Below are 56,828 nucleotides of genomic sequence, written 5' to 3' on the forward strand. Positions count from 1 at the left end.
TAGCCGCGGCCACGACCACCTTGAACTCCTCCGGCGTGATGCGCAGCACCGATTCGCAGCCGGGCAGGCTGCGCTTGAGCATGTCCGGGTCGTTCAGCGCATCCCACACGCGTTGCCGCGGAGCGGCGATGGTTTGGGTTCCAGTGATTTCCATGGCGGCCTCAATGCGCCTTCTTCTTCATCGCGGCGGAGGTGTTGACCATGGAGTGCAGGCTGCGTGCGTAGTCGTTGGCTCCTTGCTCGTCCATCCGCGGGGCCACACGCAGGTACTCCTTCAGGCCCAGGATGGCTGGGCGCGGGCGCGACAGCAGCACGCCGGTGAATCGCATGACCTCTGCGTCGAGCTGCGCTTGCGGGACGACGTGGCTCACGAGCCCATAGGCCAGGGCCCGCTGGGCATCTATGAAATCTGTGGAGTACGCCATCCAGAGGATGGCGTTGCGGTTCATGCGGTCGTACACCGCGGACATCACCATGGTCGGCATCACGTTGTGGCCGATCTCGGGGATGTTGAACGTCGCTTGGTCGCTGGCAAAGCTCACATCGCACAGCGATGCGATCGCGGTGCCGAACCCCATGCAGCGCCCCTCAATGACGCCGATGATCGGCACCTTGGCGCCGCGCATGGCTTGGTAGCTGCCGAAGATGCCGTCGTACTCGTCTCGCCGCGTGTAGGCCTCGGCAGCGGCTGGCGTCGGGCCTGCATCGCGAATACGGCCCGTGCAAAAGTCGGGGCCAGCGCTGCGCAGTACGACGGCGTCAGCTTTCTCGTGCGCGTTGAGCAGTAGCTGCGACAGCGCTGAAGCCATGCTGTCCGAAACACCGTTGTCTTCGGTGCGGTTCAATGTGACTGTCAACAGGCGGTCCTGCTGGTCGATAAGAAGGTGCTGGTGCATCAATGTCTCCATGGTGCGGGGTGGAAAATCAGCAGCTGAGCCTGGCGAAGTGGCTGAGCAAGAAGGCGTTGAACAGGTCCGGCTGTTCGATGTTTGGCAGATGACCGGCGTTGGGAACGCTCACCAGCACCGAGCCGGCCACGCGCGTCTGCAGGTCCCGCATCGCGGCCGGTAGCACGCCGTCGTTTGCGCCGACGATGAGTGTTGTGGGCAATCGGATGGCACCCACATCGTTCAGATAGTCCAGGCCCTGGATCGCGCGGGCACAGCCGACGAACCCTGCGACCGATGTCGAGGCCGCGACTGACCGCAGGCGCTCACAGGCGGCGGGTTGATCGGCCAAGAAGTCCTGACCGAACCAGCGCGCAATGGTGGGCGCGGCCAGCGGCTCACAGGTTCCATGCGCCTGTGCGACCGCGATGCGCTCGTCCCATGGCGCGGCGACCGCCGGCGGCGCGTCGGCGCGGGCATCGCAGAGCACCAAGCTCAGCACACGGTCCGCATGGTGGATGCCCAAGCCGAAGCCACTCATGCCGCCGAGCGACAGACCCACGTAGTGCGCACGTGCGATGCTCAGTGCGTCGAGCACGGCCACGGTATCGGAGGCGAGCCCGTCCATCGATACGGGCCCGGACGGTGCCGGCGAATGGCCGTGGCCGGTGGTGTCGATGCGCAGCACCCGCCAGCCACGTTCGGCCAGGAGTGCGGCCTGCGCCTCCCACATGGCTCCCGACGAGAGGATGGAATGCGTCAGCACGACCGCCGTGCCCTGGGGATTGCCTTGCAACGCAACCGACACCTCGCCTTGGTGGCCACGCACCGTGCGGCGTTCGATTTGATGGGTGTTCATACTTGCTCCTTGGCGGCACGAAGCACACGCCAGACGGCTTGCGGCGTCATCGGTAGTTCGTCGATGGAGACGCCGGCGGGCGCCAGCGCATCGTTGATAGCCCCCGCGATGGCTGCTGGGCTGCCGAGGTAGCCGGCCTCGCCCGAACCTTTCTGTCCGAACACTGTCAGCGGCGAAGGCGTGCAGTGGTCCACGATGGTGATGGACGGAACCTCCTGTGCACTGGGCAGCAGGTAGTCCATGAAGGTGCCGGATAGCAGTTGCCCTTCGTCGGAGAACGCGAACTTCTCCAGCAGCGCCGCGCCCAATCCGTGGGCCACGCCGCCATAGGTCATGCCGTGCACGACGTCTGGACTGATCATCACGCCACAGTCGTGGCCAACTGCGTAGTTGTGCAGGGTGGTCTTGCCGGTCTCCGCGTCGATGCTGGCCAGCACCACGTGCGACTCGAACGAGTGGCAGGGGTACATCTGCACGCGCCCATCCTCGGTAGGCATCCGACCGCCGGATGGCACTTCCCAGCAAAACTTCTCCTGCAGGCCGGGCTCCATGCCGTCGGGCATGCAGTGGTACTTGCGGTGGGCGATCTCGACCAGCGCGTCCCAGCGCAGCCGGCGCGCTGGTTCGAGGGTGACAAAGGCATCGCCATCCTCATAGGTGATGTCGTCCTCGGCGACGCCCATGTTGTGGGCGGCGATGGTGATCAGCTTTGCCTTCAGGATCTTGGCCGCACCGGCGGCGGCGCCGCCCAGCATGATGGCCATGCGGCTGCCGACCGGGCTGTTTGAAGGCAGCGCATTCAGGGAGTCGGCATGCAGCACGCGCACGCTGTCGGGCTCGCGCTGCAGCACTTCGCCAATCACAGTCGACACCAGCGTCTCATGCGCTTGGCCCGAGCTCGAAGTGCCCATCAACGCGGTCACCGCGCCGTTCAGATCGATGCGGATCAGGCACGCATCCATCCAGGTCGTCGTCTCATTCTTGGGATTGAATAGAGGCTCGAAGGCAGAGTTGCCGCCCGATGGCTCCAGGCAGGTGGAGACACCGATCCCTGCGAGCAGTCCGCGCGCCCGCAGTGCGTCGCGCTGCTGCAACAGTTCGTGATACGACGCGGCCTCCAGCGCCTTGTCCATCACCACCTCGTAGTCGCCGGAGTCGTACGTCGTGCCGCTGCAGATGAGGTAGGGAAACTGGTCTTTCTGGATCAGGTTCTTGCGGCGCAGCTCGACCCGGTCCATGCCCAGGAAGCGTGCGACCTTGTCGATGCCGGACTCGATCGCGTAGTTGGTCGGTGCTTGGCCAAAGCCACGTACCGCTTCCTGCGGCGTTTTGTGGGTAAGGATCGAGTACGCGTCGTACTCCACGCTGGCAATGCGGTAAGGGCCGACGATGGCACCCACCGGCTTACCAAGCTGCAAGGGCGAGCGGCCAGAGTAAGCGCCGATGTCGTCCACCGCACGCATGCGCATCGAGCGGATGTCGCCGCTGCTGTCGAAGGCCAGCGTGACATCGAAGATGCGGTCGGGGCCTTGCATGTCGCCGCCACGCATGTTCTCCAGTCGGTCTTCCAGAAAGCGCACCGGCCGGCCGAGCATCATCGAAAGGTAGCCGACCAAGATGGTGTGCTTCAGGCCTCGCTTGACGCCGTAGCTGCCTCCAACGTCGACGTCGTAGTGCACGCGCACGCCGTTGCCGGGCAAGCGCAAGCACTTGGCCAGCAGGTCAGGGTACTTGGGCATCTGGATGGAGGCCCACACGTCCAAGATTTGCGTGGCATCGTTCCAACTGCAGGTGGCGACGAACGTTTCGATCGGCACCGTGGAGCTCCGCGCCCAGCGCACCCTGTAGCTGAGCTGGTGCTCTGCGGATGCAAAGTGCTCGTCCACAGGGCCCCAGGTGAACTTGCGGTGCCAGATGATGTTGCTGCCGTGATCTGGATGGACCCGTGGGGCGTCGAGCTCCATGGCGGCCTCAGGGTCCACGGTACATGGCGTCTGTTCGTACTCGACCATCACCATTTCCGCGGCGTCTTCCGCCTGGGCTCGCGAGTCGGCGACCACCGCAACGACCCATTCACCGGCATAGCGCACCATGCCGCGCGCAAGTGGGTAGCGTGCGACCTTTGGTGCGTCCACACCCGGAAGCATCGGATCCACCGCGCCGTTCAGTTCCTCGCCAGTCAGCGTGGTATGAACCCCCGGCATGGCCAAAGCAGCCGATGTGTCGATCGACAGGATGCGCGCGCTGGCATAAGGACTCGCAACGATGGCCACGTGAAGCAGCCCGGCCGGTACAACGTCGGCCGCGTAGCGACCTTGACCGGTCACGAAACGGCGGTGTTCCACAGCACGGCGGTGCTTGCCGATGTATTTGAACGCCTGATAGGCGGGGTGCTTGGGATCAGCCACGGCGCATCTCCACTATGGCGGCGTGGCGCGTGTCCTTCACCTGGTAGCCCGGCGTTGTGGCCAGCTTGACGGCGTCCACGATCTGTTGGTAGCCAGTGCAACGGCACAGGTTGCCACCGATGGCGTCGCGTATCTGGGCTTCAGAGGGCTGCGGCACCCTGTCAACCAGCGCATGACAGGCGATGAGCATTCCCGGCGTGCAATAGCCGCATTGCAGGGCATGGGTCTCGCAGAACGCGTCCTGGATGTTCGACAGGCAGCCACGCTGCGGCGCCAGGCCTTCCACCGTCGTAACCGACATGCCATCGACTTGGACCGCAAACACGCAGCAGGCGCGTACCGGATCGCCATCCAGGAGCACCGAGCAGGCTCCGCAGATGCCGTGTTCGCAACCGACGTGAGTGCCAGTCAGGCCGAGGTGGTCGCGCAGGAAGTCCACCAGCGTGGTACGCGGTTCGACGGCGCGCGGCTGAATCACGCCGTTGACCTTGATTTCAACCGTGATGAGAGAGGAAGACATGCTTGGCTTTCCTGTGTTGACGTTGGCGGATTGGCTCACTGGGCACGTGGCACAGTGGCCGCCTGCAGCAGGACGCGTGTCAGCATCACGACGCCCAGGTGGCTGCGGTACGAGGCATCGGCGTGCATGTCGGAGCCCGGGGTGGTTTGTCGGACGGCCGCATTCGCGATCTCCCGCGCGACCTTCTGGTCGATGCGGTGCCCGACCAGTTGTGCGGCCAAGTCGGGAAACGCTCGCGGCGTGCCGTCCACGCCTCCCAGGCCAAAGGCCGCACGGCGGCAGATGCCCTGCGCGTCCACCTGCAGCTGGCAGGCCGCGGACGCCATGGCGAAGTCACCGTGCCGCATGGCTGTCTCGTCGAATGCCGTGATGACGTCGCCCGCCCAGACGGGCCACTCGATCTCCACGAGGCATTCGGTCTCGCCGGTCGCGGTGAACATGGGACCGAGAAAAAAGTCCTGCGCCTCGACCCGGCGGATGCCCGCCGTTTGGCTTTGCAGGGTCAGCACGGCACCCAGCACCGTCGCGGCCAGCGGCAGTTCCGCCGATGGATCGGCGTGCACAAGGCTGCCGCCGACGGTGCCGCGGTTACGCGTCTGCACATGGCCCACCCAGCGCAGGGCGTCGTGCACCAGGGGAAGCGCCCGGTGGATGTCGGCATCGTCCTCCACGGTGCGCTGCCGCGTGGTGGCGCCCATGCGAACATGGCTGGTTTCGATGCGGACCTGTCGTAGTGCCGACAGGCGGTTGATGTCCAGCAGCACGGCCGGGCGCGCCAGGCGCATCGCCATCATGGGCACCAGGCTCATGCCGCCGGCGATGGCTTTGACGTCCATGCCGTGCTCGGCGAGGCACGAAAGCGCGTGTTCCAGCGACTCGGCGCGGACATATTCGAATGGAGCTGCTTTCATGGGATCAAGGTGACGGTGAGTTGCGCATCCGCTGCAAGAAAATTCACGTGCATGGAGGGAATCTCTCTTGCACCCGCTGCCCTTTTGCAGCTCTAGTAAGCGAAAATTCTGGCTTTCAGGCGATGTGGTCGCAATCGACCAAAGCTGCGGGAGCGAGAGAAAAAATCACACCGTGCGGCGTAGTTAGGCGCTGCAACATTGAGGGACCATGATGAGAAAGCTTCCGCCGCTGAATGCGCTCAAGGCATTCGAAGCCGCCGCGCGCCATATCAGCTTCACGAAGGCGGGCGAAGAGTTGAACGTCACGCATGGGGCCATCAGCCGTCAGGTGTCGCTCCTGGAAGACTGGCTCAGCACCGCGCTGTTCCATCGGAGCGCGTCGACCCTCGCGCTCACGCAGGCGGGACGCAGCTACGCGGCCGAGGTCACCTCGCTGCTGGATCGGCTGTCCGTCGTGACATCGCAGGTCACGGAGCAGGCCGCGCCGAGCACGATCAACGTCAGTGCGCCGCCGACCTTCACGATGCGCTGGTTGATCCCACGTATTTCAGGTTTTCAGCGCAAGCGGCCCGGCGTCGAGGTGCGGCTGACAACGTCGATTGCGCCGGTGCATTTCCAGGAGAACCATTACGACGTGGCGATCCGGGGAGCGCTCGAGCCACTGAGCCACTGCGACTGCGTGGCGTTCATGACGGAGACCATCGTGCCGGTCTGTCACGCCGACATCGTCGCGGCGGGTCGGCTGCGCACCGTGGAGGATCTTTCCCGCCAGACATTGATCCGCTATGCCACCGAGCCGTATGGCTGGCCAGTCTGGCTCGACGCGGTGGGGCTATCCGGGCTATCAGGAGCCAGCACTCTGCATTTCGAGCAGATGTACTTTGCGCTACAGGCCGCTGCCGAAGGTCTTGGTGTGGTACTGGTGCCGCTGTTCCTGGTGGCCGATGACATCGCCGCGGGGCGTCTTTGCGCACCCTTCGGCTTGCACGGGGCCATGGAAAGGCGCTACTACGCGAACACCTCCCCTGCTTCTGCGCACAACCTTCTCATTGCCGAATTCCGCGACTGGCTCATCGAAGAGGGGCGCAGCACCGAGCGGTCCATCATGGCATGGGCGCATGAATCCTTGACCCCATCGAAAGACAGCGATTTGCCAATCGGGCAAGGATAGTCTCGAACACCAAGGCGTCAGCTGCGAGTGTGGGTCGCCGCAAGTGCTGCGATCCCTGGCCCGGAGAAGCGGCCTTCGTTACAGCTGCCGCATTGCCAGCCATCCGCGCCCCTCGATGAGTGTTGCCGTGGGATCGGGCCAAGACAAGCAGCGACCTCATTGATTTCCTCGACTTGGCGATCGAGTTCCTTGAGGTGATCGAGCACAAAGGGACCAGGAGGCGGACCGGACCGGCAACTCGATGGCACCGTCCTTGGTCAGCTGAGGAACACGCGCCGCGATGCAACCGAATCCCAGCGGCACGATGAGTCCGAACTCACCGAGAGACCCGCGGTATAACCCCGAACGGGGCATGGCACGGGTAGCGATCCTTCGCCAGCGAGGTCCGGACGATGCTATTCCAACGGCTCACAGGTGCTAGGAGAACGCGGGCGGCTCAACCAGAAACTGCGATGACAGGACCGGTTTGACAGGAGACAAATACGATGCCGTTGAGCAACACCCAAATGCTTGTGGATCGTCTTTCCAAGAACCAGAGAGACCTATCCACTCTGCTCGTCGGCGCGAATGCTGCCATCGCCGTCCTTCTGCTGGCATTGATGGTTGCGGTACACACCGCATCGAGGCGATCGTACGGGGTCCAAGCGCAGAGCCTGGTCGAAGGCATTGCCGCCATCGCACAAGCGAACGTGAGCAGCGAGCTTAAACTGATCGATGCGGTCGTCCGGGCAACAGCGGACGAGGTACAGCGGCTCAGGCCGGGAGACGAAGCAGCGTCGCCATTGATCGATCAAATATTGCAAACACGACTGCAGCTGATGTTGGGCGCCGAGGCCTTCAGGCTGGCCGATAAGTCTGGATTGGTCCGGTGGGGAACCGGGCTGCCGCTAGGTTCCCGCATGGACGTGTCGGACAGAGCGTATTTCAAGGAGGCGCAGAGACATCGGGATGATGGGACGATCGTCGCGGGTCCCGTGCTCTCACGCGTTTCTGGAAATTGGGTAGTGGCGTTCGTTCGCCCGCTCAAGATCGACGGAGAGTTCGCAGGCGTCCTGTATGTGAGCGTCCATGTGGAGCATTCTCAAAAGCTGTTCAGCCAGTACGACCTTGGTGAGGGGGATGCTGTCACGCTGCGCAATCGCGACTTCGCACTTGTAGCTCGCCATTCCCCGGGGGCTGTAGCGTTTCCCCATGTTGGCGAGATAGCTGTCTCCGACGAGCTGAAGCAAGCCGCCACGGCGAATCGCGCCGGCGGGTTCTTCGTCTCAAAGGTCCCCATCGACGGTGAGATGCGATCCACTGCATATCGAGCGGTCGGCGATTGGCCATTCGCCGTCTATGCTGGGGTCAGCCATCGTCAATTCTTCCAAGCCTGGCGCAACCAGGCGTGGGCGCACTCCCTGCTCGCTGGTTTCCTGTGGGTGCTCGTCGTCCTTGCGACGTTTGCGGCCTACCGCTCGAGCGTCAGGCTGGCCCGCGGCATGCAAGCGGCGGCTGACCAGACGGAGCGCACCAAAGTTCTGCTGCGGATCGCCGGCGACGGCATTCACATCATGGACAGCAAGGGCATCCTGGTGGAGATGAGCGACTCCTTTGCCGAAATGCTGTGCTCCACCCGTGAGAAGCTGTTGGGAAGGCACATCTCGGAATGGGACGCGAACCAGGACAGCGAGCGCATCGCGCATTGGCTCTCCAAACTGAAGGACAGGGACCATCAGAGGGTCGAAGTCCAGCATCGCCGAGACGACGGCTCGACCATCGACGTCGACCTGCAACTGAGAGCCGTGCAGATCGGCGGAGAGCTGCTGGTTTTCGGCTCTGCACGGGATGTCACCGCCATCAGGCGCCTTGTGCGTGAACAGACCGCGATGCTGGAGAATGAGCTGTTGGGCATGGCCAAGGTTGAGGGCAGGCGGTTCATCTGGAGAAACGCAGCCTTTGAACGCGTCTTCGGTTATGCGCCAGGTGAACTGGCAGATCGCGCCACTCGCGTGATCTACTGGGACGATGCCACGCACCAACTCGTCGGCGAAAAGGCGTATGCCGTTCTGAGGGCCGGCACCCAGTACCGCACGCAGTTGCGCATGATGAGGAAGGACGGCTCGGCGGTCTGGGTCGATTTTGGAGCCGTAGAGCTCGCGGAAAACTGCATTTTGGTAATGGCCATGGACATCACCTCCACAAAGGAGGCGCACGACCATCTTGCGCACGCTGCATTCCGCGATCCGCTCACTCAGTTGCCCAATCGTCTGTTGTTGGGAGATCGGCTAGCGCAAGCGCTCGGCAACGCCCGGCGTGAGGACAAGCGCGTAGCGATCTGCTATCTGGATCTCGATGGTTTCAAGGCTGTCAACGACACCCTCGGGCACGATGTCGGTGATGCATTGTTAAAGGAGATCGCACGCAGGCTCCTAAGCATTTTGCGGGCGTCCGATACCGCGGCACGCGTCGGAGGCGACGAGTTTGTCCTGGTCCTGACTGGTATCGAGGGAGGAGAGTGGCTGGCCGTTCTGGAACGTGTGAGGCTGGCTGTGCGCGAGCCGGTCTTCGTCAATGGCACTTTCGCACACGTCGGGGCGACTATGGGCGTGGCTTTTTCCTCGCCGAACGAAACCGCAGCAGAGCTCCTCGACCGCGCCGATCACATGATGCTGCAAGGCAAGCGCCGTGAGAAAGGGACGATCACCGTCGCAAGCACTTCCGACGGCACCGCCGGCTGAAGAAGGGTCTGCACAAGGCGCTTCGGGGCCTGCAGCCCGAGACTGGTCCGTGACAATCGCGATGGGCCTACCGGCCGCATGTTGGCCGGGTGGCTCTTTGCCAGCGGCAAGCTCTGGCTATCGGCCGATCCTCAATAGCGCCGGGCAGGTGCCCGCAAATAGCCCGTCGAGCTGCGACCGGCCCGTTCAATGCAGCGGTCCCGCGGTGGCCACACTGCGGTCCCTTTCCAACTCAACACCATGCGCATGCAGGAAGCTGAGCATTTGGATCATGGCATCGCGCGGTGGCTCATATCGCGATACGGGCCAGCAAAAAAGAGTAACCGGCCCGCCGCCAGTTCTGCGGAACACCGGCACCATAAGGCCTTGCTCGCTAATCGCAGGCTGCCCAACGGTCAATAAGTCCATCCGCCCGCCCGCATCCTTTTGTGCTACATGCTGGAGCTCGACAAGCGCACTGTCTGATCGTTCAAGGTGGGAGGCATACATGCTTGCCTGAGCAAAGGCGATGGGTGGCTGAACCGCACGCACTGCGCCTTGTCCCAGTGTTGGTCCCACTTCGGCGCTGAAATCGGCCAGTGCCCGATTCATGTCGTTCAGCAAGTGGGGCGGCAAGTACCCTGCTGCGATAAGGAGCTTTTGAGAAGTGCCGAGCCGAGCCTGTGCTGCTAGCTGTTCACCCAACGGGAATGCCCTTCCGTTGCTTGCACTAGCGACGCCGACAAGCAGTGCAACAGCGCCGCCGCGTATCTCCCCCGGTGGACGGGCTCGGGGGAGGGGCGGCACACGTCGCTCCGCGACACGCCTCGCACCAATGGCATCACCGTTCAAAAGCTTTCGGCGCAAAGCGTGAACGTCGCCTGCGAGTAGAACTTGCGCCTGACTTGGCGGTAGAAGCCTCGGCAGAAGGACAACCGAGGCTTGGGTTTCTAAAAGCCGGTGCCGTACCATTGATTGCACGACAGCATCGAGTCGGCCCTCCGACAGTGCCTTTGGTACATCGGCCTGATCAACGAATCGAAGCACGGTGCCAAACAACCGCGCCGTGAACCCGCCGGCCTCGCGCTGCCCGCATTCGGCCACTTCGAGCGTGGTCGATACCAGCAGTTGGACCGCCTCGTCGGTCTTCGTGCGCTGACGGAGTTCAAGAGCGGCTATGCTGAGGGCGTCCTCGAAGGCGTCCGCTGCAACGGTGTCCAACTTGTCATGGAGCGGCGCCGCCAATGCGTCGGGGTCGTTGTTTCCCATAGCCTGCGTCGCGTTGGCCAACTCTTCGGCGAGTGGGTACAGACGATGTCGGCGGTAGCCTAAGCGTTCGAAGGCTCGGCCCATAGAACTCCTTGGAAGGCTGCAATGTTGCTTCAACTTGTCCGACGGATCTTTTTACTCGCTTTTCGCCGGGGGGTGGGCTTGTGCATGTACGGAGCACCGGCCAAACCCGAGACGTCCGGTCCACTGATCCGCGAGGAGTTCGGGGTGCAAATCCATTCGGCGTACGCCTGGAGCAAGTCGGCGTCGGGTAGATCGATGTCATTGCAGGCGAGGACCGGAAGACCGATCGCTTGAAGGACGGTCATCGCGGTCGGTGGCGGAGGCGGGGCTCCGACGCCGTAAACGATGAGCGGCACGCGGCACATGTCCAGTGCATTGCCGACCTGCTCGTACAGGTCGTCGTAGTTGGGTCGGAGGCGGATCACCACATCGGGCGTGCCGCCAGCACCAAACTCCTCGGGGATGCTGTTATTGACTGTGGTCGCCATTCGATCCCTTTGCTCGAAGAAGGACGCCGGCCGCGGGGTCGGTTACGGTCACTCACGGTGCAGCGAGGAGCCCGCCTAAGTCGGTTCTTCCGGTCACCGAGTGTTCGAGACACAACTTTAACGCAAATGAGTCAAATCAAACGTCGTTTTTTTAGACGTCACCGGGCATTCTTGGCTGATGGCAAACAGACTTGCACCAGGCCGACGACTTGGGTCAACCACGTTCGATCCAGTGATTGCGGCTGCTTTTGGGGATGCGGTGCTTGCGATCCGCACTTCGGTGGGCCTGTCTCAGCTGGCGTTGGCCACTGAATCTGGCATCGAACGGGCGCACGTCGGCCGTCTGGAGCGAGGAGAGAGAGTGCCGAACTTCGTGGCGGTCGTGAAGATCGCCAAGGGCCTCGGTTGTAGCACCGCGAGGCTGGTCGAGGAGTTCGACACGCAGCTCGCAGCTGCGGCTGACGCCAAGCAACGTTAGAAAAAAGACCTCTTGCGCAGCCATCAAGCTGACCCAACGACTCCATCAGCACACGCGGTCGGCGCAGCTGCTCCGAGTGTCAGCACGGATTGAGACGAAGAGTCCGCAGTCGCGGCAGCGACTTCTCGAAGCATCGCAGACCATGGCTGCATGGTTGCCGACCACCCTATGCAATGCACGATCGATCCGTATGGCTATCTTGGTGGAACCTCACAAGTCACCAAAGTCGGTGAGCTGGGGCGGCCACTAGATCGCCTGCGTCGATCGCGTCGCTGCTATGAAGCTCACGGTCAAGCACTGGACGGTCGGCGAATTGAATGGCCGAAGCAATAAGATCGCCACCTTTGCATTCCATCTTTTAACCGTATGCCCAGAATCCGAGCCCAAAAACCTGGCCCCACTTTTGCGGAACTCCAGAGGCAGATTGATGAGTTGACTGCGAAGGCCGAGTTTGTTCGCCAGCAAGAACTCGCAGGCGTTGTTGAGCGCATTCGTGAGGCGATTGCGGTCTACGGCCTGACGCCGGATGAGCTTTTCGGTGACGCCTCCAAGAGAAAAGTGGCCCGATTGAAGGTGGAGAAGAAGGCCAGAAAGAAGGCTGGCACCGTGCGCTCGACCGGAGATGCTCGGAAATCCGTGCCGAAGTACCGGGATCCTGCGAGTGGCAAGACGTGGACGGGCAACGGCAAGCGGCCGGCTTGGTTCGTCGCGGCAGTGGAAGCCGGAACGGATCCTCAAGCGCTGGCTGTGTAACGCATCCAGGATGACGGTCAGCAACTGCGGGGGAAGGTCCAGCCGTCGATGACCGAACGGGGCGTTGAGCGGGCGCCGACGTAGTGCGCACGCCTGACCCCGCTGGTTCTTCGGCGCGCGGTAAGTTCCCGCGGCCTGCCGGGGGGAATTTGGGAAACGGCCGCAGGCGTCAAGATCGACTGGGCGCCCAAGAGCGGTAGCGCGCATCGGGTGATTTTCGCCACCTGCCTTTCAGCCGCTGAATGATGGCCGAGCATTGCGCCACTGCCTCTGTTCGCTTGAGTTCCCATTGCAACCCGATCCAGCGTGATGGCTTTCCCTGGCCATGAACGGCATCGGGGTGGAAAAGCCAGTGCGGCGTCATCGGATCAACGATGAACAGGCTGCCAGGCGGCACGGACACGCTCTCGAAAGACTGAAGCAGGTATGCGGAATCTCCTACCACGTAGTCGTCGCCCTCAACAGTCAGCGTGAGAAACAGCTTGTCCGGCCAGGACGGGTCCATGTGTGGCATGGCCTGCACGCAGGTGATCCAGGTATCGGCACTGGCGGGTAGATCCTGGGTGTCCGTGTCGATGATGTGCGGAGCGGCGGCGCGCAGGCGCATCACCACATTCTCGACGAGCGCGTCATGGTGCCGGCGCACGAACCGCTCGGCGAGGCAGCGACCAGTGCGTTGGTGAGCTGCACAGTGGCTTGGCGCAATCCACCATGCGTCGGCGAGGAAGCTCGGTCCGGTAACCAGGTCGCGGTTGCTCTGGTAGCCGGCAGATGACAACGCTTGGTACGGAGCCTGCCCGGCCTTATTCTGGCTGGATGGTGTTCATGCCGGAGCGCCTCTGCGGCGGAGGGTTCCACACGTTGATGGTCCTCGTGGGGCAGCGCATGCCTGGCGCTACTTTTCCAGCCGACGAAGAGAGGGTTCCGGAAAGGGAGGGCCGGGCGATCGTCCAGGATGGCGTAGCTGGCCGCTACGTTGGCGGATCCGGAGCCAGCCCGGCAGCGAAATTTTCCCGCCTGATCGTGCCTGGGGCCCATTCTTGGCCGGCCGCTTGAATTTCCGGCGGCGCCTGTTCAATGACCATGGTGAAGGAAAGCAGATCTGCCTGCCCGGGGCGTTGCCCATGCGACCACAGGCAAGGCACATCGCCGCTGGGTCACGTCCCAATCAACCTCGAACTCAACGCAGACCGCGGATTCCCTGGAGCAAGGGTTAGCACCTAAGCTGGCCAAAAGGGCCTTAGGTAACAATGGTCGGACCATAAGTGAATATGTAAAGAATCTATCTTTTGCATCCGGCTGCGCGCGAACTGCTCAACATGGCTGTGGTGCCGTTGCGGTCTGGTGACGACGACGGGCTCGGTACGCGTTCTGACGATGGTGAATGACCCTTGGTGGTGCCCCTTCTTCGTAGGAAACGAAACAATGAAGCGGATGAATAACGCGGTCGTTGCACTGGCGTGCGTGGGCGCATGTGGTGTCGGCAACATGGCCTGGGCAAAAAAGTACGATGCGGGTGCTTCTGACACCGAGGTGAAGATCGGCAACACGATGCCCTACAGCGGCTCGGCGTCTTCGTTCTCGGCGGCTGGCAGGGTCATCGGTGCCTACTTTGAAAAGGTCAACGAGGCGGGAGGCGTAAACGGACGAAAATTGGTCTGGCTCAGCTACGACGATCAATACTCGCCACCTATGACGGTCGAGCAGACGCGTAAGCTAGTTGAAAAGGACCAGGTCCTTGCGATCATGGGCAGCCTCGGTACAGCCACCAACAGTGCGGTGTACCGCTACCTCAACCAGAAGAAGGTTCCCCAGCTGTTTCTACTGACTGGAGCACCCAAGTTTTCTGATCCGAAGGCTTATCCGTACACCACGCCGTTCACGCCCAGCTTCGAATCCGAGGGGAGGGTGTTCGCAAACAAGATCAAGTCGTCCAATCCGAACGCTAAGGTCGCCGTGCTGTACCAGAACGACGACATGGGAAAGGCGTACCTGGAGGGGCTGAAGAGCGGCTTGGGAACCGCTCAGATTGTCGCCGCAGCCAGCTACGAGTCATCCGATCCCACCGTCGACTCTCAGATCGTAAAGCTTAAGTCTTCGGGGGCAGACGTTTTCGTGAGCTTCAGCATGCCGCGCGCTGCGGCCCAAGCCATCAAAAAAGTCAAAGACATCAACTGGAATTTGGCAGAGCAGTACGTCGCGTCGTCGTCGGCTTACGTAAAGACAGTGATGGAGCCCGCAGGGCCCGACGCAGCCAAAGGCGTCAAGTCAACCATCTACTTCAAGGATGCCTCCGATCCGCGCTGGGCGAACGACCCCGCTACGCAGGAGTTCAAGGCCTTCATGAAGAAATACCTGCCTGGCGAGGACGCCTCCACCTCGCAAACGGTCCTCGGCTACACCATGGCACAGGTCATGGTGCACGTTGTGACTGCCGCCGGTGATGAACTCACACGCGATAACATTTTGAAGCAGGCCACTAGCATCAAGTCGCTGTCCCTTCCTATGCTGCTCCCCGGGATCAGCATGCAGACGACGGCTGCCAACTACCAGCTATTCGATGCATTTCAGCTGATCCAATTCGACGGAAAGCAGTTCGGTCCCGTAGGTACACCGGTTCGTCCGTGACCCGTGCGCGCGTGCTGGCCGACGGGCCGGCACGAGCGGTCTGCTGCGCGCAATCTCGTACGTCGGCAGCCCGGCGGCTCCGAACGCGTCGCCTTCTGCCGGTGGTCTTACACCAGACCAGCGCTGCGGTGCGTCAGTTCTCATCGCATGCGCCTGATCGGCTCCATTGCAGTCCCGGCTTCTTCTCGGCTCCATGCACTTTGATCACGGTGCGGCACCGCTGCCGCCACGGCCTAGCGCAGCGAAGTCTCTCAGCCCCAAAAAAAGTTCGCTTGCCTAATGGAAAGACCATTAGATAATATGTGGACCTTTTTGTAATACGACGCACAAGGCAGAGATGGCAGATCAGATTCAAGGAATGGGCCCCACGGTTTGGTTCGACGGTGGCGCCGATGGCAGGGTGATGGTGGCGGACTCGTTGAGCTACTTCGAGCACGAGCCCTGGCTCAACGACGTTGTACTTGGCGCGTCGTTCGCCGGGGCGCCCACTGGCGCGATGCCGATGCGGCCTGGCGTCAAGGCTTGGATCGCCCATGAAGGTGGTCCTGGTAAAGACAACGCGGGTTCTGGTGGCTTGGCCTTAGCCGACCGCTACGGGGTCCCAGCTGCCTCCATCGACACCATGGAGGCAGGATTGTCCGAGGGGATGACGCTGGTCACCGGGCGCGTCAAGCAAGTCAACAAGGCGGCCGAGGCCCTGGGTGTGCGCTTGGGCATGACGGGTGGCGAAGCCGGAAAGCTCTTGCTGAAAGCTCCTGCTGGCAAGCCGATCAACTTTGATGGCATCGTTGACGAGAGCATCCATGAAGTGCTGTCGACGCCGCGGGGAAAGATCTATGCGGTGTGGTCGTTCTCGCGCGTCGAAGGCGAGCATCCCCAGGACGTCTATTGCGTAGCGTCCCACGGCGGCAAAGTGATGGCGCAGTACGCGTTGCGCGCCAAGCCCAAGGGTCTGATCGCGAACGACGCAGGCATTGGTCTCAATCGGACAGGCGTCAGCGGCCTCGACGCCGTGGAAGAGCTGTGCGGCATCCCCGCTGCCACCGTCTCCACGGACAGTGCGCGCATCGGCGACGCTCTGAGCACTTACAACGACGGCATCATCTCAGCGGTGAACAAGAGTGCGCTGAAGTTGGGCGTGAAGGAGGGGATGCGCGCGGTCGACGCCGCTGCGCTCATGCTCAACGCGAGCCGCAGTTGAGCAGCTGGTTTGCGATCTTCTAAAAATTTTCCATTTGGAGCAGCCATGCAAGTCCAACGACGTCCCCCACTGTCCGCCGAGTTCCCAGAACCGACCAAGCGCGACGCGAGAAAACCCACCCCCCTCGGCGGTCTGCGCGTCATCGACTTCACCCACTTCATTGCCGGTCCTTTCTGCACAATGATGCTGGGAGAGTTCGGTGCGGACGTCATCAAGGTAGAAGCGCCGGTGAAGGGTGATGACTTCCGTCACTATCCACCCGCCGAACCGACCCTGGATGGGCAGGGCGCGCCCTTTCTTTGGGGCAACTCCAATAAGCGCAGCATTACTATCGACTTGAAGAATCCTCTGGGCCGCGAAGTCGTGCTGGATCTTCTGCAGGGTGCAGACGTCCTGGTCGAAAATTTCTCGACGGGAGTTATGGACCGTCTCGGCCTGGGATACGCCGAGTTGTCGGAGATCAACCCCAAACTGGTTTACTGCTCCATTTCTGCCTACGGCCGGACCGGCGAGTTCTCCGACCGGTTGGGCTTCGACCCGGTCCTGCAGGCGGAAAGCGGCTTCATCGCCACCAACGGCTACCCGGACCGCGAAGGCGTGCGGACTGCCGCGTCCACAATGGACATCGCGACGGCGATGATGGCTTGCAATGCGGTCCAGGCTTGCCTACTCGCGCGTGAACGCACCGGTCGCGGTCAGTACGTCGAGTTATCGTTGCACGACACAGCGATGTTGATGATCGGCTTCCAAGCCATGCAGCATCTCTTCTCGGGCGTGGAGCCCACCCGGAACGGAAATACGAGTCCGGACACGGCCCCCACTGGCGTTTTCCGCGCTCAGGACACGTCCTTCTACATCTCATCGTCCAACACGGGCATCTTCCAGCGGTTGTTTGCCCAGGTCATCGAACGTCCCGACATGGCAGAAGACAAGGAGCTGATGACGCGCGCTGGCCGCCTCCAGCGACGGGACGAACTCTTCTCGGTCTTGAACGAGGCATTCGGAAAGCAACCGTGGTCGTACTGGCAACCGCGTCTGCGTGCGGCGGGCGTGGCGTCAGGCCAGGTCCGCACCGTCCCGCAAGCGCTGCGATCGGCTGAGACAGCATCTCGTGGCCTGGTGACTAGGTTGCCTCATCCGACTGCGGGCGAGGTTCCCAAGATCGCGCTGCCCTTCATCTTTTCCGATACGCCACTTGCCGATCCGTTTGCAGCGCCCATTCTGGGTCAGCACACGCGGGAGATTCTTCAAGGAACGCTCGGCTATGACGAGGGACGCGTGGACCAGCTGATGTCTGGCGGGGCCTTTGGACCGATAGCCGAACGGCGCTAGCCGGCGTTGCGCATCCGGACACTTACAAAACGGAGACCCACGATGACAATTACCATGCAACCGGCCAAGCCATTGGCTCTCGGTCTGACCTTCGTCCTCACGGCCCTCACGAGTTCATTGAGGGCCGAATCTTTCCCGAGCAAGCCCGTCACCATCATCGTCGCCGCAGCCGCGGGGGGGAGCTCTGACATCACGGCGCGCGCTGTCGCTGCCGGGTTGCAAGAACGGTGGAAGCAAGCGGTCGTCGTAGACAACCGGGCCGGTGCGAATGGTCTCATCGCTGCGCAGACGCTGTTGAGGGCTACTGCCAACGGCTACACGCTGATGCTCGGCTCAATCGGGCAAATGATGCTCAATCCAATCCAGCACGGTGCGCAGTACGAGCCTGCCAAGGCTTACACCATGATCGGCCAGGTCAGCAAAACCTACATGGTGATGGTGACGTCTGTCAATGCGCCATACCAGACGCTTCGCGAGTACGTCGAGTACGCCAAGAAGAACCCAGAGCGCGGGACGTTTTCAAGCTCGGGCACCGGATCGTTGATGTATTTGGCAGGCGAGCGCATTCGGCAACAGTCGGGTGTTCGGCTTACCCACGTCCCCTACAAGGGAGAATCCCCGGCGTTGGTGGACCTCACGGCAGGCACTGTGGCTGCTGGTTTCGTGGTGGCAGGCACCGCCGTGCCGCTCGTGACCGGCGGCAAGCTCAAGGCGTTGGCTATCAGCGACGTCAAGCGGGCCCCAGAACTGTCCAGCACGCCGACAGCGGTGGAACAGGGCTACGATGTGAACATGCCGGTCTGGAACGGGCTCGTTGCTCCAAGCGGGCTAGACCCCAAGCTCGTCGCGCAAATCAACCGCGATCTGAACCAGGTCTTGGCATCGACGGCCACACAGGAACAGCTGAAAACGGTCGGCATCACGGTCGCGCCGACGAGTGCGCCGGAGTTTGCGAAGTATGTGGACGAGCAGTCCCTCGCCTGGAAGAGTTTGATCAAGGACGGCGGGATCAACTTGCAGTAGAACACAGCAAGTCCGAAACGTTGGAATATTGGACAGACCTTTTGCTTGTTTCGAGCAGCGTTTCGGTAAGATGGCGGTTATCTAGTATTTCGCTATGCGCTTGGGGCGCGACCAACTTATGAACCTTGAAGCAGAGCCGGCTACCACGCCTCGGCGGACCTTCCAACGTGTAAAGACTGCTCGCGTGTTTGAGGGGGTGTCCAACCAGATCAAGAACAAGTTGATGTCCGGCGAGCTAAAGGCTGGGGACCGCTTGCCTGCCGAGCGAGATCTGGCCCTTGAGCTCGGTGTCGGGCGGCCGGCTGTCCGAGAAGCGTTGCGGACGCTCGAAATCTCCGGCATCGTCGAGACGCGCAAGGGAACCAAAGGCGGCGCCTTCGTCTGCGAAGGAAGCCCGGAGATGCTGACACGGTCGCTGCAGGACTTGGCAATGCTGGGACACATCTCGCCGAGCAGCTTGGCCGAAGTACGCATCATCATCAGCGGAGCCGTGGTGCGTTTGGCGTGTGAGCGTGGAGAGGCGGAAGACTTCGATGCCATCGAGGCCAACATCGAAGACATCCAGCGGTGGGCGGACGCAGGGGACCTTACACGCCGCGCAGAGGCGGCTGTGCAGTTCTTCCAATTGCTGGCGAAGGCCACGCGCAATGATGTTCTGGTCGTGCTGATGGACTCACTGGGGGCTATTCTGCGGCATTTCGCCATCGAGCGACAACCCGCGAAGTACCGCCCGGAGCTGATCCCCGTGCGATGGAACATGCTCAAACACATGCGTGCGCGCGCTACGACCAAGGCGGTCGCTGAGATGAACCACTACCTTGAGATCGTGCATAGCGATGTGTTGAACCGCATGCCTTCGCGCGCCGAGGCATCTGCGAAGTCCAAGCCAGCGGTGCCGGCCAAGTCGCGCGGCAAGACCTGACCTGCAGGACGACCACGTCCGCGTCGCAGCGATGAGCTGAGACGTCAAACCTAGAAGGGTCCCTTGGGGCCCTTTTTTTACGACCTCTGGGTGCGCATAACGTTCAATCAACGATAGGGGTCTCGCGCACGATAAGGCCGTTGACTTGGGCGCTCACGAGGGGGAGAACGCCACGGCTCGACACTTGGCTCGTGGGAGCGGTCAACAGACTAAGTGGGAGCAAACTTGATTGCGTACGTAAATGGACTTACCATTACAATGCGCAGCCTAAATTCAGCGCACTACCTGAGGACGACAGATGCCTGCCCACACCCCCCACATGACGAGCGAGGCGCAGTTGGCCCCGCTTGACTCCCGGTATGTCGCGGTCAGCGACTTGCCATGGAAGCCGACACCTACGCGTGGCATCGACATGAAGATTCTGCTGCTGGACGAGCAGACAGGTCTGATGACCGCGCTGTTCCGATGGGAGCCGGGCACCGAGCTTCCGCTGCACGAACACGTCGAGATCGAGCAGACCTACGTCCTGCAGGGGAGCATCGTCGACGATGAGGGCGAGGTCCGCGAAGGTGACTACGTCTGGCGTCCTCAGGGGAATCGCCACATTGCTCGGTCGCCAAATGGCGCCCTGGTATTGAGCATGTTTCTCAAGCCCAACCGCTTCCTCGTTGGTGAACTGGCGGGCAAAGAGCTCAAGTAGCGCGCCCTCGCTAGCCCTTCATTTCCGAACTATCCCTCGACTGAGTCGGTCGCCTTCCAACTAACACCATCCACACACTATGGCCCTCATAGAAGAACGCTGCTACGTCCTGCACACCTCCGTCACCCCTGCTGACTACCTGAACCTCTACGAAGCCGTGGGTCTGGCAGTGCAGAGCGAGGCGCTGGGCTCACCGCTCGGTTACTTCGCGACCGAGACTGGTGAACTGAACGCCGTCGTGAGCCTGTGGCGTTACGAAAGCTTCGAAGACCGCCAGGCGCGACGCACCAAGCTTGCATCTCAACAGGCGTGGAAGGACTACCTTGCCAAGGTCCGTCCGATGATCAGCGCGATGAGCAATCGGCTGTTGAGTCCTGCCGTTTTCTCTGCATTGAAGTAAGCCGCGCCCAAAGGGCCACCGTCCACGGACCCGTTCAAGCTTGTTGACCGCGACCTAGAGTCCGGTCAGAATGGACCGACCATTTAATATATTGGTGCATCTGGAGTAAGGAGCATAGCAATGGAGACAACCCTCGAGCCAAGCCTGGATGTCAAGGAGTTCAGGCGCGCGCTGTCGCTGTTCCCGACGGGCGTGGCAGTACTCACCACGGTCTCCGAGCAGGGCGTTCCTGTTGGTCTGACCTGCAATTCCTTCAGCTCGGTTTCTCTCGATCCGCCGCTGGTTTCCTGGGGGCTGCGTAAGGAAAGCCGCGCGGCGCCTGCTTTCCGCAACGGCAAGGGTTTTGCAATCAACATCTTGTCGGGCCCGCAGCAAGGTCTCTCAGGCCGGTTCGCAAGCAGCTCGATTGCTGACAAGTTCAATGGCGTTGCATGGGAGGCAGGCCTCAATGGCATGCCTGTCCTCAGCCACTGCGCCGCAACTTTCGAGTGCACGACCTTTGCCGTGCACGACGCTGGCGACCACTGGCTCTTCTTGGGTCAGGTTCAGCGCTTCGAACACGAGATCAGCCACCATCCGCTTGTGTTCTGCAAGGGGGCTTACATGCTCCTAAGTAAGGCCTTGCTGGAGTCGTCCCAGCAGTCCCCGGAACGTGTCGCAGAAGTCGTGGAGGCGCGCCGTCTGATCCACGGCGCGCTTTTGGAACTAGCCTGCAGGAACGCCACCGAAGAAGACTTCAAGGCGTTGGACGCCAAGCTGCTGGAGATGGAGCGTTTCGCCGAGGCTGGTGCGCCCCAGCCGCGCGTCGAGGCGGGGGTAGAGTTTTTTCGCTTGATCGGTGTCGCCACGCACAACGAGATCGTCGCCACGTTGGCCAACAGCCTGGCGGACGTGATGCGCCAGAACCTGACGGATGCCGCAGCATCGCCTCCGCGCAGCGGGCTCGTGCCGCTGCGCAGAGAGATCTTGAAGCACCTGCAACTGCGCGATCGGGCGGCCGCGGAAGAGGCACTGGGCCGCTACCTTGCACTGCTGGTGGAGCCGAACATTCAACCTACGCAGATCCCAGCCTCACCGCTGGCAGCTTGAGTCCCATCATGACCAAGCGAGTAGCGATCATCGGCGCAAGTGCGCTGCCTGTCGGTAAATTGCAGACCTCCAAGGAGGATTCACTGCAAGTGCTCGAACACGAGTTGATGGTGAAGGTCTTGCGCGACGCCGTCAAAGACGCCGGCGTCGACCGGGACGACATTCAGAGCGCGGTGTTCACCGTGCCTCGTCCGTACACCCAGCAAGCCTACTTCCACACCTTCCTGACCAGCCATCTGCGCCTGAAGTACACGGGGGTCGCGATGGAGGTGATGGGCAATGGCATGACGGGAGCGCTGGCGTTCGACCAAGCGGCAAACCAGATCCTGCTGGGCCAGGCCGACGTCGCCTTGTGTCTGGGAATCAACATGGAGAGTGCCACGCCCTCCTACGAGCACATGATGGACAGCATGCGGCGCACTGGCGACGTGGACTTCCACACGCCGGGGGGCTTCACGCCGATCTCGTGGTACGCCATGGATGCTATGCGGTACATGCACGAGTTCGGCGCGACTCGCGCGGAGCTCGGTGCCGTGGCCGTGAAGAACCGTGGGCACGCCAAACTGAATCCGATCGCGCAGTACCGCAAGCCGCTCACCCTCAGCGAGGTGCTCGAGCAACGTCCGATCGTGGAGCCGCTCGGGCTATACGATGTGCCACCACGTGGCGACGGCGCTGCGTGTCTGGTGCTCGCATCGGAGGAAGTCGCCAAGAGCTTGGGCAAGCCGTATGCGCTGCTCAAGGGCCGAGGCTTCTACCACGAAGGCGTGCATCAGATCGATGATGTACCAGGCGACATGATCGCGTTCGACGCGGCTCGCACGGCAGCGCAGGCGGCGTATAGCTCCAGCGGCATCCAGGCATCGGACCTGGACTTCGCCGAGCTCTACGCGCCGTGCACGATCGTCGAGGTACTGGTCAGCGAAGCCATCGGGCTTCTCCCACGTGGTCACGGTGCGAAGGCTGCGGCGGAAGGGCGCACCTGTCTGGGTGGCGACATCCCTATCTCCACATCGGGTGGCCTGACCTCGCGCGGGCATCCTGCGTTGGTCACCTCCTTGTACAACCTGGTGGAAGTTGCTGAGCAACTGCGAGGCATCGCCGGAGAACGCCAGGTTAGGGACGCGCGGCTAGCGGCAACAACTGGTGAGCTGGGCAATTACAACGCCGCAATCGTTCACGTGTTTGAGGGGGTGCGATGACGCTCGATGTTCACAAGGTCGTCGCGACGCGCCCTTATCCACCCCGCGTTTCGACCTTCACGAAGCCGTTCTGGAGCGCCCTGAACGAAGGCCGCTTCACGACGACGCAATGCCGTGAATGCCATCGTCAGACCTTTCCACCAAAGTTGGTGTGCCCGCACTGCTGGTCGGACAAGTACGAGTGGGTGGACATGCCCGTCGAGGGAGAGCTGTACAGCTGGACTCGTATCCATGCTGCGCCGGCAGTCTTCCAGCCGTTGGCTCCCTACGTCGTCGGCATCGTCGATCTGGATGGTCGCACCCGCCTTGCCTGTCCCCTGGTCGTGCCGGATGGTGTGCAGGTCAGCGTGGGCAGCAAGGTGCGGATGGTTGTCATGGCATTCGATGACGGGCCGCTCTTTGCGGCGCGCGTACTGGGCGCTTGAACTGAGTTTTCCACGAACGCCGGCTAGCCCTAGCAAAGACGGCGGATTTCATACCCAAAGGAGCAGGAAATGGCTGATGTGATCGAGAAACGCGAAGTTGCGTGCGATGAGGTGAATGCTTGGCGGCTCAAGACCCCCGGTGCCGAGGGCTGGACGCAGACGGCACGTCCGGAGGACCCGAACAAGTACTTCATGGTGTCGGCAGACACCCATGCCAACGAACCGCCTGACTTGTGGGAAAAGCGTATCGACGCCAAGTTCCGCGACCGGCTGCCCAAGACCTGGGTCGACGAAAGCGGCGTGCGTTGGCGCAAGTCCGAAGGCAGCGATCGGCCTGACCGCCTGGTCCTCGCGGATCTCTCGGGCCAGGACCAGGTCCGCTCTCGCTCGGGCGCCGGCGCGAAGAACCGCTTGGTGGATCATGCGTTGGACGGCATCGACGCAGAGATCATCTTCCCGAACAAGGGTCTGGCCATGTGGTACACGCCGGATCCCGAGTTCTCGCAAGCCCAGTGCGGCGTTTACAACGACTGGGCTTGGGAAGAGTTCGGCCCGTACAGCAAGAAGCTTATCCCCGTGGCTGCCATCGCGCCGGCCGACATCAAAGGCGCGATCGTCGAGATCCAACGCACGGCGAAGCTGGGCTACACCGCGGTTGCATTCCCGGTCAAGCCGATGTTTGGCCCTCCGCAAGTTGGCGAGCTCAACTACAACAACCCCGACTTCGATCCGATCTGGGCTGCCCTGCAGGACACGGACATGACGCTGTGCTTTCACGTCGCAACGGGCATGGATCCTCGGACCACGCGCGGTATTGGCGGCGCCGTCGTCAACTATGTGTGGCACGCCTTGGCACCCGCCATCCAGCCCATGGTGAACCTTTGCGCATCAGGCGTGATTGAGCGCTTCCCGCAGCTGCGGTTCGGCTCTGTCGAGGCAGGCATCGGCTTCGTCCCGTGGATGCTGGAGACCATGGACGAAGCCTACAAGAAGCATCACTTCGCTGTCCGCCCGAAGCTCAAGAAGCTGCCCAGCGAGTACTACCGCAGCAATGGCTTCTCGACCTTTGGCGAAGACGAGGCTGGCCTCGTCTTCGCGCAGAAGTTCGGAATGATGGACAACTTTCTCTGGGCGAACGACTACCCACACCACGAGGGCACGTGGCCTCACTCGGCACAGGCGATCGAGCGCAACATGGTCGATCTGAACAACGAGGAGCGGGCAAAGATCCTGGGCCTGAACGCCGCCCGAATCTTCCGCATCGACATCGAGGCGGCCAAGAAGCCACTCTAAGGCTGCTGGCAGGGCCGCGGGGTGCGGCCTTTCCCCGACTACGACGAGAGAGACACACGATGAAAGACATCACATTGCACAGCCGCCGCCCGAGTGTGCCGCAGCGCAGAGTATTTCTTCTGGCAGGTGCGGGATCGATGGCTGGTGCCTGGACGGACACTGCCTGGGCCGAGACGGTGTATCCGAAACGGGCGATCGAGCTGGTTGTCCCCTACACTGCGGGTGGTACTTCCGATCTGATCGGACGCATCGTAGCCAAAGGGCTCTCGGAGCGGCTGAAGGTGCCAGTGGTCGCTATGAACCGGGCCGGAGCTGCGGGCACGCTTGGCATGAAGGTTGTCGCGAACTCTCCAGCGGACGGCTACGTCATCGGTATCGGCGGCAGCACGAACCTCGGCATCGCGCCGCTGCTGATGGTGCCTCCACCATACGATGCCGTGCGGGACTTCACACCGCTCGTGATGGCTGCGCGCGCGCCATTTGTCCTCGTAGCCTCACCGCAGTCGAACTTCAAGTCGATGGAAGAGCTTGTCGCCTTCGGCAAGGCGAATCCCAACAAGCTCAACTACGGTTCCTCAGGCGTTGGAAGCAGCCACCATCTGGCCACGGAACTATTCACGCGAAGCACTGGCTTCCAAGCAACGCACATTCCGTTCAAGGGCGGCTCCGAAAACGTGGCGCAGCTCATGTCAGGCACCGTGGACTTCATGTTCGAGTCGTCGTCGTCGATCTTGCCGCAGGTAAAGGCAGGCAAGGTCCGAGCGCTAGCCGTAAGCGGGGCAGAGCGGCTGCCCGAGATTTCGGATGTGCGGACTGCAAAGGAGGCGGGCGTGAAGGACTTCGTCGTCGAATCGACCATTGGCGTCGTGGCTCCCGCGAAACTCCCGCAGGAGGTGCACAAGATCCTGCTAACAGCGCTGCGCGAGACCATGAGCGACCCGTCTGTGCGCGACGCCATCGACAGGACGGGATCCGGCGCGCCGCCGCTTGGGAACGACGAATTCTCGTCTCGGCTGAGAGACGACGCACAGCGTTGGCGCAAGGTGATCGCTGAGGCCGGCATCACTGGCGGTTAGCCCGTGGCGGGTGCCATGTGGGTCCATGGTGGTCTCTGGACCCGCCCGCAGCGGTCAGACGGCTGATGTTTCGTTCGGAGACCTGCGACGTCGCTGAGCGCCTCCGCTCGGCTTCCCTTCCGACCATGCGCCTGTAGCGGTAGTTCCGCCGGACCCTGGCAGGATGGCCCTGCGCCGCGCGCGCACCCAAAGCATGCGTCTGTCTCGATCGATGAACGACTAAGGGTTTTCCTAGGCTTCTAATGGGCAGTCCATTTGTAGAGTAGGACATTTAGTTATTTTGTTCTTTTGGAGCATGCGTAGTGAGCACGGTGAAATCGATTGGCCCTTTGATCGGCGGGGAAAGTCTAGTTGGCGGTAGCCGCCAGACACGACCGGTGCTGAACCCCGCGACGGGCGAGGCGATCGCTGAGCTCACGCTCGCCAGCCAGGACGACGTGCGCGATGCGGCGGATCGTGCAGCGAAGGGCTTCCTCGAGTGGAGCGCGAAGACGCCGCTTGTGCGGTCCAATGCGCTGCGCGGTGTGGCCCTGGCGATGCGACGTGATGCCGCCGAGTTGGCCCAGATGCTCACCCGTGAACAGGGAAAGACGCTGAAGGAAGCTCAGGGCGAAGTGCTGGGATCTGCCGATCTCTTCGATTGGCTCGCGGAAGAAGGCAAGCGCCTGTACGGACGTGTCGTGCCGTCGCGTTCGCCCGATGTCCAGCAGTTGGTGCTGCTCGAGCCAGTTGGACCTGTAGCTGCCTTCTCTCCTTGGAACTACCCGTTGGCGCTGGCTGCCCGGAAGATCGCGCACGCCTTGGCAGCCGGGTGCTCTGTCGTGATCAAGCCCGCGGAAGAGGCGCCCAGCGCGGTACTGCACCTCGCACGGTTGTGCCTCGAGTCAGGTGTTCCGGAGGACGCAATCCACGTCCTGTTCGGCGTACCGGCGATGGTGTCTGAGACGCTCATCGAGTCTGCGCACATTCAGAAGATCTCGTTCACGGGCTCGGTGTCCGTTGGGCGGCAACTTGCCTCGTTGGCCGGCAGGGCGTTGAAGAAGGTGACCTTCGAGTTGGGGGGGCATTCGCCAGTCATCGTCATGGACGATGCCGACCTTGACCAGGCCGTTGCGCTGTCGGTTGCCAGCAAGTTCCGCAACGCCGGCCAGATCTGCATCGCGCCAACGCGCTTCTTCGTGCATGACGCGATCTACGACGCCTTCGTCGGCAAGTTCTCTGAACTCGCGAGCGCTTTGCGTGTCGATGACGGCATGCTCGACACCGCCCAGATGGGACCGCTCGCGCACGAGCGCCGTCTGCATGCCATGGAAGAGCTCGCACAGGATGCGGTCAGCAGGGGCGCACGCCTCGTGACCGGCATGGCGGAGCGCACGCGCGCCCCCGGCTTCTTCTGGAAGCCCACCGTCCTCACCGACGTCCCGCACGACGCGAGGATTCTGCAGGAAGAGCCATTCGGTCCGATCGCGCCGTTCGTGCGCATCGCGTCGCTCGACCAAGCCCTGCAACAAGCCAACGACGTGCAGTTCGGCCTTGCAGGTTACGCGTTCACGCGCGCGCTGCGCAATGCGAGACGCATCCAGGACGGTCTCAAGGTTGGTGCGCTGGGCATGAACACTTTCAATGTCACCGCCCCCGAGATGCCTTTCCTTGGCGTCAAGGACAGCGGGCTGGGCGTTGCGCAAGGCAAGGAAGGCTTGCTCGACCACATGAACATCAAGGCCGTCTACAGGGCCGACTGACGATCAACTACGCAAGGAGACAGCGATGAATTTCAAAAGTATCGTGGCCATGGCGGCCGCGGGTGTCACGGCCTTGTCCGTCCATGCACAGCAGCCGTCGGTGAAGATCGCAGCGGTCTACGCGATCACCGGGCCGGTGGCGCCTTACGGCGTGCCCCAGCAAAAGGCGGTCCAGATGAGGGCCGAGCAGATCAACGAGCGCGGCGGCTGGAAGGGGCGCAAGGTCGAGGTGGTCTTCTACGACACCGAAGGCAACGGCAACAAAGCAGTGCAGTTGGTTCGTAAGGCGATCGAGACTGACAAGGTTGACCTGATCCTGGGGCCGTCTACGACCGGAGAAGCCTTGGCGGTTGCTCCAATTGCCAACTCAAGTCGAGTTCCGATGATCACGCACTCGGGGGCACAGAGCGTTGTGGACCCGGCAACCCCCTATGTCTTCCAGACCGCGCAGTACGACCGCGTCGGGGTTCCAGTGGTCCTAAAGGAGTTCCAGAAGAAGGGATTCAAGAAGATCGCACTGCTGACCTCGACCGACGGTTTCGGTCAGTCCGGCCTTGTGCTTTTCAAGGAGATGGCTCCCAAATACGGCATGACGCTTGTGAACGAACAGTTCGACCGCCAGGACACGGACATGACTGCCCAGGTGCTGAGGGCCAGACAGGCGAATGCCGATGTCCTGATGGTCTGGAGCACCTTCCCGGCCCCCGCGATCATTCTGCGCAATGCCAAGGCGATGGGCTATCCCAAGCCGATCTACAACAGCTTCGCGATGGCATCCCAAGAGTTTTTGAAGCAGTCGGGCGCTTCATCGGAGAACACGTTCGTCATGGCCGCAGCCATGCTGTTGCCTGCGGCCTTGCCGGATGCGCACCCCAACAAGGCGGTGATCATGAAGGACTACGGAACCTTCCAGGCCCGATTCAAGGAAGCCCCGAATCCCAGCGCGCAACACGCCATGGACGCGATGACCATCGTTGACGCAGCGGTTGGAAGAATCTCGGGTGTGATCGACCGGGAGTCGCTCCGCGATGCCATCGAGAAGACGGAGCTGCCTGGTGCGAACGGCCTCTTCAGGTTCTCACCCACCGTCCACGGCGTGAGCGACGAGGACCCACCGATCGTGTTCCTGAAGGTTGTGAACAACGCCTTCACACCCCAGTGATGACCAGAGCACGCAAGGCGCCCACGGTCTAGCAATTCATGGATCAACTATTAATGGCTGTGCAGATCCTGGTGTCGGGTCTGCTGATCGGCTGCATCTACGTGCTCGTGGCCTGGGGCTTCACGATCGTCTACAACGCCACCGGTTTGAACAACTTCGCCGCCGGCGAGTTCGTGATGATGGGAGGCGTGATCTCGGCCGCGCTCAACCTGACTTTGGGTTGGCCGCCCATCATTGCCGTTCCTGTGGCGATCACCATGGTGGCGGCGGTCGCGGCCCTCATTGACTGGGGATGCTTGCAACGCGCGCGGCGTCAAGCCCACCTGACGCTCGTCATGCTGACGATCGGCCTTGCCATCGTGTTGCGGGGCGCGATGCTGTTCTCGACAGGCAAGGATTTTCAGTTCCCCTCGTCCTTCTCGGAGGGTGAGGTGCCCAGCATCGCGGGAATCCATCTTCCCGTGCAGGGGGCCTGGATTCTGGGGACGGTCCTGATCGTCGCCATCGCACTTTGGCAACTCTTTGCACGATCGTGGCTGGGGTGGTCCATGCGGGCGGCGGGCGAGAACCCGCGGGCTGCCTTGCTCATGGGAATTTCGCCCAATCGGGTCTCGACAATGGCGTTTGCCATGGCCGGTGCCATGGGCGCGCTCGCTGGCGCACTCATAGCGCCGTTGGCTTCCGCGAACTACACGAGTGGGCTATTTTTTGGATTGAAGGGGTTCTCCGCAGCGATTCTTGGCGGCCTGGGTAGCCCACTGGGTGCCGTGCTCGGTGGACTCCTGCTGGGTGTGATCGAGAACGTGGCCGCTGGCTACGTATCTTCAGGGTGGAAGGACGCGATCGCGCTCGGGATTCTCATCTTGGTGTTGCTCATCAAGCCAACCGGCATCTTCGGTGGCTCCAGCGTGAAGAGGGTCTGAGCGATGTCAGAGATCAACTTGGTCTACACGCGCAATCTGTGGGGCTTGGCCGCCACCTCAGTCGTTCTGGCCCTTGTCGGTGCCACAGTTTCCAACTCCTTCTATCTGACGACGCTGATCTTCGCGTTGATCGCGGCAATCTCCGCTGTCGGTCTCACGCTGTTGTTCGGCTTCACGGGATTGGCCTCGCTTGGCCAGGCGGCTTTCTTCGGGTTGGGCGCCTACAGTGCCGCATTGTTGGTAGAGCGCATGGCATGGCCGCCGCTTGCGGCGGTTGCCGTGGCCGTCGCTCTGCCTGCGGCGGCGGGCTGGCTCATCGGGCGTCCTTTGCTGCGGCTGTCGGGAACCTACTTGACGATGGCTTCTTTGGCCTTCGGCGTGGTGATGTACTTGGTGTTCAGCCAGGTGAGTTCGCTGACAGGCGGGCTGGACCCTGGGTTCATGCTGAACCGCCCCTTCTCGCTCGGGCCTTGGAGCTTCGACGGTACAAGGGAGATGTTTTGGGTGTGCAGCGTTGCGGTGTTGCTGACGCTGTATCTGGGGATCAACCTGATCCACTCTCGTTTCGGTCGAGGCCTGCGCGCACTCAAGAGTTCCGAGGCCGCTGCGGAAGGGGCCGGTGTGCCTACGGTGCATTTCAAAACTGCCATCTTCGCGATCGCCGCGGGCATGGCCGGTCTGTCAGGTGCGATGTACGCCTTCTTCATGCGCTCCTTCAACGCCACGGCGTTTGGCTTCCCGCTGTCCATCGAACTGCTCATCATCGTGATCGTGGGATCGCTGCGCTCGATCTGGGGGGCCCTGTTCGGCGCCGCAATCATCACCCTGCTGCCGGCGGCGTTGGAGCACTTCAACGACTACAAGTTGTTCATCTACGGCGTCGTGATGGTCTTGATCATGCTCTTCCTTCCCGATGGACTGTTCCACGGCGTCGCGGAGGGTGTGTCCAGGGTGTTCAGAAGAAGAGGGTCGAAATGAGCTTGCGTGTGGAGAAGTTGACCAAGCGCTTCGCTGGGCTGACCGCGGTGGACGAACTCAGCTTTGTCGCGCAGACGGGGAAGGTCACCGCGCTGATCGGTCCCAATGGTGCTGGCAAGACCACGGCGCTCAGCATGGCCAGCGGGGTGTTCGCACCGACCTCGGGCTCAATCACTTTCGAAGGCAAGGAACTCACGGGGCTGCCTGGCCACAGGATCGCCCGCCATGGGGTCGCGCGGACGTACCAGAACCTGCAGATGTTCGAGGACATGAGCGTGCTGGAGGTCGTGATGACCGGCGCGCATGGGCTTGGCCGATCTGGACCGATTGCCGCCATGTTGCGTCTGCCCTCCGTGCGACGCGAGGAGAAGGTGCTGGAGACTGCCGCAAGGGCGATGCTCGATCGCGTCAACGTGTCCGAGCACCTGTTCTGGCGTGATGCCGTGTCCTTGCCCTATGGCTTGCAGCGCCGGGTGGAGATCGCGCGGGCGCTGGTTGCTCAACCGCGGCTGCTGTTGCTCGACGAGCCCGCCGCCGGTCTCAACCCGACCGAGACCGAGGAGCTGGCCCAGCTCATCTCCGACCTGCGCGCGACCGGGCTCACGGTCTTGTTGGTCGAGCACGACATGGAGATGGTCATGAGCCTCTCGGATGCAGTGGTGGTCATGAACTTCGGCAAGCTCATCGCAGCAGGAACGCCGGCGGAGATCCAGGCGAACCAACAGGTGATCGAGGCCTATCTCGGTGTGGAGGACGTCGGTGCTTGAACTGAAGAATGTCTCGGTGCGCTACGGCATGATCGAGGGCCTGCGTGGCGTTTCCCTCCGCGTCAAGGAGCGCCAGGTGGTGTCCTTGATCGGCGCGAACGGAGCCGGCAAGTCCACCTTGCTCAACGCCATCTCTGGGGTCGTTCCGACCTGTGGCGGAACGATCACGTTCAATGGGAAGCCGATCTCCCAGATGCCTGCGTCGGACATTGTCGGTGTGGGCGTCGTGCAGGTTCCCGAGGGGCGGCGCGTGTTTGCCCAGATGACCGTCGTCGACAACCTGCGGCTTGGCGCCTACCTCCATCGCAAGCAGTTCAAGCCCAGCGACATGGACGAGGTCTTCGACTTGTTCCCTCGTCTTGCCGAGCGCAAGGCGCAGCTTGCAGGTCTGATGTCGGGCGGCGAGCAGCAGATGCTGGCCATCGGCCGCGCGATGATGACCAGGCCGAGGCTGCTGCTTCTTGACGAGCCGTCCATGGGGCTGGCACCGCTCGTCGTGAAGACGATCTTCTCCGTCCTGAGAGCCTTGAACGAGCAGGGAATGGCCATCCTGCTGGTGGAGCAGAACGCCAAGGCGGCATTGCGTCTGTCCGATTACAGCTATGTGTTGACCACCGGATCGCTGACGCGAGAAGGCTACTCGCAGGACCTGTTGGTCGACCCGAAGATCAACGAGGCCTTCCTGGGAAAGCGTGTCGAGGTGCATGCGTGATCAGCGCTTGCGTGTTGCAGCGGTCCCTCGGGCCGCAGCGGTTGAGCCGGATCTGAGATGACCAAAGAATCAACAAGCACAGAACAGCACGACTTCATCATCGTCGGCGCCGGCAGCGCGGGCTCGTTGCTCGCAGGTCGGCTCGGACAGGGCGGCAAACACTCTGTCTTGGTGCTGGAGGCGGGCGGCTCGGACCGGCGCCTTTGGGTGCACGTCCCGATCGGCTTCGCGAAGATGATCCTGGACAAGTCGCTGAACTGGGCCTACCAGACCGAGCCACAGCCGGAGCTGAACAACCGGTCGATCTATTGGCCCAGGGGCAAGATCCTTGGTGGTTCGGGCGCAATCAATGGCCTGGTACACATCCGCGGGCAACGCGAGGACTTCGACGGGTGGCGCGACGCTGGTTGCGTTGGCTGGGGTTGGCAGGATGTGCTGCCGTACTTCAAGCGTATGGAGGACCACTACCTGGGAGGCACACCGCTGCACGGTTCAGGCGGACCTGTCGCAGTGTTCAAGCCGCTGGACCGGGCGCCTTTGGGCGAAGCCATGATCGCATCGGCTGCCCGGTGTGGCATCCCGCGCAACGACGACTTCAACGGTGAATCTCAAGCAGGCGCAGGCTACTACGACCTCACGGTACGGCGCGGGCGGCGGTCCAACTCGGCGATCGGCGCGCTCAAGCCGGTCGTGCGCGCAGGCAACGTGCGGGTGGAGCTCTGTGCCATGGTGGAGCGCGTCACATTCGACGGCAGCCGTGCGACCGGTGTCTCCTATAGGAACTCCAAGGGTGAGCTTGTTGTAGCGAAGGCCGCCAGGGAGGTGATCCTGTGTGCCGGTGCGATCAACACGCCCCAACTGTTGATGCTGTCCGGTGTCGGGCCCGCGAACCATCTGCAAGAGCACGGCGTGCAGGTGGTTGCAGATCGAGAGCAGGTGGGCCAGAACCTGCAGGACCACTTGACCGCGCGCTTCGTGTTCAAGACCAGGCGGCCGGTGACCCTGAACGACGAAATGGGCACATTGTGGGGACGGCTGCGGATCGGCATGAACTATGTCTTCAGACGCCGGGGACCTCTGACCTACGCGGCTGCACAAGCAGGCATGTTCTTCAAGTCGGACGACGGGATTCCTCGCGTCGATGTGCAGGCGTTTTTCGCACCGTACAGTGCAGACGGCGCCGGCAAGGGACTCCATCCGTTCTCTGCGTTCAGCCTGACTTTGACCCAGTCGTGGCCGAGCAGCCGGGGCCACATCCGCCTGAAGGATGCTAGTCCAACGACGCCGCCGGAGATCCAGCCCCGGTACCTGAGCACTGAGGCAGACCGCCAGTTTTTCGTTAGGGCGATGCGCCGGCTGCGACAGGTCTTCCAGGCAGATCCGATCCGCTCTGAGATCTCGGAGGAGTACCTGCCGGGCCCTTTTGTGCAAAGTGACGAGGAGCTGCTCGGGTATGTGCGGGCGACGGGGAGTACCTGCTTTCACCCATGCGGAAGCTGTCGCATGGGTGGCGATGTCGAGTCCGTTGTCGATCCCCAGTTGCGGGTGCGCGGCGTCTCCAGCCTGCGGATCGCGGACGCCTCGGTGATGCCGCTTCTTACCTCTGGAAACATCAACGCGCCAGCTTTGCTTATCGCCGAAAAGGCGGCTGACATGATCCTGGCGGATGCCCTCAACACGTGACAACGCGTACCGGCTGATGCCTTGCAGAACGCCTGGCCGCTTGCACTTCCCAACCACCACATCCACGCCCATGAGTACCTACCTGCTTTCCCCACCCGCCGTCACCTCCGTGGCTGTGCAGGGATCCGATTCCCGATTTCCCGTGCGGCGCATCGTGTGCGTCGGCCGGAACTATGCAGACCACGCGCGTGAGATGGGCAACGACGATCGTGACCCACCGTTCTTCTTCTTCAAGCCGACCGATACCTTGATCGACAGCGGGGTGGAGATGCCGTACCCGAGCTTGACCAAGCTGCTGCACCACGAGGTCGAGTTGGTGGTGGCGATCGGAAAAGGCGGAACCGACATCGACGTTGGCGATGCGCTGGGCCATGTATATGGCTACGCCGTCGGCTTGGACATGACGCGCCGCGACATCCAGCTCGCGGCGCGCGATGTGGGGCGTCCCTGGGATTGGGGCAAGGGCTTTGACCTGAGCGCGCCGTGCGCGCCCCTGTCACGGGTGTCCGACATCGGGCATCTATCCAAGGGCGCGATCTCGCTCAGAGTCAATGGAGAGGTGCGGCAGGCCAGTGACTTGTCACAGTTGATCTGGGGTGTGCCAGAGATCATCGCGATCGCCAGTCAAGGCATGGCGTTGCGGGCCGGAGATCTGATATTCACAGGAACGCCAGCTGGCGTCTCGGCTGTCAGTGAAGGGGATCTGCTGGAGGGCGTGATCGCCGGACTTGAGCCGGTTGTCACGCGCGTCGGTCCCCGATCGGGCGGATTGCGCTGACAGCTGCTTCAGAGGTGACGCGTGTGGCGACCACCGTTGGGCACCAGCCCATTTCAGATTCACCGCCCTGTGCGCTGGCATAGGGTGTCAGGAAGAAACGGAGACAGAGACATGCACCAAGCGAGTTGGATGAATTCCGACCTTGAAACCTATCGAGATTCGGTACGCCGCTTCTGTGAGCGCGAGCTGCTGCCCAACGAAAAGCGCTGGAGCGCCCAAGGACAGGTCGACCGCGAGGCTTGGCTGAAGGCCGGCGAGGCGGGTCTCCTGTGCCCGGGAATATCCGGTGACTACGGTGGCGGCGGTGGCAACTTTCTGCATGAGGTCGTCGCGTTCTCCGAGCAGGTTCGACTCCTGTGCAGCGGACTTGGAAATGCAGTGCACAGCGGGATCGTCGCGCACTACATCGAGAACTTCGGAACGGAACATCAGAAGAAGCGATGGCTTCCGAAGATGGCAACGGGCGAGCTCGTGGCGGCGATCGCGATGACAGAGCCAGGTGCCGGCAGTGATCTGCAGAGTATCCGTACCAGCGCGGTGCGCGACAGTAGTCACTACATCGTCAACGGGGCGAAGACCTACATCAGCAATGGCCAGCTGGCGGACCTGGTATGTGTGGTGGCGAAGACGGACCCCGCAGCTGGTGCCAAGGGAATTTCCATCGTCGTGGTGGAGGTGGAGTCGTCTCCGGGCTTCCAGCGTGGACGTGCGCTGGAGAAGATTGGTCTTCATTCACAAGACACATCGGAACTCTTCTTCCATGACATGCGTGTTCCTTGCGACAACCTGCTTGGGCATGAGGAAGGGCAAGGCTTTCGTCAGCTCATGAAGGAACTGCCCCGCGAACGAATCATCGCTGCGTACTGTGCACTAGGCGCGATGGAGCGCGCCATCGAAGAGACGCTGCGCTTCGTCTCGACGCGCAAGGTGTTTGGCGCTTCGCTCATGGAGATGCAGAACACCCGCTTCAAGCTCGCCGAATGCGATACCAAGGCCAAGATGGCGGGCGTGTTTCTGGACCACTGCGCATCGCTGGAGATGGTGGGAAAGCTGGATAACGCGACGGCTGCCATGGCCAAATTCTGGGTGACCGATGCCTGTGGCCAGGTCGTCGACGAGTGTCTCCAGCTCCACGGCGGAGCCGGCTACATGGTCGAGTATCCCATTGCACGTCTCTACCAGAACTCCCGCATAAATCGGATTCTGGCGGGCAGCAACGAGATCATGAAAGAGCTCATTGCGCGTGATCTGGTTAAGCGCGAGCTGTGAGAGATCGATGCATCTTGTTGATGGAAATCCAAGCAGAGAGGCACAGATGAAAACGACGTCGTCGCAGGCGACCAAGCCAATGGTCCCGACCCGGTTGCACCCGAAATTTCAGGCTGCCGTCTACCCCGACAAGCCAGCAGCCATCATGGCCGCATCAGGGCGGTCGGTGAGCTACCGCCAGCTGGACGAAGGGTCGAGTAGAGGGGCACAGTTGTTGCGTTCGCTGGGGCTTCGGCCTGGCGACCACATCGCGGTCATGATGCACAACGACCTCTTGTTCTACGAGGTCTACTGGGCAGCGCAGCGCAGTGGCATGTATTTCACGCCGATCAGCTGTCACTTGACGGCAGCCGAGGCTGCTTACGTCATTGACGACTGCGATGCCGCCGTGATCGTGGTGTCTGCGCCAATGCAGGCGGTCGCTGTCCAGCTTGTGGATCTGTGCCCGAAGGTCCGGCACTTTCTGAGCGTAACGGGAGCGATCGCCGGCTACGCCCGCTGGGAAACGATGGCTGCCACTATGCCGTCATGCGCGATCCCGGACGAGATTAGCGGCCTCAGCATGTACTACTCTTCCGGCACGACGGGAAAGCCGAAGGGAATCGAACTTCCATTCGCCGAACAGCCGATCGACGTCGTCCCACCGACGATGCAGGTTTTCACGCAGGCGCTCGGGTATGACGCGGAAACGGTGTACCTGATGCCGGCGCCGCTGTACCACGCGGCGCCGCTGGGGTTTTCGGCCCACATGATGCGTCTGGGCGGCACCGTCGTTGTCATGGAGAAGTTCGATCCCGAAGCCTTCCTGCATGCGATCGAGCGCTACCGCGTGACCCACGCGCAGGTGGTTCCGACGATGTTCGTGCGGATGTTGCGGTTGGCGCAAGAGGTGCGCTCGCGCTACGACCTCTCCACTTTGCGCAACGTCGTTCATTCCGCAGCCCCGTGCCCGATTCCAGTGAAGGAACAAATGATCGCCTGGTGGGGCCCCTGCGTTCACGAGTACTACAGCAGCTCTGAAGGGGGCGGCTGCACATTCATCAGCGCTCCCGACTGGATGGCCCACAAAGGGTCGGTTGGGCGCTCTCTTCTGGGCGAGATCAAGATCGTGACGGAGAGCGGCGATGCTGCACCGACCGGGGAGCCGGGAATGGTGTACTTCGTGACGAGCAGAAAGTTCTGCTACCGCAACGACCCAGAGAAGACGCGCGAGGCATTCAGCCCGCAGGGATGGGTGACGCTGGGTGATGTCGGCCGCCTGGATGACGAGGGCTACTTGTATCTGACCGATCGCAAGTCCTACATGATCATTTCGGGTGGGGTGAACATCTACCCACAAGAGGCTGAGAACGTCTTGTCCATGCATCCCCAAGTTGCGGATGTCGCGGTGTTCGGCGTTCCGCATCCAGAGTTCGGAGAGGAAGTGAAAGCCGTGGTTCAGCCGGTTGACATGGACGAAGCCGGCCCTGAACTGGCCGCGGACCTGATGGAGTTCTGTCGCGGACATCTTGCGGGACTGAAGTGCCCCAAGTCGATTGACTTTGATCCCGAGCTGCCGCGTCAAGAGAACGGAAAGCTCTACAAGCGGCTCATTCGCGACAGGTATTGGACCGGCCACACAAGCCGGGTTCTTTGAATGCGCGCCGCGCTTTGCTTTCGCGACGCTCAGGCGCCGCGTGACCCCTTCTCACTCTTCTAAACACGATCGACGTATGAACGAAGCATTGATCTTCGACGCCGTGCGCACGCCGCGCAGCCGTGGGCGCCCCGACGGGGCGTTGCACGAAGTCAACCCCGTGAGCCTGCTGGCCGGCCTGATGCAGGAACTGCAGCGGCGCAACGATCTGGACACCGCGCAGGTGGACGATGCGCTGATCGGCTGCGTCCAACCCCATGGTGAGCAAGGCGCCGTAATCGCCAAGATTGCCGCGCTGGCTGCGGGCTGGGACTGGAAGGTGCCGGGCCTGCAGCTGAACCGCTACTGCGGCTCGGGCCTGGAGGCGGCCAACATCGCGGCGCAGAAGGTGCGCTCGGGCTGGGAAGACCTGGTGGTCGCCGGCGGCGTCGAATCGATGTCGCGCGTGGCCATGGGCGCCGCGCCGAGCGCGCGCGATGCCAACCCGCAGCTGAACTTCCGCATGCAGCCCGTGCCCCAGGGCGTCAGCGCCGACCTCATGGCCACGCTGGACGGCCACACGCGCGAGCAGGTCGATGCGCTTGCACTGGCCTCGCACCAGCGCGCCGCCTTGGCGCGTGCCGAAGGCCGGTTCGCCAGGTCGCTGGTGCCGGTTAAGGACTTCAACGGCCTGACCATCCTGGCAGAAGACGAGACGATCCGTCCCGATGCCTCGGTGCAGACGCTGGGCAAACTCAAGCCCTCGTTCGCCGAAATGGGCGCGATGGGCTTCGATTCGCTGGCGCAGCTGCGCTATCCGCAGGTCGAGCGCGTCGCCCACGTACACACGGCCGGCAACTCGTCGGGCATCGTCGACGGCGCCTCCCTGCTGCTGATCGGCAGCGAGGCCAAGGGCCGCGCGCTGGGCCTCAAGCCTCGCGCCCGCTTCGTCTCCGTGGCCGTGACCGGCGCGGAGCCGACCATCATGCTGGCCGCGCCCGCACCGGTGTCGCGCATGGCCCTGGCCAAGGCCGGCCTGCGCGCGCAGGACATCGACCTGTTCGAAGTCAACGAAGCCTTCGCGAGCGTCGTGCTGCGGTTCATGCAGGAGATGGACGTGCCGCCCGAGCGCGTCAACGTCAACGGCGGAGCCATCGCCATGGGCCATCCACTGGGTGCGACCGGCTGCATGCTGGTCGGCACGTTGCTTGACGAACTGGAGCGGCGTGACCTGCGGCGCGGCCTGGTCACGCTGTGTGCGGCCGACGGCATGGGCGTGGCCACCATCATCGAACGTGTGTGAGGACTTTTCCGTGACCGCAACTTCCGCCATCACCTACCACAAGGACGAGCAGCGCATCGTCACGCTCACCATCGACATGCCGGGCCAGTCCGCGAACACCATGAACGGCGTGTTCCGCGAGGCCTACGCCGGCGTGGTCGAGCGCCTGGAGGCCGAACGCGATGCCATTGCCGGCGTCATCCTGACTTCGGCCAAGAAGACATTCTTCGCCGGCGGCGACCTGAACAACCTGCTGGCGGCCCGTCCCGAGGACGCAGCCGCACTCTTCGAACGCGCCGAAGGCATGAAGGCCCTGATGCGCCGCCTGGAGACACTCGGACGTCCCGTGGTTGCCGCCATCAACGGCACGGCCCTGGGCGGCGGGTTCGAGCTGTGCCTGGCCTGTCATGCCCGCTTCGTCGTCGACGACCCACAGTTGCAACTGGGATTGCCCGAGGCCAGACTGGGCCTGCTGCCGGGCGCTGGCGGTGTCGTGCGCACGGTGCGCATGCTGGGCCTGCAGGCGGCCGTGCCATTTCTGGTCGATGGCACGACCTTCGGTCCGGCTCGGGCGCTGGAACTCAAGCTGCTCGACGGGCTGGCACCAGACCTGCCGGGCGTGCTCGCCATGGCGCGGGCCTGGATCGCCGCGAACCCCGGGTCGCTGCAGCCTTGGGACCGCAAGGGATTCCGCATTCCCGGCTCCACCGAGCGCTCGCCGGCACCGCTGGCCTGGCTGCGTACGGCCCCTGTGCTGCAGATGAAGAAGCAGCGTGGCCTGTACCCGGCGCCCGAGGCGGCCATGTCCGCGGCTATCGAGGGGGCCACGGTGGACTTCGACACCGCCTCGCGCATCGAGAGCCGCTACATCGTGCATCTGGCCACGCACCCGGTGGCCAAGAACCTGATCACGACCTTCTTCTTCCAGATGAACGAGATCAAGGCGGGCAAGGGCCGCCCCGAGGGCGTGGCGCCCGCGCGCTTTGCGCGCATCGGCATTCTGGGGGCCGGCCTGATGGGCTCGGGCATCGCGCAGGTCTGCGGCCAGCGCGGCCTGCAGGCTGTGCTTAAGGACGCCACGCTGGAGCAGGCCCAGGCCGGCAAAGCGCGGGTGGAGAAGGCGCTGGCCAAGCGTGTGGAGAAGGGCGCGCTGAGCGCCGAGCGCATGCAGCGCACGCTGGACGCGATCACACCGGCCGGCGCGGCGGCAGACCTGCAGGGCTGCGACCTGATCGTAGAGGCGGTGTTCGAGAAGCGCGAGCTCAAGGCCGCCGTCACGCGGGAGAGCGAGCCGTACCTCGCCGCGGGCGGCATCTTTGCGTCCAACACCTCCACCTTGCCGATCACCGGCCTGGCCGAGGCATCGAAGCGCCCTGAGAACTTCATCGGCCTGCATTTCTTCTCGCCGGTGGACCGCATGGCGTTGGTGGAGATCATCAAGGGCGCCGAGACCTCGCCCGAGACGCTGGCACGCGCCTACGACTTCGTGCAGCAGTTGGGCAAGACGCCCATCGTGGTCAACGACAGCCGGGGCTTCTTCACGAGCCGGGTGTTCGGCACCTTCACCAAGGAGGGTGCCGCGTTGCTGGCCGAGGGCGTGCCGGCCGCCGAGATCGAGAACGGTGCGCTCAGCGTGGGCATGCCGGTGGGGCCGCTGGCCGTGATGGACGAGACCTCGATGGCGCTGTCCTGGTCGGTGCGCCAGCAGACCATCGCTGACCTGCAGGCCGCGGGCGAAGCCGTGCCACAGCACTCGGGGTGGGCCGTGATCGAGAAGATGGTCGCGCTGGGCCGGCCCGGCCGCGCAGGCGGCGGGGGCTTCTACGACTACCCCGAGGGCGGGCGCAAGCAGCTGTGGCAAGGCCTTGCCGCACAGTTCCCGGCCCACAGCACGCCGGTCCCCTATGCGGACCTGCGCGACCGGTTGCTGTACGTGCAGGCCCTCGAGTCGGTGCGCTGCGTGCAGGAAGGCGTGATCGAAGCTGCACGCGACGCCAACATCGGCTCGGTCGTGGGCATCGGGTTCCCGCGTTGGACCGGCGGCACGCTGCAGTACATCAACAGCATCGGCCTGCGCAACTTTGTGCGCCGCGCCGGCGAGCTCGCACAGCGCTACGGCCAGCGGTTCGAGCCGCCCAGGCTGCTCGTGGACATGGCCGAGCGGCAAGGTACTTTCTAAACAATTCCTAAAGACTGAAGGAGACACCGTGGGCATCCATCGAAGACACGTGCTCGGCGTCGCAGCCGCATTCCCATTTGCTTCCCGCAGCTTGGCTGCCGAGGGCGCATGGCCGAACAGACCAATCACGCTCATCGACTCCTATGGGGCGGGCGGCCAGAGCGATGCCGTGGTCAGGCTTCTTGCCCGGCGACTGGAGTCGAAGCTTGGTCAGCCCGTTCTCGTAGACAACCGTCCAGGCGCAAATTCACTGGTTGCCACGCAGTCCGTGCTCCGCGCCCCAGCCGATGGATACACCTTCCTGTTCAACATGAACGCGCTGGTGACCAATCCGATCCTGCTGCCGAACGTGCGGTATGACGCGCTCAGGGATTTCATCCCGATCGCCAGGATCTTCGAGACGTCGGTCATCCTCGCAGCTGCGAAGGAGAGGGGCTCGACGCTCGCTGAGTTCCTCGAGCGGGCGAGGGCCTCCAACGAACCCTTCAGCTGCGGCACGGTGGGCTACGCATCGAGCTCGCACTACTACATCGAATCGCTGGGGCGCTCCGCAGGAGTGCAACTCAACAATGTTCCGTACAAGGGTGGCGACACCCAGCTGCTTCCCGACCTCGTGGCGCAGCGTCTGCAGGCAGGCATGGTCTCTTCCGTCTCCGCCATGACCTATGGCGCTGACAACCGGATCGTCCCGCTCGCCGCTACCGGCACAAAGCGCTGGAAGGTCCTGCCCGAGGTTCCAACCTTCCTGGAGCTCGGATTCTCGGGACTGACGGCGGAAGGGTTCTGCGGGCTCTTTGCGCGCGTCGGAACGCCCGTGCCGATCGTCGAGCGGCTCCATGCGTTGGCAGCCGACATCGCCAAGGAGCAGAGATTTGCCAGCCAGATGCTTGGCTACGGACTGGAGGTGCCGCCGCCCCTGTCGATGCCGGAATTCGGCTCACTCGTGGGGAAGATCGATGCCGCGTGGAGGAACATCAAGAAGAGCAGTGCCATCCGCATCGAGTAGGTGTGGCGTAGTGGCTGGCGTACGGCGTCGAGTTGGCGGACACCGCGGAGAGTTTCAACCCATCCCAAACAGGAGACACCATGAAGATCAATCGGAGAGACGTCCTTGGAATTTCGGCCGCGCTTCCCTTCGCGACTAGCAATTGGGGCGCTGAGGGCGGTTCCTGGCCTAGCCGGCCCATCACGATCGTCGTCGCGTTCGCGGCAGGCGGTCAGAGCGACTCAGTAGCGCGGATGGTTGCCAGAAGACTGGAGCAGAAACTTGGCCAGCCCGTTATTGTCGACAATCGTCCAGGCGCCAACTCGCTGGTTGCGACACAGGCCGTGCTTCGTGCCCCAGCCGACGGCTACACGCTGCTGTTCAACATGAACGCGCTTGTCACAAACCCGATCCTGCTGCCTAACGTGCGCTATGACGGGCTCAAAGACTTTATGCCAGTTGCCCGGATCTTCGAGACCTCTGTCATCTTGGCCGCGGCAAGAAACAAGGGTGGGACGCTCGCGGAGTTTCTGTCTCTTGCGCAAACTTCGAAAGAACCCTTCAGCTGCGGCACGGTGGGCCACGCATCCAGTTCTCACTACTACCTTGAATCACTGGCGCGCGCTGCCGGTGTGCAGTTTAGCAATGTTCCGTACAAGGGCGGAGACACGCAAATGCTCCCGGATCTGGTCTCCGAAAGACTACAGGCAGGGATGGTTTCTTCGGTCACCGCGATGACGTACGGGGCGGACAACCGAATCGTCCCCCTGGCAGCGACCGGAATAAAGCGCTGGAAGGTTCTCCCGCATGTCCCGACCTTTCTGGAGCTCGGCTATCCAGGACTTACAGCAGAAGGCTTCTGCGGTCTTTTTGCCCCCGCCGGCACTCCGACTTCAATTGTCGAGAGGATCAATGCGATGGTAACGGAGATCTCCAAGGAGCGTGAGTACTTCGGTCAGATGCTCAGCTATGGTCTTGAGGTTCCCCCCCCGATGACGACTTCGGAGTATGGCGTTTTGTTGAAGAAAATCTATGCAACTTGGAGAGACATAAAAGACAACAGCGCTATCCGGATCGAGTGACGGGTGACGAGAGGGCAAACCATCGCTCTTCAGCGAGTTCTGGCCTTCGTCACCCTTGCCGCTCGGGGCGGCCTAGCAAGGCAAGGTGCCGCGCGGTGAAGCGGTGCATGCAGCCTTGCCTCGGTTCGACGTGCCTCGACGGTTGCCACACCGCCGCCGTGTCGTTGGAGGCCGAGGCTTCATCTGCCCCGTCTGTTGGCATTCCACGCCCAACAGCTCGGCGAGCCATTCTCAGAACGTGATGATCACGCGGCCTACAAGCGAGCGGTCCTTCATGAGCTGTTCGGCCTCGGCAATGTGCTCGGCAGGGACAGAGTGGCGGATGTTGACGCGAATCTGCCGCGACTTATACAGCGCCAGGACGTCGTTCTTGACCCCCAGAATGAGCTCGGGATTTCTCTCTGCGGCTTGCCGAAGATCTACGCCGACCAGTGAGCTCCCTTTGACAATTGCGAGATTTGTCTTGAGTCCTGCGATGGAGCCTCCGGCAAAACCAACCATCAGGTGCCGCCCGCCCCAACCTAGCGTGCGGAAGGCCTGATCCGTCGCATCACCACCGACCGGGTCGAACACCACATCCACTCCACGCGGGCCAGTCAAATTCTTGACAACGTCCTTCCATTCAGATTGGGAGTCGACGACATGGTCGGCACCGTCTGCCAGCGCTGCGTTGCGCTTCGCGTCACTCGATGCGACCGCAATCACCTGGGCGCCGAGGGCTCTTCCGATCTGCACTGCAGCTGAGCCAACGGCCCCGGCTGCACCAAGTACCAGCAAAGTCTCTCCCCGAAGCAGGTGCGCACGATCGCGAACCGCATAAAGGGCCGTCGAGAACGGTGCTACCAAAACTGAACCCTCAGCGATGGGCCGACCACCCGGCATCGAGAGGATCGCGTGTCGTGGAACACATATGGATGCCGACCAGGCGCCACCGAAAGTCCCGCACACAGCGTCCCCAACTCTCAGTTGTTCGTCGATCCCTTCACCGATGGCGCTAACGATGCCGGCGAACTCGCTGCCGGGAGTAAACGGCAAAGCAGGCTTGACCTGGTACTTTCCGCGGGCCAGCAGCAGGTCGACAAACGAGACGCCACAGGCATGCACCGACACACGGACCTCGCCCGGCTTGGGAGGTCTGTCCGGCAGGTCCACCACATGGATGGAGTCGTTCGGGTCGTAGCTCAAAACGCGCAGGGCTTTCATGCGAATCTCCCCATCAGCGTCCGGTCCAGGCAGGTGCGCGCTTCTCGAAGAAAGCTCGGATACCCTCCTGCACATCCTCGCTTCCCGCAATCGCGTCTTTTGCTTGCTGCGTTGCGCTCCATCCCGCGGCCTCGAGGTCGGTCTTCATGGCCTGCATCGCAGACAGGCACGCCTGCACGGCCAACGGGGCGTTTGCAACAACCTCGCCGGCCAGAACCAAGGCTTCATCGAGCGTGCGACCCGGTGGGACCAGCCTGTTGACCAAGCCCAGTGCGTGGGCACGGGCAGCGGTCAACGGCTTCCCAGTCAAGACCATCTCGTTCGCCACATTGCTCGGCAGGCGTTCCAGAGACCGGAAGAGCGCGCCACAGGTCGGAACCAGACCTCGGCATACCTCCGGCAAGGCAAAGCGGGCGTCATCGGCTGCGACGATCATGTCGCACGCAAGCGCGATCTCGAGACCGCCGCCGAAGGCTATTCCCTCCACTGCGGCCACCAATGGCTTGCGCCGCCTCCGTCTGACAAGACCATATTCGCCGCCCCTGGCCGTGACGTAGTCACCCCCAGAGGTCAGGTCGCTTCCGGCACAGAACACGTTGTTGCCGCCGGTGAGAACGCCGGCCCGAACCTCAGGATCGTCGTCAAGCCTGTTGAGTGCGGCATCGAGAGCGTCCGCCATGGAGCGGTCGACGGCGTTGCGCTTGTTCTCGCGCCGCAAGGTGATGAGAAGAATGCCATCGCGCAGATGGACGTCCACAAGAGTAGAAGAGACTGTCATCGTTGATGCTGACCGGCTTAGGGGGGGTAGATCGGCGCTGCCGTGAAGATTGAGTCCTAGGTACGGTGGCGATGATAAATGTATTAAATGGATTTACCATTAGGGTTTTGGCTCAAAGGTCGAGCCTCACTTGACAAGGCGTCCCATGTCACATGCATGCACAACTTCAGGTCCGCTTCGAGGGTTGAGGGTGGTTGAGTTCTCCGGCATCGGTCCGGGCCCATTTGCCTGCATGATGTTGTCGGACATGGGTGCTGACGTGCTCACGATCGAACGACCTGGAGGCAAGCTGGGTGATCCGCACAACTTCACCGGTCGCGGGCGAACCGTCGTTGTGGCAGATTTGAAGGATCCGAAGGCGCGCAACGAAGTGCTCGGTTTGCTGGAGGGTGCAGACATCCTGGTCGAGGGCTTCAGGCCGGGTGTGATGGAGCGTCTCGGCCTTGGTCCGGATGCGGTTGCCGGGTGCAATCCTCGGCTGGTCTACGGCCGCATGACGGGTTGGGGGCAGGAGGGCCCACTGGCACACGCTGCGGGTCACGATCTGAACTACATCGCGATCAGTGGCGCCCTCCATGCCATCGGTCCCGCAGGAGGCGCTCCGGTGCCACCGCTGAATCTCGTGGGCGACTACGGAGGCGGGAGCTTGTACTTGGTCGTCGGGATACTGGCTGCGCTGCATGAGTCTCGCCAGTCAGGAATTGGCCAGGTGGTGGATGCGGCCATTTCCGATGGAGCAGCTTCGCTGATGACGCTATTCGCTGGCCTGCTCGCACAGGGGAGATTCGTCGAACGACGCGGGGAGAACACGCTGGACGGTGGTGCTCCCTACTATGGCGTCTATGAGACCAAGGATCGCGAATACGTCAGCCTCGGGGCGATCGAGCCGCAGTTCTTTCATGAGTTCTGCAAGCGGGCCGAGGTGGCATCATCGCTTTGGACTGCGCAGAACGACAAGACCCGATGCGCGGAACTGCGCGCTGAGCTGTCGCGCATCTTCGCGAGCAAAACGCAGGCGGAGTGGTGCGATCTTCTGGAAGGAACCGATGTTTGCTTCGCGCCAGTTCTGTCTTTGTCGAAAGCACCGGAGCACAGACACAATGTGGCGCGCCAGGCTTTCGTAGAGGTTTCCGGCGTCAGCCAACCGGCGCCCGCACCGAAGTTCTCGCGAACGCACTCCCGCGTTCAAGGTCCGGCACCAAAGACGGCGATCAGCCTCTCAGAGGCGAAGGCTCGGTGGCTGCGTGCATGAACCGTCGATTGTTCTTGCCGGGCCGGCCCCACTGCCGGCGCTGATCAGGACTTGATGGGGCCTAGTCTTCCATCGCACGGCAATCCCGGAGTGCGCGGGGCTAAGTCCCGAGAAATTGGACCACCTGATCCAAGCAAGCCCTGCTGGTGCGAAACCCGTTCGCAGGATGTGTTGTGTCCTCGTGGCCGAATGAAATCGCACAGACCATTTTGCGGTCAGCGGCAATGCCTAGCTCGCGTTTTACCAGTGCGCTTTGTGTGGCCAAGGCCGCCTGGGCGATGGCCGCAACGCCATGTGCTTGCATGGACAGCAACAGGACTTGAACGTAGCCACCCACGTCCACAGCACCATAGACTCCCAGCCCCGGGTCGCTGGTGAGGATGGCGACATGCGGTGCGCCGAAGAGCCGGAAGTTCTCGCGAACCTGGCGCGCACCGGCTTCCTTGTCTCCGCGTTGCACTCCCACGGCCTCGTACAGTTGGAGCCCGCACTCGCGACGTCGATCGAGATATTCGTGGGTGTATTCGTGGGGAAATGGAAAGTCGCTGCCGCCCGGCTGCCTTGCATCGTAGGCGCTTAGGAGCGCGTTCCGCAGCCGCGACGTGGCGTCTCCCGTGGTGATCGCCACCTTCCAGGCCTGGGAGTTGCACCATGACGCGGTGCGTTGTGCGGTACTGAGAATGGACTCGATCGTCTCCTGGGCAACAGGCTTGTCGAGAAATGCGCGGCAGCTGTGGCGTTCAGTCAGGAGTTGGTGAAATACTGGAGTCGATGTTTGGCTCATGTTGCGAGGGGTTGAGTAGTGGTTGTGGAAGGTGAGGTCGAGTCTGTTGCTGCAGAGTCAAGAGGGCCGATGTTGGAGTCGAGGCATTGGCCCGCTGAGACGGCTTCATTGGAGCCGAGCTCAAACATCGGAACTGCGTAGCCATCTGCCGTGCGCTGCATCGTGACATTGACACGGTCGCCAATCGACGCATCTTCCAGTTGGCCGACGAGGTTCGTAAGCAAGGTAACTCCCTCGTCCAGTTCGACATAGGCAATCGTGTATTGCCCATCCGCCTGGTAGACCTTGCTGAAGCTGTAGATGGTTCCAGCGCCGCTGGCTTCCATCCATTCGGTATCTCCAAGGCAGAAGGGACACAGCGGCCGTGGATAGAAATGGACTTGGCAGCAGGCGGTGCATCGCTTGATCAAAAGCCTTCCTTCCGCCGCTGCCTGCCAGTACGTGCGCGTGGCACTGTCGTCGATGACAGCGGGCAGGTTCGATTCGGTGGTCAGCGTGCTCATTGCGATCGCTCCAGGATGAGGGTGGCACTGCCGTGCCGCGATCCGAGGAGGCCGCCCGTGCCCTGGGCGAGCGCGAGCGAGCAATTCGGTACTTGAACCTTGGGGTGCGCTTCTCCACGCAGTTGCCGAACGGCCTCGATGATCTTGGTTATCCCTCCGCGGTTCGAGGGATGGTTGTTGCACAGGCCGCCGCCATCGGTGTTGATCGGCATGCGGCCGACGCCGGCGATCAGGTTGCCGTCCTGCACAAAGCGGCCGCCTTCTCCCTTCTTGCAAAAGCCGAGATCCTCAAGCTGCATCAGCACCGTGATCGTGAAACTGTCGTAAATCGAGGCGTACTGGATGTCTCGAGGCTGGACCTTTGCTTCGTCGAATGCCAGGCGGCCCGAGAGTGCGGCCCCGGAGTAGGTGAGATCGACCCTGCCGCCCGCTTGCCCCTTGATTGTCTCGCCACTTCCGCGCACCGACACCAGAGGTCGCGAAAGCGATTCTGCGATCTCCGGGCGCACGACGATGAGCGCACCCCCACCGTCACTCACAACGCAGCAGTCCAGCTTGTGCAGGGGGCTGGCGATGAGCGCGGATTCGACGACTTCCTCGACGGTTACGGGCTTGCGCAGCATCGCGTGTTCGTTGTACTGGGCGTGCTGCGATGCTGCCACCTTGATCCAGGCCAGCTGCTTCGACGTCGTGCCAAACTCGTGCATGTGGCGAGCTGCGGCCAGCGCGTACATGTTTAGTGTGGACGGGCGGTAGGGAAGCTCGAAGGCTGCATCGGGCGTTGCCGCTGCGCTGCCCCTTGACGAGCCCATGGCATTGGCGATCTCGGTCCGCGGGCGGCCTGCAAGGGTGATCAGGGCGATATTGCATTTTCCGGCCGCTATCGCTTGTGCGGCATGGGCGACATGGACCAAGGGCGCGGATCCGCCGGTGTCGGTCGTGTCCACGTGCCGCAGTCGAAGTCCCATGTAGTCGGCCATGCTGAGAGCGCCGAGGCCAGGTGCATCGCCAGCACAGAAGTAGCCGTCGACATCGCCCAGGCTAAGCCCGGCATCCTGCAATGCTCCACGCGCGCACTCTGCATGCAGCTGTGCGGTGGTCTTGTCGGGAGCCTTGCGCAACGGGTGCTCGAAGGCACCGACGATTGCTGCTGTCCGATGATTTCTCATGTCACGTCTCCTTGCGTGGAACCAGTGGCCAAAAAACTGGCGCGGGGAACATCCACCGTCGAACTCCGCCGGCTCACAGTGCACATGGCTGCGCCAGCTGCGCTCCTTACGTGGCGGGTCGGCGACTTGAACAGCTCAACTGGATGGACAACTAACCTTCATTCTAGTATGGTCAGTCCATTAAATTGGTAATGCATAAGGAGGCATTTATGGTGGAACTGGTGAGCTTGAAGGATCGGACGGTCGTGGTGACGGGTGCCGGCCAGGGGATCGGTGAAGGCATCACGCGTCTGGTCATCGAGCTGGGCGGCAATGTGGTCGCTGTCGATCGGAACGAAGAGACGTTGAAGAAGCTCGGGTCAGAGTTGCCGGCCGGCCGCCTCATGCCGGCTGTCGCGGACGTGTCCGATCCGGAGGCCGCCCAACGGGTGGTGGCACAAGCGGTGGAAAGGTTTGAACGCGTCGACGGACTGTGCAACAACGCCGGCATCACGCGGCCGGCGATGATGGACAAGATGACGGTGAAAGACTGGCGCGATGTGCTGGACGTTCATCTGTCTGCTTCGTTCTTTTGGTCCCAGGCGCTGGGTCAGCATCTGATCGCGCGTGCCAAGGCTGGTGACACCAAAGGCGGATCGATCGTTAACATCTCGTCGGACGCAGGTCGCAAGGGTGCCATTGGCCAAGTCAACTATGCCGCCGCCAAGGCCGGCATCCTGGGTGTGACGATGACGACCGCGCGCGAGTGGGGCAAGTACAACATTCGTGCGAACTCCATCTGTTTCGGCGTCGTGGAAACACCGATGACCGAAGTGATCCGCGGTGACAAGTTCCGCGACAAGATCCTCAGCCAGATCCCGCTGGGTCGCTGGTCCACACCGGACGAGGTCGTCAAAGCGGTTTGCTTCCTGCTCTCGGACGCCGCGAGTTACGTGACCGGCCAGCATCTCGGCGTCAACGGCGGGTACCACATCAGCCTCTGACGCCATGCAGGCGAGGAGCGGAGCCCAAGAGGTCGGCTGGTGCTCCTGCGCCGCGAGGTGGCGACGCACGGGCGTTGCATAGCGAAGTGCCTGCACAGACTGTGAGCAGGCCTCTCACGCCAGAATGTCTATCCATCCTGGCATGTTCGAGTCTCAAGTGCCGCATTGCGGCGAAGCGGAGCATGAATGCTCAACTACCAGAAGATCAAGTCGTGGGCGCCGCAGGACGTTCGCCACCACTACACCCGCAAAGACACCATCCTCTACAACCTCGGGCTCGGCTTTGGCATGAACCCAGTGGATCCGGCCGAGCTGCGTTACGTTTATGAGGAAGAGCTCAGCGCTCTTCCGACGATGTGCAGCGTGCTGGCGACCCCTGGCTTCTGGATGAAGGACCACCCCGAGTTCGGGATCGACTACCTGCGGCTGGTGCATGGTGAGCAGAAGGTCGTCATGCACCGCGCCCTCGCGCCTGAGGGCACGGTTTACGGACGGACCCGTGTGACCCGCATCGTTGACAAAGGTGCGACCAAGGGGGCTCTTGTCACCGTGGAGCGCCAAATCCTGGAGTCGGGAACCCTGGAGACGATTGCGTCGATCGATCAGGTCTACTTCTGCCGCGGCGATGGCGGATTCTCCGAAGGCGGGGCTTCAGACTTGCCCGAGGCAGTCGACAACTTCGTGCCTACGCGGGATCCGGATGGCCAACTGACGAGCCAGCTCGCAACGAACGCTGCGCTGCTCTATCGGCTATCCGGCGACTGGAATCCCTTGCATGCCGACCCGGCCGTGGCGAAGAAGGCAGGGTTCGACAAGCCGATCTTGCACGGACTTGCGACCTACGGGGTAGCTTGCCGCATGCTCACGACGCACCTTCACCAGGTCGGCCTTGGCGAGATCACGTCGTTTGCTGCGCGGCTGTCCGCGCCGGTGTTTCCCGGCGACGTGCTGCAGCTGCGCTTCTGGCTCGACGAGACGGATCTTCGCTTCGACGCCGAAGTTGCCGAGCGCGGTGTGAGGGTGCTGTCAAACGGAACAGCCACCCTGGCAGCCAAGTGACCGTTTGCGATCGAGAGCACGACAACAGGACGATGCAATCATGGACATAACACTATCGGATCAGCAGGCGACCTTCCAGAAAGAAGTGCGAGCGTTCATCGACGCACGGCTTCCCACGGACACGCGCGATCGCCTGCGCAGAGGGTTCGCTGCGACCAAGCAGGACACCGTCACATTCCAGCGCATCCTGAATGAGCGTGGCTGGGCGGCGCCGCATTGGCCCAAGCGCTATGGCGGTGCGGAGTTGGGCCAGGTCGAGCGTCTCATCTTGCTGGATGAGATCTTTCGGGCCTCTGCGCCGTTGCCCCAGGTGTTCAACATCACCATGCTTGGGCCCGTACTGTTGCAGTTCGGCACAGAGGACCAGAAGAGCTTCTTCCTGCCCAAGCTGCTGAACATGGATCTGTGGTTCTGCCAGGGGTTCTCGGAGCCTGAGGCGGGGTCAGATCTGGCTTCGTTGAGGACGCGAGCCGAGCGCGAAGGTGACTTTTATGTGGTGAACGGGCAGAAGATCTGGACCACCTCCGCGCATCACGCCGACTGGATCTTCTGCCTCGTGCGGACGAGCACGGAAGCGAAGAAGCAGGATGGCATTAGCTTCTTGCTCGTCGACCTGCGACAACCTGGAATCACCGTTCGCCCGATTCCATCGATCGACGGCATGCACCACCTCAACGAGGTCTTCTTCGACAACGTCCGGGTGCCCGTGTGCAACCTGGTCGGCGAAGAGGGGCGTGGCTGGAGCTACGCCAGGTTTTTGCTGTCCAACGAGCGTACGGGCATCGCCAACGTTGGACTGTGCCGCGAGCGCTGGAACTACGCCGTCGAGATCTCCAACGCACATCAACGCGACGGCCATGCCCTGGCTCAGCTTCCGGGTGTCCGAAAGGAGCTTGCGGTTCTCGACGCTGAGATTCGCAGTCTCGAGATGACGAACTGGCGACTGCTGCTGTCGCCCGACACATGTGCCGTGCCTCAGGCGTTCGCGTCGGTCCTGAAGCTCAAAGGCAGCGAGGTCCAGCAAAGAGTGCTGGCTCTTCTCGCGAAGCTGGCAGGCGCAGATGGCCTGCGGGCTGCCAGCGATCTGCCAAACGGCTCCTCGGATTGGGCGTCCCCGTTGGTCTCGCGGTACTTCTTCAGCCGCGCCTCGAGCATCTACGGCGGAGCCAGCGAGGTCCAAAAGGACATTCTTTCAAAGACATTCTTGAGCTAGCCATGGACTTCTCCTACAGCGATGAGCAGGCGATGCTGCGCGACAGCGTCGCACGGTATCTGCGCGACAACTTCAGCTTCGAGCAGCGCAAGGCGTTGCTCGCAGATCCCGGCCGAGCCGTGACCCGGGTTTGGCGCGAGCTTGCCGACCTCGGTTTGACAGGCGTGCTGGTGCCGGAGGACCACGGTGGGTTCGGCGGCTCGATGGGCGACCTCCACGGTGTCTTGCGAGAGGCGGGCGCGTCGTTGCTCATCGCACCCTTGGTCAGCAGCATGGTTATGTCTACCGTTGCGCTCGTCGCATCGGGTGTCTCTAGCCTTCAGAAGGACTACCTGCCGCTCATGGCCTCGGGTGATCTCATGGTTTGCTGGGCAGGCGAGCGCGTTGGCGGCGTGCCTGCGACAAGAGCAACGCTCGATGGAAAACAATGGCGGGTCAGCGGCGGCGTTCGCAACGTGGCATGCGGCGCTATGGCTGGTGGCTACATCGTTGCTGCGCAGTTTTTCTCGCCCGGCGCGGGACCTGCTGAAGGTCTCTTCTTGGTGGACCGCAAGAACCAGGCAGCCGACGCCGTCAAGGCCGCCCAGTATCGCCTGGTGGACGCCAGCCCTGCGGCGACGGTCAGCCTTCTTGACGCCATCGCTCTGCCGCTGTTCGACGGCGATACGTCGCACGAACATGCACAGGTGATGGCGCGGGTTAGAAGCGCGGGGATAGCTGCCGCCTGCGCGGACGGGCTTGGAACGCTCGAAGCCGCGATCCGACTCACTGCTGAGTACGTTAGAAGCCGGCGTCAGTTCGGTAAGCCGCTTGCAGACAACCAGGCCGTGCGCCACAAGATCGCGGAGATGCTGGTCGGCCTGGAGTCGATTAAGAGCATGTCGCTGCTGGCTGCCATCGCCTATGACGACCCGGGCTCTGCGATGGCAGGCGACATTGCCCGGGCGAAGCTGATTCTGAGCATCCATGGGCGCAAGGCGCTCGAAGACGCCATCCAACTGCACGGTGGAATCGGGATGACCGAAGAGTACTCAGTTGGCCACTACCTGCAACGCTTCGTGGTCTTTGACAGCACCCTTGGTGATGCGGATGAGCAGGCCGAGTACCTGGCAAAGCAAGAGGGAGATGCTCGATGAACCGCTGGCTTAAGTCGACCGAATGTATCGAGTTCTCCGTGGCGGCGCATGTTGCGACGATCACACTGAACCGGCCGTCCAAGCGCAACGCGCTGAGTGTTGCTCTGCTGGTGGAGCTACGCGATGCGCTCTATGAAGCCGACGATCGCGAGGACGTGCGGGTCATTCTGCTGCAGGGGGCAGGAATCGACTTCTGTGCTGGTTTCGACCTGGATTCAGCGTATGGGCCCACCACTGCCAAAGAGCAGAGCGTTGACGCTCCAAGGTACCGAAGCGGTTCGGGGGCCGATGATGAGTGCCTGCGGCTGGAACGCAAACAGGCGTTCATGGTTGCCATCAGAGACATCCACAAGCCGGTGGTCGCGAAGATCCACGGCAACTGCTTGGCCGGTGGTACGGACTTGGCACTGATGTGCGATGTGCTGGTTGTCAGCGACGATGCGCGCATCGGCTACCCAGCGACCCGCGCGAACGGAACGCCGCCGAGCAACATGTGGCTCTACCACGTTGGCCCCCAATGGGCCAAGCGCTTGATGTTCACGGGTGATTGCCTGAGCGGCAAGGATGCGGCGCGGATCGGCCTCGTGTCTGACGCGGTGCCCCGCGACCAACTCGACGCCGAGGTCGACCAACTGGTCAGCCGCATGGCCCTTGTTCACAGCGACCTGTTGTCCGCACACAAGCGGGTCGTCAACATGGGCTTGGACTTGTGCGGGGCTGCTCAGCTGCAGCGCTTTGCTGCGGAAACAGATGCGAGGGTGCACAGCGCATCGCAGGCGATGAATCAGTTCTCGAGCGATGTCGCTGAGCATGGGGTGCGAGATGCCATCCGTCGGCGTGATCAGCCTTTCGGGGACGGCCTGGTTCGACTCAAGGCTCTGTCGTCGTCCTGACGCAGCCGCTGGCAGGTCTGCCCATTCTCTGGGATCCGGCCCAGGTGGGGCGGATCCCCTATCACATCGGACCGTTTTTGGGGCATCAGCTTGCCCGCGGGATCGTTAGATTTTCTGCAGCGGCGCGAAGCGCCTCCTCTGGCCGAGCAAGGCGCCGCACGAAGGCGGCGCCAGAACTCATTTGCCCAAGCGATGATTACTGGAAGCTGATGTCCAGGCCCTTCACGAGTTCAGGCCATGCTTTCAGCTCCTTGTCCAGGTGGGCCGAGAACTCCTCGGGTGACGTGGCGCGGCATTCGAAGCCCACACGGGTGCACACCGACTGAACTTCGGGTGTTGCCACAGCGAGCTGCAGTGCCTCCGCCAGCTTGTTGACGGTCTCCTTCGGCGTTGAGTTGGCGACGAAGGTGCCCATCCAACCCAGCAACGTCATGTTCGGAACACCTTGCTCTTCAAAGGTCGGGATGTTGGGAACGCTGCGCAGTCGTTGCGCACCGGTGACTGCAAGCAGGACAAGCTTCTTTCCGTTCGCCTCGTACTTTTCCAGGGAACCTACGGCACCAAATGCGCTTGACAACCGGCCGCCGAAGACGTCCGGAACGGACTGCGCCTCGCCCTTGTACGGCACATGGATCAGCTTGGTCCCAGTCTCACGCGCAAGGACTTCGCCGAGGATGTGGCTCGACGAACCACTGCCGGGTGACGCAAACGAAAGCGCACCTGGCTTGGACTTTGCCAGTGCAATGAATTCCTTCAGGTTCTTGGGGCCGAGGTCGGGCGAGACCACAAGGGCCACAGGGATCACTGCGGCGAGGCCGACGGGCGTCAGCTTGGGAAGGTAGTTCGGGATGTCCGTGCGAAGCGAGGCGTTCTGGACGATGCTGCTCGGGATGAAGAGCATCGTGATCTCCTCCGGGCGGGGTGTTGCGACCGCTGCCGCAGCCACGGTTCCATTTCCGCCAGGCTTGTTGTCGACGATGACAGTGGTTCCCAAGATCTTGGCCATCCCAGTACCGATGGTTCGGACAACCACGTCGGTTGCTCCTCCTGCTGCGATGGATACAACCAGGCGTACTGGCTTATCGACTGCGTATGCGGAGGGGAGGGCAAAGAGGCATGCGCTGGTGATGGCGATGCAGGCGCGGCGACGTGGTCTCATGTGATCTCCTTCGTAAAAATGGCAAGACCATTAAAATGTAGATACCATGCTGTTACTCGTCAACCGGCCGAGACCCGAACTTGAGAAGCGGTGTGCATCGGCGCACGCTGGCGGTTCCTACGTCCGCGCAATCGATCAAGGAGTTCTATGAGCTTGAAACACGGCCGTGGCGTTTATAGCCACGATCAACTGGTACGGATGTTCGATCCGAAGAGCGTGGCCATCGTGGGCGCATCTCCGAACGCAGCGTCCTTCGGAGCACGGACCTTGGCCAGTCTGTCCAAGTTCTCTGGCGCAATTCACCTCGTCAATGGCAAGTACGAAGAGATCAACGGGCGTACTTGCTTCAAGAGCATCTCCGCGATCGGCAAGGTGCCGGACTGCGTGGTTGCCGCAGTGCCCCGCGATGCCGTCGAGGCCCTGGTGCGGGAGGGCGTCCAGATCGGTGTGGGCGGGCTGATCATCTTCGCGTCGGGGTTCGGAGAGTCCGGCGATCCGGAGTGGGAGGTGACGCAGCGACGGATCGTCGCGCTAGCCGAAGGATCGCAGACCCGCCTTCTTGGTCCGAACTGCCTCGGGGTGGTCAACGGCGTCTCTGGGTTCCACGCGGTGTTCGCAAACGCCCCGGCGAAGCCCATCCATCCCGGTGGACGGCGAATCGGGCTGATCAGCCAGTCCGGCGCCCTGGGTATGGGACTGGCACAGGCCAGCGAACGCGGCGTTTCCTTCAGCCACGTCTTCACACTGGGCAACGCCTCCGACATCGATGTAGCGGACCAAATCTCCTACTTGAGCGGTGACTCAAACTGCGACGTCATCGCCTGCGTCTTCGAAGGAACCGACTCGCCTCAGCGGCTACTAGAGGCCGGGCGGCTTGCACGCGAAGCGCGCAAACCCGTTGTCATCTTCAAGTTGGCAACGGGGGAGAGCGGTGCCGAGGCGGCCAAGTCGCACACAGGGGCCCTGGCAGGTTCTGCGGCAGCCTACGAAGCGTTTTTTGAGAAGGCAGGCTTCGTTGCCGTCACGGAGTTCGAGGAGCTCTTGGAGACCGCGGCGTTTTTTGCAAAGGCACCTCGACCCGTCGCTACGGGTGTGGCTGTGCTGACGCCATCGGGCGGCGCGGGGATTCTCGCGGCCGACCAGGCCGAGTTGCATGGTGTGCCGATGCCGCAGCCCGGCCCCGAGTTGCAGCAACTGCTCGCAATGCACATTCCGCTCTTCGGCGCTGCGCGCAACCCATGCGACGTGACCGCGCAGATCCTCAACAACCCCGTTTCTTTCCCCGCATGCGCGGAAGGCTTCCTCTCTCAGCCGGACATTGGCGCGATCGCAGTGCCCAACGGCTATGCACACGAAGCCGGATCGCTGCGTATCAAGGCCATCGGCCCAATGGCTCGAGCGGCGGGAAAGATCGTCTGCGCGTACTGGCTCACGGGCTGGCTGGAGGGGCCAGGCTCCTTCGACCTGGAGACAGATCCCGATGTTGCGTTGTTTCGTTCGACGGCGAGATGCTTCCGCACTCTCGCCGCCTGGACGCACTGGTGGGAACGGATCGATGCGCAAGATCGGCAACACGTCCGACTGAACTCTTCCAGTGCCGTGCGCGAGGTCGCCGGCCTGCTGGAATCGTCGGCCTCCGTAAGCACGCTGCCAGAGAGCCAATCGAAGGCTGTTCTCGCTGCCTATGGGGTGCCGGTGGTTTCGGATCACCTTGCACAAGAGCTCGATGGTGCTGTAGCGGCCGCCTTGGAGATGGGCTTCCCGGTTGTGCTCAAGGTGGA

At 62.4% G+C, this 56,828-nt stretch carries 52 protein-coding genes (2 of these 52 cut by a window edge); 37 read left to right on the top strand and 15 right to left on the bottom strand.

From position 1 onward, the window contains the following. The 6 genes in view from ASF45_RS08045 to ASF45_RS08070 are tightly spaced (at most 35 nt apart) and all read right to left on the bottom strand, a layout consistent with a single transcriptional unit that may run on beyond the window. On the bottom strand, positions 1-154 hold the beginning of the coding sequence (locus tag ASF45_RS08045) for a carbon monoxide dehydrogenase subunit G (RefSeq protein WP_082550886.1). It extends 530 nt beyond the left edge of the window; only the first 154 of its 684 coding nucleotides appear in the window; it begins with the start codon at positions 152-154; its stop codon lies off the left edge, out of view. Between the two features lie 7 nt (positions 155-161). Continuing rightward, positions 162-908: an enoyl-CoA hydratase/isomerase family protein gene (locus ASF45_RS08050; RefSeq protein WP_082550887.1), complete on the bottom strand. Its 747-nt coding sequence runs from the start codon at positions 906-908 to the stop codon at positions 162-164. 16 nt (positions 909-924) lie between these two features. Next, the gene (locus ASF45_RS08055) at positions 925-1,746 is read right to left on the bottom strand and encodes an alpha/beta fold hydrolase (protein WP_056659714.1); all 822 of its coding nucleotides are present in this window, start codon (positions 1,744-1,746) and stop codon (positions 925-927) included. Further along, entirely contained in the window at positions 1,743-4,154 is a 2,412-nt protein-coding gene (locus tag ASF45_RS08060; protein ID WP_056659716.1) for a xanthine dehydrogenase family protein molybdopterin-binding subunit, read from the bottom strand. Before ASF45_RS08060 ends, ASF45_RS08055 begins: the two co-directional genes overlap by 4 nt. Continuing rightward, complete coding sequence (locus tag ASF45_RS08065; RefSeq protein WP_056659718.1) at positions 4,147-4,674, bottom strand: (2Fe-2S)-binding protein; 528 nt, start codon at positions 4,672-4,674, stop codon at positions 4,147-4,149. The genes ASF45_RS08060 and ASF45_RS08065 overlap by 8 nt, the downstream gene beginning before the upstream one ends. Before the next feature lie 35 nt (positions 4,675-4,709). After that, complete coding sequence (locus ASF45_RS08070; RefSeq protein WP_056659720.1) at positions 4,710-5,585, bottom strand: xanthine dehydrogenase family protein subunit M; 876 nt, start codon at positions 5,583-5,585, stop codon at positions 4,710-4,712. Between the two features lie 211 nt (positions 5,586-5,796). Here ASF45_RS08070 and gcvA point away from each other — a divergent pair, with 211 nt between their 5' ends. After that, positions 5,797-6,756 (top strand): transcriptional regulator GcvA, encoded by a 960-nt coding sequence (gene gcvA, locus ASF45_RS08075; protein ID WP_162243972.1) that lies wholly within the window; start codon positions 5,797-5,799, stop codon positions 6,754-6,756. A gap of 485 nt (positions 6,757-7,241) precedes the next feature. Further along, on the top strand, positions 7,242-9,476 hold the full coding sequence (locus ASF45_RS08080; protein ID WP_056659724.1) for a diguanylate cyclase domain-containing protein: 2,235 nt from the start codon (positions 7,242-7,244) through the stop codon (positions 9,474-9,476). 186 nt (positions 9,477-9,662) lie between these two features. Here the strand turns inward: ASF45_RS08080 and ASF45_RS35100 are convergent, their stop codons facing one another. Both ASF45_RS35100 and ASF45_RS08090 read right to left on the bottom strand, forming a co-directional pair. Continuing rightward, a complete protein-coding gene (locus tag ASF45_RS35100) occupies positions 9,663-10,808 on the bottom strand; it encodes a hypothetical protein (protein WP_156472894.1) in 1,146 nt (381 codons plus the stop codon). Positions 10,809-10,837: 29 nt separating this feature from the next. Beyond that, a complete protein-coding gene (locus ASF45_RS08090) occupies positions 10,838-11,236 on the bottom strand; it encodes a hypothetical protein (RefSeq protein WP_056659728.1) in 399 nt (132 codons plus the stop codon). A 178-nt stretch (positions 11,237-11,414) separates the two neighbouring features. On the opposite strand from ASF45_RS08090, the gene ASF45_RS34330 reads away from it, so the two are divergent. Then, on the top strand, positions 11,415-11,714 hold the full coding sequence (locus ASF45_RS34330) for a helix-turn-helix domain-containing protein (protein ID WP_082550888.1): 300 nt from the start codon (positions 11,415-11,417) through the stop codon (positions 11,712-11,714). 366 nt (positions 11,715-12,080) lie between these two features. Next, positions 12,081-12,467 carry an H-NS family nucleoid-associated regulatory protein gene (locus tag ASF45_RS34335; RefSeq protein WP_082550889.1) on the top strand — a complete coding sequence of 129 codons (387 nt, stop codon included), beginning with the start codon at positions 12,081-12,083 and terminating at the stop codon, positions 12,465-12,467. Between the two features lie 169 nt (positions 12,468-12,636). Here the strand turns inward: ASF45_RS34335 and ASF45_RS08095 are convergent, their stop codons facing one another. Beyond that, positions 12,637-13,245: a hypothetical protein gene (locus tag ASF45_RS08095; protein WP_156472895.1), complete on the bottom strand. Its 609-nt coding sequence runs from the start codon at positions 13,243-13,245 to the stop codon at positions 12,637-12,639. A gap of 647 nt (positions 13,246-13,892) precedes the next feature. Between ASF45_RS08095 and ASF45_RS08100 the strand changes: the two genes are divergently transcribed. The 26 genes from ASF45_RS08100 (at position 13,893) to ASF45_RS08225 (ending at position 42,915) form a co-directional block, all read left to right on the top strand. After that, complete coding sequence (locus ASF45_RS08100) at positions 13,893-15,095, top strand: ABC transporter substrate-binding protein (RefSeq protein WP_056659733.1); 1,203 nt, start codon at positions 13,893-13,895, stop codon at positions 15,093-15,095. Positions 15,096-15,432: 337 nt separating this feature from the next. Further along, a complete protein-coding gene (locus ASF45_RS08105) occupies positions 15,433-16,296 on the top strand; it encodes a DUF1805 domain-containing protein (protein ID WP_156472896.1) in 864 nt (287 codons plus the stop codon). A 45-nt stretch (positions 16,297-16,341) separates the two neighbouring features. Beyond that, on the top strand, positions 16,342-17,628 hold the full coding sequence (locus ASF45_RS08110) for a CaiB/BaiF CoA-transferase family protein (protein ID WP_056659741.1): 1,287 nt from the start codon (positions 16,342-16,344) through the stop codon (positions 17,626-17,628). 42 nt (positions 17,629-17,670) lie between these two features. Then, positions 17,671-18,651, top strand: a complete 981-nt coding sequence (locus ASF45_RS08115) for a tripartite tricarboxylate transporter substrate binding protein (protein ID WP_056659744.1) — start codon at positions 17,671-17,673, stop codon at positions 18,649-18,651. A 196-nt stretch (positions 18,652-18,847) separates the two neighbouring features. Then, the gene (locus ASF45_RS08120; protein ID WP_162243973.1) at positions 18,848-19,573 is read left to right on the top strand and encodes a FadR/GntR family transcriptional regulator; all 726 of its coding nucleotides are present in this window, start codon (positions 18,848-18,850) and stop codon (positions 19,571-19,573) included. A 298-nt stretch (positions 19,574-19,871) separates the two neighbouring features. Beyond that, entirely contained in the window at positions 19,872-20,273 is a 402-nt protein-coding gene (locus ASF45_RS08125) for a cupin domain-containing protein (RefSeq protein ID WP_056659750.1), read from the top strand. Positions 20,274-20,352: 79 nt separating this feature from the next. Further along, positions 20,353-20,673, top strand: a complete 321-nt coding sequence (locus ASF45_RS08130) for an NIPSNAP family protein (RefSeq protein WP_056659753.1) — start codon at positions 20,353-20,355, stop codon at positions 20,671-20,673. A gap of 120 nt (positions 20,674-20,793) precedes the next feature. Next, positions 20,794-21,762 (top strand): flavin reductase, encoded by a 969-nt coding sequence (locus ASF45_RS08135; RefSeq protein WP_056659756.1) that lies wholly within the window; start codon positions 20,794-20,796, stop codon positions 21,760-21,762. Positions 21,763-21,770: 8 nt separating this feature from the next. After that, the gene (locus ASF45_RS08140) at positions 21,771-22,964 is read left to right on the top strand and encodes a thiolase family protein (RefSeq protein WP_056659762.1); all 1,194 of its coding nucleotides are present in this window, start codon (positions 21,771-21,773) and stop codon (positions 22,962-22,964) included. Beyond that, on the top strand, positions 22,961-23,389 hold the full coding sequence (locus ASF45_RS08145; protein WP_056659764.1) for a Zn-ribbon domain-containing OB-fold protein: 429 nt from the start codon (positions 22,961-22,963) through the stop codon (positions 23,387-23,389). Before ASF45_RS08140 ends, ASF45_RS08145 begins: the two co-directional genes overlap by 4 nt. A 69-nt stretch (positions 23,390-23,458) precedes the next feature. Next, positions 23,459-24,682, top strand: coding sequence for an amidohydrolase family protein (locus tag ASF45_RS08150; RefSeq protein WP_056659767.1), 1,224 nt, complete (start codon positions 23,459-23,461; stop codon positions 24,680-24,682). 59 nt (positions 24,683-24,741) lie between these two features. Further along, complete coding sequence (locus ASF45_RS08155; RefSeq protein ID WP_082550891.1) at positions 24,742-25,758, top strand: tripartite tricarboxylate transporter substrate binding protein; 1,017 nt, start codon at positions 24,742-24,744, stop codon at positions 25,756-25,758. 302 nt (positions 25,759-26,060) lie between these two features. Then, entirely contained in the window at positions 26,061-27,500 is a 1,440-nt protein-coding gene (locus ASF45_RS08160; protein WP_056659773.1) for an NAD-dependent succinate-semialdehyde dehydrogenase, read from the top strand. 25 nt (positions 27,501-27,525) lie between these two features. Then, positions 27,526-28,662 carry an ABC transporter substrate-binding protein gene (locus ASF45_RS08165; RefSeq protein WP_056659776.1) on the top strand — a complete coding sequence of 379 codons (1,137 nt, stop codon included), beginning with the start codon at positions 27,526-27,528 and terminating at the stop codon, positions 28,660-28,662. 53 nt (positions 28,663-28,715) lie between these two features. After that, on the top strand, positions 28,716-29,585 hold the full coding sequence (locus tag ASF45_RS08170; protein WP_056659780.1) for a branched-chain amino acid ABC transporter permease: 870 nt from the start codon (positions 28,716-28,718) through the stop codon (positions 29,583-29,585). 3 nt (positions 29,586-29,588) lie between these two features. Beyond that, complete coding sequence (locus tag ASF45_RS08175; protein ID WP_056659782.1) at positions 29,589-30,563, top strand: branched-chain amino acid ABC transporter permease; 975 nt, start codon at positions 29,589-29,591, stop codon at positions 30,561-30,563. Beyond that, a complete protein-coding gene (locus ASF45_RS08180; RefSeq protein ID WP_056659786.1) occupies positions 30,560-31,330 on the top strand; it encodes an ABC transporter ATP-binding protein in 771 nt (256 codons plus the stop codon). Before ASF45_RS08175 ends, ASF45_RS08180 begins: the two co-directional genes overlap by 4 nt. Beyond that, complete coding sequence (locus tag ASF45_RS08185) at positions 31,323-32,042, top strand: ABC transporter ATP-binding protein (RefSeq protein WP_056659952.1); 720 nt, start codon at positions 31,323-31,325, stop codon at positions 32,040-32,042. The genes ASF45_RS08180 and ASF45_RS08185 overlap by 8 nt, the downstream gene beginning before the upstream one ends. A gap of 57 nt (positions 32,043-32,099) precedes the next feature. Beyond that, positions 32,100-33,725, top strand: coding sequence for a GMC family oxidoreductase (locus ASF45_RS08190; protein WP_056659788.1), 1,626 nt, complete (start codon positions 32,100-32,102; stop codon positions 33,723-33,725). A gap of 70 nt (positions 33,726-33,795) precedes the next feature. After that, positions 33,796-34,503, top strand: a complete 708-nt coding sequence (locus tag ASF45_RS08195) for a fumarylacetoacetate hydrolase family protein (RefSeq protein WP_056659790.1) — start codon at positions 33,796-33,798, stop codon at positions 34,501-34,503. Positions 34,504-34,614: 111 nt separating this feature from the next. Continuing rightward, complete coding sequence (locus ASF45_RS08200; RefSeq protein WP_056659793.1) at positions 34,615-35,772, top strand: acyl-CoA dehydrogenase family protein; 1,158 nt, start codon at positions 34,615-34,617, stop codon at positions 35,770-35,772. A 46-nt stretch (positions 35,773-35,818) separates the two neighbouring features. Then, entirely contained in the window at positions 35,819-37,408 is a 1,590-nt protein-coding gene (locus tag ASF45_RS08205) for an acyl-CoA synthetase (protein ID WP_369802107.1), read from the top strand. A gap of 76 nt (positions 37,409-37,484) precedes the next feature. Continuing rightward, a complete protein-coding gene (locus ASF45_RS08210) occupies positions 37,485-38,690 on the top strand; it encodes an acetyl-CoA C-acetyltransferase (RefSeq protein WP_056659799.1) in 1,206 nt (401 codons plus the stop codon). Positions 38,691-38,700: 10 nt separating this feature from the next. Continuing rightward, a complete protein-coding gene (locus ASF45_RS08215; protein ID WP_235580855.1) occupies positions 38,701-40,848 on the top strand; it encodes a 3-hydroxyacyl-CoA dehydrogenase NAD-binding domain-containing protein in 2,148 nt (715 codons plus the stop codon). A gap of 28 nt (positions 40,849-40,876) precedes the next feature. Then, positions 40,877-41,854, top strand: coding sequence for a tripartite tricarboxylate transporter substrate binding protein (locus ASF45_RS08220; RefSeq protein WP_162243974.1), 978 nt, complete (start codon positions 40,877-40,879; stop codon positions 41,852-41,854). A gap of 80 nt (positions 41,855-41,934) precedes the next feature. Then, entirely contained in the window at positions 41,935-42,915 is a 981-nt protein-coding gene (locus ASF45_RS08225) for a tripartite tricarboxylate transporter substrate binding protein (protein ID WP_056659803.1), read from the top strand. A gap of 231 nt (positions 42,916-43,146) precedes the next feature. Here ASF45_RS08225 and ASF45_RS34055 read toward each other — a convergent pair whose 3' ends face one another. Beyond that, on the bottom strand, positions 43,147-44,118 hold the full coding sequence (locus ASF45_RS34055; protein ID WP_063887608.1) for an NADPH:quinone oxidoreductase family protein: 972 nt from the start codon (positions 44,116-44,118) through the stop codon (positions 43,147-43,149). A 13-nt stretch (positions 44,119-44,131) separates the two neighbouring features. Next, positions 44,132-44,896, bottom strand: coding sequence for an enoyl-CoA hydratase-related protein (locus ASF45_RS08235; RefSeq protein ID WP_056659811.1), 765 nt, complete (start codon positions 44,894-44,896; stop codon positions 44,132-44,134). Between the two features lie 145 nt (positions 44,897-45,041). Here ASF45_RS08235 and ASF45_RS08240 point away from each other — a divergent pair, with 145 nt between their 5' ends. After that, positions 45,042-46,148, top strand: a complete 1,107-nt coding sequence (locus tag ASF45_RS08240) for a CaiB/BaiF CoA-transferase family protein (protein ID WP_056659813.1) — start codon at positions 45,042-45,044, stop codon at positions 46,146-46,148. Positions 46,149-46,248: 100 nt separating this feature from the next. On the opposite strand, the gene ASF45_RS34340 is transcribed toward ASF45_RS08240, so the two are convergent. From ASF45_RS34340 to ASF45_RS08255, 3 genes are read right to left on the bottom strand one after another with little or no spacing between them, the layout of a single operon-like run. Beyond that, positions 46,249-46,932, bottom strand: a complete 684-nt coding sequence (locus ASF45_RS34340; protein WP_082550893.1) for a nitroreductase — start codon at positions 46,930-46,932, stop codon at positions 46,249-46,251. Then, positions 46,929-47,435 (bottom strand): Zn-ribbon domain-containing OB-fold protein, encoded by a 507-nt coding sequence (locus ASF45_RS34060; RefSeq protein ID WP_082550894.1) that lies wholly within the window; start codon positions 47,433-47,435, stop codon positions 46,929-46,931. Before ASF45_RS34060 ends, ASF45_RS34340 begins: the two co-directional genes overlap by 4 nt. Beyond that, the gene (locus tag ASF45_RS08255; protein WP_056659816.1) at positions 47,432-48,604 is read right to left on the bottom strand and encodes a thiolase domain-containing protein; all 1,173 of its coding nucleotides are present in this window, start codon (positions 48,602-48,604) and stop codon (positions 47,432-47,434) included. The genes ASF45_RS34060 and ASF45_RS08255 overlap by 4 nt, the downstream gene beginning before the upstream one ends. Before the next feature lie 191 nt (positions 48,605-48,795). Here ASF45_RS08255 and ASF45_RS08260 point away from each other — a divergent pair, with 191 nt between their 5' ends. The 5 genes from ASF45_RS08260 (at position 48,796) to ASF45_RS08280 (ending at position 53,888) form a co-directional block, all read left to right on the top strand. Continuing rightward, positions 48,796-49,587 carry an SDR family NAD(P)-dependent oxidoreductase gene (locus tag ASF45_RS08260; protein ID WP_056659819.1) on the top strand — a complete coding sequence of 264 codons (792 nt, stop codon included), beginning with the start codon at positions 48,796-48,798 and terminating at the stop codon, positions 49,585-49,587. A 186-nt stretch (positions 49,588-49,773) separates the two neighbouring features. Further along, positions 49,774-50,646 (top strand): MaoC/PaaZ C-terminal domain-containing protein, encoded by an 873-nt coding sequence (locus tag ASF45_RS08265; protein WP_056659821.1) that lies wholly within the window; start codon positions 49,774-49,776, stop codon positions 50,644-50,646. 40 nt (positions 50,647-50,686) lie between these two features. Beyond that, entirely contained in the window at positions 50,687-51,859 is a 1,173-nt protein-coding gene (locus ASF45_RS08270; RefSeq protein WP_056659824.1) for an acyl-CoA dehydrogenase family protein, read from the top strand. A gap of 2 nt (positions 51,860-51,861) precedes the next feature. Beyond that, on the top strand, positions 51,862-52,995 hold the full coding sequence (locus ASF45_RS08275) for an acyl-CoA dehydrogenase family protein (RefSeq protein ID WP_056659827.1): 1,134 nt from the start codon (positions 51,862-51,864) through the stop codon (positions 52,993-52,995). Further along, positions 52,992-53,888: a crotonase/enoyl-CoA hydratase family protein gene (locus ASF45_RS08280; protein WP_056659830.1), complete on the top strand. Its 897-nt coding sequence runs from the start codon at positions 52,992-52,994 to the stop codon at positions 53,886-53,888. The genes ASF45_RS08275 and ASF45_RS08280 overlap by 4 nt, the downstream gene beginning before the upstream one ends. Positions 53,889-54,084: 196 nt before the next feature. On the opposite strand, the gene ASF45_RS08285 is transcribed toward ASF45_RS08280, so the two are convergent. Next, positions 54,085-55,047 carry a tripartite tricarboxylate transporter substrate binding protein gene (locus ASF45_RS08285; protein WP_082550895.1) on the bottom strand — a complete coding sequence of 321 codons (963 nt, stop codon included), beginning with the start codon at positions 55,045-55,047 and terminating at the stop codon, positions 54,085-54,087. A gap of 147 nt (positions 55,048-55,194) precedes the next feature. Between ASF45_RS08285 and ASF45_RS08290 the strand changes: the two genes are divergently transcribed. Continuing rightward, positions 55,195-56,828, top strand: the 5' portion of a protein-coding gene (locus ASF45_RS08290; RefSeq protein ID WP_056659835.1) for an acetate--CoA ligase family protein. 511 nt of this gene lie beyond the right edge of the window; 1,634 of the gene's 2,145 nt are visible here — the first part of the coding sequence; the start codon lies at positions 55,195-55,197; the stop codon falls past the right edge of the window.

Origin of the sequence: Pseudorhodoferax sp. Leaf265 (assembly GCF_001422365.1) — a bacterium.
In the GTDB taxonomy this organism is placed as follows: domain Bacteria; phylum Pseudomonadota; class Gammaproteobacteria; order Burkholderiales; family Burkholderiaceae_C; genus Pseudorhodoferax.

Excerpts from the sequence above, each read along its gene's own strand:
- ASF45_RS08050 (WP_082550887.1), bottom strand. The coding sequence starts at position 908 with ATGGAGACATTGATGCACCAGCACCTTCTTATCGACCAGCAGGACCGC.
- ASF45_RS08055 (WP_056659714.1), bottom strand. The coding sequence starts at position 1,746 with ATGAACACCCATCAAATCGAACGCCGCACGGTGCGTGGCCACCAAGGC.
- ASF45_RS08065 (WP_056659718.1), bottom strand. The coding sequence starts at position 4,674 with ATGTCTTCCTCTCTCATCACGGTTGAAATCAAGGTCAACGGCGTGATT.
- ASF45_RS08070 (WP_056659720.1), bottom strand. The coding sequence starts at position 5,585 with ATGAAAGCAGCTCCATTCGAATATGTCCGCGCCGAGTCGCTGGAACAC.
- gcvA (WP_162243972.1), top strand. The coding sequence starts at position 5,797 with ATGAGAAAGCTTCCGCCGCTGAATGCGCTCAAGGCATTCGAAGCCGCC.
- ASF45_RS08080 (WP_056659724.1), top strand. The coding sequence starts at position 7,242 with ATGCCGTTGAGCAACACCCAAATGCTTGTGGATCGTCTTTCCAAGAAC.
- ASF45_RS35100 (WP_156472894.1), bottom strand. The coding sequence starts at position 10,808 with ATGGGCCGAGCCTTCGAACGCTTAGGCTACCGCCGACATCGTCTGTAC.
- ASF45_RS08090 (WP_056659728.1), bottom strand. The coding sequence starts at position 11,236 with ATGGCGACCACAGTCAATAACAGCATCCCCGAGGAGTTTGGTGCTGGC.
- ASF45_RS34330 (WP_082550888.1), top strand. The coding sequence starts at position 11,415 with ATGGCAAACAGACTTGCACCAGGCCGACGACTTGGGTCAACCACGTTC.
- ASF45_RS34335 (WP_082550889.1), top strand. The coding sequence starts at position 12,081 with ATGCCCAGAATCCGAGCCCAAAAACCTGGCCCCACTTTTGCGGAACTC.
- ASF45_RS08100 (WP_056659733.1), top strand. The coding sequence starts at position 13,893 with ATGAAGCGGATGAATAACGCGGTCGTTGCACTGGCGTGCGTGGGCGCA.
- ASF45_RS08105 (WP_156472896.1), top strand. The coding sequence starts at position 15,433 with ATGGCAGATCAGATTCAAGGAATGGGCCCCACGGTTTGGTTCGACGGT.
- ASF45_RS08110 (WP_056659741.1), top strand. The coding sequence starts at position 16,342 with ATGCAAGTCCAACGACGTCCCCCACTGTCCGCCGAGTTCCCAGAACCG.
- ASF45_RS08115 (WP_056659744.1), top strand. The coding sequence starts at position 17,671 with ATGACAATTACCATGCAACCGGCCAAGCCATTGGCTCTCGGTCTGACC.
- ASF45_RS08125 (WP_056659750.1), top strand. The coding sequence starts at position 19,872 with ATGCCTGCCCACACCCCCCACATGACGAGCGAGGCGCAGTTGGCCCCG.
- ASF45_RS08130 (WP_056659753.1), top strand. The coding sequence starts at position 20,353 with ATGGCCCTCATAGAAGAACGCTGCTACGTCCTGCACACCTCCGTCACC.
- ASF45_RS08135 (WP_056659756.1), top strand. The coding sequence starts at position 20,794 with ATGGAGACAACCCTCGAGCCAAGCCTGGATGTCAAGGAGTTCAGGCGC.
- ASF45_RS08140 (WP_056659762.1), top strand. The coding sequence starts at position 21,771 with ATGACCAAGCGAGTAGCGATCATCGGCGCAAGTGCGCTGCCTGTCGGT.
- ASF45_RS08145 (WP_056659764.1), top strand. The coding sequence starts at position 22,961 with ATGACGCTCGATGTTCACAAGGTCGTCGCGACGCGCCCTTATCCACCC.
- ASF45_RS08150 (WP_056659767.1), top strand. The coding sequence starts at position 23,459 with ATGGCTGATGTGATCGAGAAACGCGAAGTTGCGTGCGATGAGGTGAAT.
- ASF45_RS08155 (WP_082550891.1), top strand. The coding sequence starts at position 24,742 with ATGAAAGACATCACATTGCACAGCCGCCGCCCGAGTGTGCCGCAGCGC.
- ASF45_RS08165 (WP_056659776.1), top strand. The coding sequence starts at position 27,526 with ATGAATTTCAAAAGTATCGTGGCCATGGCGGCCGCGGGTGTCACGGCC.
- ASF45_RS08170 (WP_056659780.1), top strand. The coding sequence starts at position 28,716 with ATGGCTGTGCAGATCCTGGTGTCGGGTCTGCTGATCGGCTGCATCTAC.
- ASF45_RS08175 (WP_056659782.1), top strand. The coding sequence starts at position 29,589 with ATGTCAGAGATCAACTTGGTCTACACGCGCAATCTGTGGGGCTTGGCC.
- ASF45_RS08180 (WP_056659786.1), top strand. The coding sequence starts at position 30,560 with ATGAGCTTGCGTGTGGAGAAGTTGACCAAGCGCTTCGCTGGGCTGACC.
- ASF45_RS08190 (WP_056659788.1), top strand. The coding sequence starts at position 32,100 with ATGACCAAAGAATCAACAAGCACAGAACAGCACGACTTCATCATCGTC.
- ASF45_RS08195 (WP_056659790.1), top strand. The coding sequence starts at position 33,796 with ATGAGTACCTACCTGCTTTCCCCACCCGCCGTCACCTCCGTGGCTGTG.
- ASF45_RS08200 (WP_056659793.1), top strand. The coding sequence starts at position 34,615 with ATGCACCAAGCGAGTTGGATGAATTCCGACCTTGAAACCTATCGAGAT.
- ASF45_RS08205 (WP_369802107.1), top strand. The coding sequence starts at position 35,819 with ATGAAAACGACGTCGTCGCAGGCGACCAAGCCAATGGTCCCGACCCGG.
- ASF45_RS08210 (WP_056659799.1), top strand. The coding sequence starts at position 37,485 with ATGAACGAAGCATTGATCTTCGACGCCGTGCGCACGCCGCGCAGCCGT.
- ASF45_RS08225 (WP_056659803.1), top strand. The coding sequence starts at position 41,935 with ATGAAGATCAATCGGAGAGACGTCCTTGGAATTTCGGCCGCGCTTCCC.
- ASF45_RS34055 (WP_063887608.1), bottom strand. The coding sequence starts at position 44,118 with ATGAAAGCCCTGCGCGTTTTGAGCTACGACCCGAACGACTCCATCCAT.
- ASF45_RS08235 (WP_056659811.1), bottom strand. The coding sequence starts at position 44,896 with ATGACAGTCTCTTCTACTCTTGTGGACGTCCATCTGCGCGATGGCATT.
- ASF45_RS08240 (WP_056659813.1), top strand. The coding sequence starts at position 45,042 with ATGTCACATGCATGCACAACTTCAGGTCCGCTTCGAGGGTTGAGGGTG.
- ASF45_RS34340 (WP_082550893.1), bottom strand. The coding sequence starts at position 46,932 with ATGAGCCAAACATCGACTCCAGTATTTCACCAACTCCTGACTGAACGC.
- ASF45_RS34060 (WP_082550894.1), bottom strand. The coding sequence starts at position 47,435 with ATGAGCACGCTGACCACCGAATCGAACCTGCCCGCTGTCATCGACGAC.
- ASF45_RS08255 (WP_056659816.1), bottom strand. The coding sequence starts at position 48,604 with ATGAGAAATCATCGGACAGCAGCAATCGTCGGTGCCTTCGAGCACCCG.
- ASF45_RS08260 (WP_056659819.1), top strand. The coding sequence starts at position 48,796 with ATGCATAAGGAGGCATTTATGGTGGAACTGGTGAGCTTGAAGGATCGG.
- ASF45_RS08265 (WP_056659821.1), top strand. The coding sequence starts at position 49,774 with ATGCTCAACTACCAGAAGATCAAGTCGTGGGCGCCGCAGGACGTTCGC.
- ASF45_RS08270 (WP_056659824.1), top strand. The coding sequence starts at position 50,687 with ATGGACATAACACTATCGGATCAGCAGGCGACCTTCCAGAAAGAAGTG.
- ASF45_RS08275 (WP_056659827.1), top strand. The coding sequence starts at position 51,862 with ATGGACTTCTCCTACAGCGATGAGCAGGCGATGCTGCGCGACAGCGTC.
- ASF45_RS08280 (WP_056659830.1), top strand. The coding sequence starts at position 52,992 with ATGAACCGCTGGCTTAAGTCGACCGAATGTATCGAGTTCTCCGTGGCG.
- ASF45_RS08285 (WP_082550895.1), bottom strand. The coding sequence starts at position 55,047 with ATGAGACCACGTCGCCGCGCCTGCATCGCCATCACCAGCGCATGCCTC.